General features: G+C 58.2%; 58 protein-coding genes, 1 tRNA gene and 2 pseudogenes (2 of these 61 running past the window's edge). 41 read left to right on the forward strand and 20 right to left on the reverse strand.

The annotated features are described in order from the left end of the window. Positions 1-150: the 3' portion of an RES family NAD+ phosphorylase gene (locus tag U5A05_RS14615; protein WP_321833601.1), read on the forward strand. 528 nt of this gene lie to the left of the window's left edge; 150 of the gene's 678 nt are visible here — the last part of the coding sequence; the start codon falls outside the window, past its left edge; it ends in the stop codon at positions 148-150. A 44-nt stretch (positions 151-194) separates the two neighbouring features. Here the strand turns inward: U5A05_RS14615 and U5A05_RS14620 are convergent, their stop codons facing one another. The 3 genes from U5A05_RS14620 to U5A05_RS14630 all read right to left on the reverse strand — a co-directional run bounded on the left by U5A05_RS14620 (position 195) and on the right by U5A05_RS14630 (position 2,551). Beyond that, positions 195-797: a hypothetical protein gene (locus U5A05_RS14620; RefSeq protein ID WP_261738624.1), complete on the reverse strand. Its 603-nt coding sequence runs from the start codon at positions 795-797 to the stop codon at positions 195-197. A gap of 108 nt (positions 798-905) precedes the next feature. Then, the gene (locus tag U5A05_RS14625; RefSeq protein WP_095000442.1) at positions 906-1,130 is read right to left on the reverse strand and encodes a hypothetical protein; all 225 of its coding nucleotides are present in this window, start codon (positions 1,128-1,130) and stop codon (positions 906-908) included. A 35-nt stretch (positions 1,131-1,165) separates the two neighbouring features. Next, positions 1,166-2,551: an aminotransferase-like domain-containing protein gene (locus U5A05_RS14630; protein WP_321833603.1), complete on the reverse strand. Its 1,386-nt coding sequence runs from the start codon at positions 2,549-2,551 to the stop codon at positions 1,166-1,168. Positions 2,552-2,636: 85 nt separating this feature from the next. Between U5A05_RS14630 and U5A05_RS14635 the strand changes: the two genes are divergently transcribed. From U5A05_RS14635 to U5A05_RS14665, 7 genes are all read left to right on the forward strand, one after another. Beyond that, complete coding sequence (locus tag U5A05_RS14635; RefSeq protein WP_321833604.1) at positions 2,637-3,614, forward strand: threonine dehydratase; 978 nt, start codon at positions 2,637-2,639, stop codon at positions 3,612-3,614. A 17-nt stretch (positions 3,615-3,631) separates the two neighbouring features. After that, complete coding sequence (locus tag U5A05_RS14640) at positions 3,632-4,087, forward strand: GNAT family N-acetyltransferase (RefSeq protein WP_321833605.1); 456 nt, start codon at positions 3,632-3,634, stop codon at positions 4,085-4,087. A 26-nt stretch (positions 4,088-4,113) separates the two neighbouring features. Beyond that, positions 4,114-4,515 carry a hypothetical protein gene (locus tag U5A05_RS14645; RefSeq protein ID WP_321833607.1) on the forward strand — a complete coding sequence of 134 codons (402 nt, stop codon included), beginning with the start codon at positions 4,114-4,116 and terminating at the stop codon, positions 4,513-4,515. Positions 4,516-4,639: 124 nt separating this feature from the next. After that, a complete protein-coding gene (locus tag U5A05_RS14650) occupies positions 4,640-4,996 on the forward strand; it encodes a hypothetical protein (RefSeq protein WP_261738629.1) in 357 nt (118 codons plus the stop codon). A gap of 34 nt (positions 4,997-5,030) precedes the next feature. Beyond that, a complete protein-coding gene (locus U5A05_RS14655) occupies positions 5,031-5,585 on the forward strand; it encodes a UPF0149 family protein (protein WP_321833609.1) in 555 nt (184 codons plus the stop codon). 114 nt (positions 5,586-5,699) lie between these two features. After that, entirely contained in the window at positions 5,700-6,380 is a 681-nt protein-coding gene (locus U5A05_RS14660; RefSeq protein ID WP_261738631.1) for a GNAT family N-acetyltransferase, read from the forward strand. 49 nt (positions 6,381-6,429) lie between these two features. After that, positions 6,430-7,281, forward strand: a complete 852-nt coding sequence (locus U5A05_RS14665) for a CAP domain-containing protein (RefSeq protein WP_261738632.1) — start codon at positions 6,430-6,432, stop codon at positions 7,279-7,281. An 80-nt stretch (positions 7,282-7,361) separates the two neighbouring features. Here the strand turns inward: U5A05_RS14665 and mqo are convergent, their stop codons facing one another. Continuing rightward, positions 7,362-9,008 carry a malate dehydrogenase (quinone) gene (gene mqo, locus U5A05_RS14670; RefSeq protein WP_261738633.1) on the reverse strand — a complete coding sequence of 549 codons (1,647 nt, stop codon included), beginning with the start codon at positions 9,006-9,008 and terminating at the stop codon, positions 7,362-7,364. A gap of 408 nt (positions 9,009-9,416) precedes the next feature. Between mqo and U5A05_RS14675 the strand changes: the two genes are divergently transcribed. Continuing rightward, positions 9,417-9,788: a hypothetical protein gene (locus tag U5A05_RS14675; protein ID WP_261738634.1), complete on the forward strand. Its 372-nt coding sequence runs from the start codon at positions 9,417-9,419 to the stop codon at positions 9,786-9,788. Between the two features lie 3 nt (positions 9,789-9,791). Continuing rightward, entirely contained in the window at positions 9,792-9,974 is a 183-nt protein-coding gene (locus U5A05_RS14680; RefSeq protein WP_261738635.1) for a DUF1289 domain-containing protein, read from the forward strand. Positions 9,975-9,978: 4 nt separating this feature from the next. Here U5A05_RS14680 and yghX read toward each other — a convergent pair whose 3' ends face one another. After that, positions 9,979-10,863, reverse strand: coding sequence for a YghX family hydrolase (yghX, locus tag U5A05_RS14685; RefSeq protein WP_321833613.1), 885 nt, complete (start codon positions 10,861-10,863; stop codon positions 9,979-9,981). 150 nt (positions 10,864-11,013) lie between these two features. Between yghX and U5A05_RS14690 the strand changes: the two genes are divergently transcribed. Continuing rightward, positions 11,014-11,484, forward strand: coding sequence for an FAD/FMN-containing dehydrogenase (locus U5A05_RS14690; protein WP_261738637.1), 471 nt, complete (start codon positions 11,014-11,016; stop codon positions 11,482-11,484). A 42-nt stretch (positions 11,485-11,526) separates the two neighbouring features. On the opposite strand, the gene U5A05_RS14695 is transcribed toward U5A05_RS14690, so the two are convergent. Then, entirely contained in the window at positions 11,527-12,069 is a 543-nt protein-coding gene (locus tag U5A05_RS14695; RefSeq protein ID WP_261738638.1) for a helix-turn-helix domain-containing protein, read from the reverse strand. Between the two features lie 160 nt (positions 12,070-12,229). On the opposite strand from U5A05_RS14695, the gene U5A05_RS14700 reads away from it, so the two are divergent. Continuing rightward, positions 12,230-13,012 (forward strand): aldolase, encoded by a 783-nt coding sequence (locus tag U5A05_RS14700; protein WP_261738639.1) that lies wholly within the window; start codon positions 12,230-12,232, stop codon positions 13,010-13,012. Positions 13,013-13,038: 26 nt separating this feature from the next. After that, positions 13,039-13,920 carry a dihydrodipicolinate synthase family protein gene (locus U5A05_RS14705; RefSeq protein ID WP_321833620.1) on the forward strand — a complete coding sequence of 294 codons (882 nt, stop codon included), beginning with the start codon at positions 13,039-13,041 and terminating at the stop codon, positions 13,918-13,920. Between the two features lie 93 nt (positions 13,921-14,013). On the opposite strand, the gene U5A05_RS14710 is transcribed toward U5A05_RS14705, so the two are convergent. Beyond that, positions 14,014-14,709: an HAD-IA family hydrolase gene (locus U5A05_RS14710; protein WP_261738641.1), complete on the reverse strand. Its 696-nt coding sequence runs from the start codon at positions 14,707-14,709 to the stop codon at positions 14,014-14,016. A 27-nt stretch (positions 14,710-14,736) separates the two neighbouring features. Then, positions 14,737-14,928 (reverse strand): hypothetical protein, encoded by a 192-nt coding sequence (locus U5A05_RS14715; RefSeq protein WP_261738642.1) that lies wholly within the window; start codon positions 14,926-14,928, stop codon positions 14,737-14,739. Here U5A05_RS14715 and aroE point away from each other — a divergent pair. The 3 genes from aroE (at position 14,927) to U5A05_RS14730 (ending at position 17,805) form a co-directional block, all read left to right on the forward strand. After that, positions 14,927-15,742: a shikimate dehydrogenase gene (gene aroE / locus U5A05_RS14720; protein ID WP_321833624.1), complete on the forward strand. Its 816-nt coding sequence runs from the start codon at positions 14,927-14,929 to the stop codon at positions 15,740-15,742. The genes U5A05_RS14715 and aroE overlap by 2 nt on opposite strands. 60 nt (positions 15,743-15,802) lie before the next feature. Beyond that, positions 15,803-17,245 carry an MFS transporter gene (locus U5A05_RS14725; protein ID WP_321833626.1) on the forward strand — a complete coding sequence of 481 codons (1,443 nt, stop codon included), beginning with the start codon at positions 15,803-15,805 and terminating at the stop codon, positions 17,243-17,245. Positions 17,246-17,430: 185 nt separating this feature from the next. Next, on the forward strand, positions 17,431-17,805 hold the full coding sequence (locus U5A05_RS14730) for a DUF1640 domain-containing protein (protein WP_321833628.1): 375 nt from the start codon (positions 17,431-17,433) through the stop codon (positions 17,803-17,805). 148 nt (positions 17,806-17,953) lie between these two features. Here U5A05_RS14730 and U5A05_RS14735 read toward each other — a convergent pair. Further along, positions 17,954-18,029, reverse strand: a tRNA-Asn gene (locus U5A05_RS14735). A gap of 65 nt (positions 18,030-18,094) precedes the next feature. After that, on the reverse strand, positions 18,095-19,291 hold the full coding sequence (locus U5A05_RS14740; protein WP_321833630.1) for an amino acid aminotransferase: 1,197 nt from the start codon (positions 19,289-19,291) through the stop codon (positions 18,095-18,097). A 323-nt stretch (positions 19,292-19,614) separates the two neighbouring features. Between U5A05_RS14740 and uvrB the strand changes: the two genes are divergently transcribed. Then, complete coding sequence (gene uvrB / locus U5A05_RS14745) at positions 19,615-21,630, forward strand: excinuclease ABC subunit UvrB (protein WP_261738647.1); 2,016 nt, start codon at positions 19,615-19,617, stop codon at positions 21,628-21,630. A gap of 176 nt (positions 21,631-21,806) precedes the next feature. On the opposite strand, the gene U5A05_RS14750 is transcribed toward uvrB, so the two are convergent. After that, positions 21,807-22,229: a RidA family protein gene (locus U5A05_RS14750; protein WP_261738648.1), complete on the reverse strand. Its 423-nt coding sequence runs from the start codon at positions 22,227-22,229 to the stop codon at positions 21,807-21,809. 147 nt (positions 22,230-22,376) lie between these two features. Here U5A05_RS14750 and U5A05_RS14755 point away from each other — a divergent pair, with 147 nt between their 5' ends. Beyond that, positions 22,377-23,528: an MFS transporter gene (locus tag U5A05_RS14755; protein ID WP_261738649.1), complete on the forward strand. Its 1,152-nt coding sequence runs from the start codon at positions 22,377-22,379 to the stop codon at positions 23,526-23,528. Between the two features lie 77 nt (positions 23,529-23,605). Here U5A05_RS14755 and U5A05_RS14760 read toward each other — a convergent pair whose 3' ends face one another. The 5 genes from U5A05_RS14760 to U5A05_RS14780 all read right to left on the reverse strand — a co-directional run bounded on the left by U5A05_RS14760 (position 23,606) and on the right by U5A05_RS14780 (position 30,264). Continuing rightward, on the reverse strand, positions 23,606-24,925 hold the full coding sequence (locus tag U5A05_RS14760) for an MFS transporter (RefSeq protein WP_261738650.1): 1,320 nt from the start codon (positions 24,923-24,925) through the stop codon (positions 23,606-23,608). A 196-nt stretch (positions 24,926-25,121) separates the two neighbouring features. Next, positions 25,122-26,552, reverse strand: coding sequence for an efflux transporter outer membrane subunit (locus U5A05_RS14765; protein ID WP_321833638.1), 1,431 nt, complete (start codon positions 26,550-26,552; stop codon positions 25,122-25,124). Then, positions 26,549-27,613, reverse strand: coding sequence for an HlyD family secretion protein (locus U5A05_RS14770; RefSeq protein WP_321833641.1), 1,065 nt, complete (start codon positions 27,611-27,613; stop codon positions 26,549-26,551). The genes U5A05_RS14765 and U5A05_RS14770 overlap by 4 nt, the downstream gene beginning before the upstream one ends. Then, positions 27,610-29,151 carry an MFS transporter gene (locus tag U5A05_RS14775; protein ID WP_261738653.1) on the reverse strand — a complete coding sequence of 514 codons (1,542 nt, stop codon included), beginning with the start codon at positions 29,149-29,151 and terminating at the stop codon, positions 27,610-27,612. The genes U5A05_RS14770 and U5A05_RS14775 overlap by 4 nt, the downstream gene beginning before the upstream one ends. 207 nt (positions 29,152-29,358) lie before the next feature. After that, the gene (locus U5A05_RS14780) at positions 29,359-30,264 is read right to left on the reverse strand and encodes a LysR family transcriptional regulator (protein WP_261742450.1); all 906 of its coding nucleotides are present in this window, start codon (positions 30,262-30,264) and stop codon (positions 29,359-29,361) included. Between the two features lie 305 nt (positions 30,265-30,569). On the opposite strand from U5A05_RS14780, the gene U5A05_RS14785 reads away from it, so the two are divergent. From U5A05_RS14785 to kch, 11 genes and pseudogenes are all read left to right on the forward strand, one after another. Further along, positions 30,570-31,670 carry an FUSC family protein gene (locus tag U5A05_RS14785; RefSeq protein ID WP_321833644.1) on the forward strand — a complete coding sequence of 367 codons (1,101 nt, stop codon included), beginning with the start codon at positions 30,570-30,572 and terminating at the stop codon, positions 31,668-31,670. 501 nt (positions 31,671-32,171) lie between these two features. After that, entirely contained in the window at positions 32,172-32,474 is a 303-nt protein-coding gene (locus U5A05_RS14790) for an urease subunit gamma (protein ID WP_261738655.1), read from the forward strand. 54 nt (positions 32,475-32,528) lie between these two features. Further along, positions 32,529-32,939: pseudogene (locus U5A05_RS14795) on the forward strand (urease subunit beta); the annotation flags it as partial. Positions 32,940-33,133: 194 nt separating this feature from the next. Continuing rightward, positions 33,134-34,852, forward strand: a complete 1,719-nt coding sequence (locus U5A05_RS14800) for an urease subunit alpha (protein ID WP_261738656.1) — start codon at positions 33,134-33,136, stop codon at positions 34,850-34,852. An 83-nt stretch (positions 34,853-34,935) separates the two neighbouring features. After that, positions 34,936-35,607, forward strand: a complete 672-nt coding sequence (locus tag U5A05_RS14805; RefSeq protein WP_261738657.1) for an urease accessory protein UreE — start codon at positions 34,936-34,938, stop codon at positions 35,605-35,607. A gap of 21 nt (positions 35,608-35,628) precedes the next feature. Further along, the gene (locus U5A05_RS14810; RefSeq protein WP_261738658.1) at positions 35,629-36,315 is read left to right on the forward strand and encodes an urease accessory protein UreF; all 687 of its coding nucleotides are present in this window, start codon (positions 35,629-35,631) and stop codon (positions 36,313-36,315) included. Between the two features lie 67 nt (positions 36,316-36,382). After that, positions 36,383-37,030: an urease accessory protein UreG gene (gene ureG, locus U5A05_RS14815; protein WP_048360971.1), complete on the forward strand. Its 648-nt coding sequence runs from the start codon at positions 36,383-36,385 to the stop codon at positions 37,028-37,030. Further along, positions 37,027-37,989 (forward strand): urease accessory protein UreD, encoded by a 963-nt coding sequence (locus U5A05_RS14820; protein WP_321833652.1) that lies wholly within the window; start codon positions 37,027-37,029, stop codon positions 37,987-37,989. The genes ureG and U5A05_RS14820 overlap by 4 nt, the downstream gene beginning before the upstream one ends. Before the next feature lie 195 nt (positions 37,990-38,184). Next, the gene (gene yut / locus U5A05_RS14825; protein ID WP_321833654.1) at positions 38,185-39,165 is read left to right on the forward strand and encodes an urea transporter; all 981 of its coding nucleotides are present in this window, start codon (positions 38,185-38,187) and stop codon (positions 39,163-39,165) included. A gap of 28 nt (positions 39,166-39,193) precedes the next feature. After that, complete coding sequence (locus tag U5A05_RS14830; RefSeq protein WP_321833656.1) at positions 39,194-40,252, forward strand: HoxN/HupN/NixA family nickel/cobalt transporter; 1,059 nt, start codon at positions 39,194-39,196, stop codon at positions 40,250-40,252. A 90-nt stretch (positions 40,253-40,342) separates the two neighbouring features. Then, on the forward strand, positions 40,343-41,518 hold the full coding sequence (gene kch, locus U5A05_RS14835; RefSeq protein ID WP_261738662.1) for a voltage-gated potassium channel protein: 1,176 nt from the start codon (positions 40,343-40,345) through the stop codon (positions 41,516-41,518). A gap of 88 nt (positions 41,519-41,606) precedes the next feature. On the opposite strand, the gene crcB (U5A05_RS14840) is transcribed toward kch, so the two are convergent. Both crcB (U5A05_RS14840) and crcB (U5A05_RS14845) read right to left on the reverse strand, forming a co-directional pair. Next, positions 41,607-42,005: a fluoride efflux transporter CrcB gene (crcB, locus tag U5A05_RS14840; RefSeq protein ID WP_321833657.1), complete on the reverse strand. Its 399-nt coding sequence runs from the start codon at positions 42,003-42,005 to the stop codon at positions 41,607-41,609. Positions 42,006-42,021: 16 nt separating this feature from the next. Continuing rightward, a complete protein-coding gene (gene crcB / locus U5A05_RS14845) occupies positions 42,022-42,402 on the reverse strand; it encodes a fluoride efflux transporter CrcB (RefSeq protein ID WP_261738664.1) in 381 nt (126 codons plus the stop codon). A 216-nt stretch (positions 42,403-42,618) separates the two neighbouring features. On the opposite strand from crcB (U5A05_RS14845), the pseudogene U5A05_RS14850 reads away from it, so the two are divergent. From U5A05_RS14850 to U5A05_RS14860, 3 genes and pseudogenes are all read left to right on the forward strand, one after another. Next, a pseudogene (locus tag U5A05_RS14850) lies at positions 42,619-42,762 on the forward strand (type II toxin-antitoxin system HigB family toxin); the annotation flags it as partial. After that, the gene (locus U5A05_RS14855; protein ID WP_321833659.1) at positions 42,759-43,127 is read left to right on the forward strand and encodes a helix-turn-helix domain-containing protein; all 369 of its coding nucleotides are present in this window, start codon (positions 42,759-42,761) and stop codon (positions 43,125-43,127) included. The pseudogene U5A05_RS14850 and the gene U5A05_RS14855, both read left to right, overlap by 4 nt. A gap of 137 nt (positions 43,128-43,264) precedes the next feature. Then, positions 43,265-43,543 carry a hypothetical protein gene (locus U5A05_RS14860; RefSeq protein WP_261738666.1) on the forward strand — a complete coding sequence of 93 codons (279 nt, stop codon included), beginning with the start codon at positions 43,265-43,267 and terminating at the stop codon, positions 43,541-43,543. Here the strand turns inward: U5A05_RS14860 and U5A05_RS14865 are convergent. Beyond that, positions 43,540-45,903: a DNA polymerase II gene (locus U5A05_RS14865; RefSeq protein ID WP_321833662.1), complete on the reverse strand. Its 2,364-nt coding sequence runs from the start codon at positions 45,901-45,903 to the stop codon at positions 43,540-43,542. The two genes, U5A05_RS14860 and U5A05_RS14865, sit on opposite strands and share 4 nt — an antisense overlap. Positions 45,904-45,933: 30 nt before the next feature. Beyond that, positions 45,934-46,287, reverse strand: coding sequence for a hypothetical protein (locus U5A05_RS14870; RefSeq protein ID WP_261738668.1), 354 nt, complete (start codon positions 46,285-46,287; stop codon positions 45,934-45,936). A gap of 269 nt (positions 46,288-46,556) precedes the next feature. Here U5A05_RS14870 and U5A05_RS14875 point away from each other — a divergent pair, with 269 nt between their 5' ends. From U5A05_RS14875 to U5A05_RS14915, 9 genes are all read left to right on the forward strand, one after another. After that, positions 46,557-47,465, forward strand: a complete 909-nt coding sequence (locus U5A05_RS14875) for a transporter (RefSeq protein ID WP_321833664.1) — start codon at positions 46,557-46,559, stop codon at positions 47,463-47,465. Between the two features lie 69 nt (positions 47,466-47,534). Then, on the forward strand, positions 47,535-48,515 hold the full coding sequence (locus U5A05_RS14880; protein ID WP_321833666.1) for an AAA family ATPase: 981 nt from the start codon (positions 47,535-47,537) through the stop codon (positions 48,513-48,515). Between the two features lie 11 nt (positions 48,516-48,526). Next, positions 48,527-49,477, forward strand: a complete 951-nt coding sequence (locus U5A05_RS14885) for a DUF58 domain-containing protein (protein ID WP_321833667.1) — start codon at positions 48,527-48,529, stop codon at positions 49,475-49,477. Then, positions 49,474-49,953 carry a DUF4381 domain-containing protein gene (locus tag U5A05_RS14890; protein ID WP_321833669.1) on the forward strand — a complete coding sequence of 160 codons (480 nt, stop codon included), beginning with the start codon at positions 49,474-49,476 and terminating at the stop codon, positions 49,951-49,953. Before U5A05_RS14885 ends, U5A05_RS14890 begins: the two co-directional genes overlap by 4 nt. Further along, on the forward strand, positions 49,940-50,935 hold the full coding sequence (locus U5A05_RS14895) for a vWA domain-containing protein (protein WP_321833670.1): 996 nt from the start codon (positions 49,940-49,942) through the stop codon (positions 50,933-50,935). The genes U5A05_RS14890 and U5A05_RS14895 overlap by 14 nt, the downstream gene beginning before the upstream one ends. A gap of 1 nt (position 50,936) precedes the next feature. Then, positions 50,937-52,529, forward strand: a complete 1,593-nt coding sequence (locus U5A05_RS14900; RefSeq protein ID WP_321833672.1) for a VWA domain-containing protein — start codon at positions 50,937-50,939, stop codon at positions 52,527-52,529. Continuing rightward, positions 52,526-53,575, forward strand: a complete 1,050-nt coding sequence (locus U5A05_RS14905) for a hypothetical protein (protein ID WP_321833674.1) — start codon at positions 52,526-52,528, stop codon at positions 53,573-53,575. Before U5A05_RS14900 ends, U5A05_RS14905 begins: the two co-directional genes overlap by 4 nt. Continuing rightward, entirely contained in the window at positions 53,572-54,648 is a 1,077-nt protein-coding gene (locus tag U5A05_RS14910; RefSeq protein WP_321833676.1) for an HAD family hydrolase, read from the forward strand. Before U5A05_RS14905 ends, U5A05_RS14910 begins: the two co-directional genes overlap by 4 nt. Before the next feature lie 49 nt (positions 54,649-54,697). After that, positions 54,698-55,791, forward strand: partial view of an arylsulfatase gene (locus U5A05_RS14915; RefSeq protein WP_321833677.1) — the 5' portion only. Its footprint extends 493 nt past the window's final position; the window shows 1,094 of its 1,587 coding nt (coding positions 1-1,094); the start codon lies at positions 54,698-54,700; its stop codon lies off the right edge, out of view.

The raw sequence follows: 55,791 nt of genomic DNA on the forward strand, positions 1-55,791 counted from the left end.
AGCGTGCGCCTGAGCGGCCACGAATGTGTCGCAGCGTTCCGCCCACCAGCGCTTTCGCTACCCGTGCAGGGCCAGCATTTTCGGTATGTGTGGGATGAAAGGACGCAGGCGATTGCCTGGGTGTTGCAGGTCAGTGAAGTACCCAGATGAGGTCAGGGCGACATGACTGTCGCCGCCCTGCCCCGACTCAAGTGTTACAAGCCATCGCTCGGCTTGAGCGTACGCTCGGCAACCGCGTCAGCGCTCTTTTCCTGCCAGACCGGCCAGTATTCAGCGCGTTTTTTCTCAATGCTGGCTTTAACACGCTCGTACCAGGCCAGTGATTTCGGCGAGTTGGTCACCAGATCGGTATCTTCAACCCAGCCTTTGAAGTTCTTGGACTTCAGGCTGTGAGCCGCCTCAGGGTCATTGCTGATAGGCCACAGTGAAAAACGTGCTTTCCACAAGCCCATACGCGGCGTCACCAGCGCGTAGTAGGTTTTGCCTGCAACAAGATCGGCTTCCATAAAGTCCGCCGCTTCTGACACCACCATAAAGGTATGTTTGCCTGGCGTGGTCGGGTAGGCGATTTTCGTGCCGTTGGCCATTACGCCAATAAATTGGGTCTTGCCATCGGTCACGTCATAGAGCGAAGAGACAATCGCTTTGCCGGTATAGGCATCGCGCATAAACACCACTTGTGCCTTGTCCGGCGCAGCTGCAGGTATCGTCTGGTCCGCGACCGGGTCCATCGGGTTGCTTGCGCAACCGGCCAACAGCAAGGTACCCAACAGGGTAAAGATATAAAACGCGCGCATCTACAGCTCCTTTCAATTACAACGTCCTGACCCGACACCTGCCGGGCCCCCGGCATTATCGACTTATCTTGCCCTGGCCTTAAACCAGATCATTGATCGCGACACCTCTCAGAGGGTGTATTGCTTGAACAGTTCCTCCTTGATGATCAATAACGCATCTTCGTAGTAGCGCTCGCCCCGGGCTTCGCTCAGCAACACCGAGCGCACACTGCCTTCGCCCTCTGCGGGGGTGTGTTCGCAGGTCAGGTAAAACTCGGCGGTTTCGGGTTTGAACTCCAGGTAATAAAACAACTCGCGACCTTCGCGGTGCCAGTAGCCAATTTCTCTGCGCATGGATCTGCCTTTTGTGAGGATTCTGAACGCGTCGGTCAAGCTGTTGGAGCTGGCTTGCCAGTGATGCTATCGCCGGCAAGCCGGCTCCCACAAGGTGGGTGTATTGCCGTAATCCGCTCCAGCGCCACTTTCAAAACCTGGGCACTGGCAGCCGCCGTCAGGCTGATGCGCACCGCATCGGTCGCCGTGGACTTCACCGCAAATACATCCGCAGGCACTACATCAACCCCGGCTGCACGGCAGGTCTCCGCACCCTCAGCCACTGTTACCCAGATATGCGGCGAAGGCGTGTCTGTCTGATACATCGACGGACCAAGGATCTTTTTTGCCAGACGCCAGCGCCGGGCAACTTCCTGCGTTTGCCACTGCACTCGCGCGTGCGCCGTGCCATCGCTGATCCATTGGCAAGCGATGGCCATGCACAGCGGCGAAACACCCCAGTGCGCCGACTGTGCATAGGGATCGATACGCGCCAACAGTTGTGGGCTCGCGGCGATCCAGCCCAGGCGTACACCCGCCGCAACGGTCTTGGACAGGCTGGTCACCAACACCCCGAATTCGGGTAAAAACAGGTGCAGCGGCGGGCTGTCAGTCAGCGCGCCGTACACATCATCTTCGATCACATGCACGCCGTGACGCCGGGCAATCTGGGCAATCGCCTGTTTGCGCTCAACGCTCATCACCGCCGAGGTCGGGTTCTGCAGAGTTGGCGTCAGTACCGCAGTCCGTGCCCCCGTGGCGCGGATCATCCGATCGAAGTCTTCCGGCACAATGCCCTGGCGATCCATCGCAACCCCATGCATGGGTAAACGCAACTGAGCGCAGGCAGCCTTTATTCCCGGCGCGGTAAAGGCTTCGACCAGCACCGGCTCACCTGCCTGACACAACGACAGCAGTACGGTGAACAGCCCCTGCTGAGCACCGGTGCACAGCATGATGTTGTCCACATTCAGTTTCAGCCCTCGTCCGTTGAGCCAGGCCGCGCCCTGTACCCGTGCCAGCAATAAATCCGCTGCACTCAGGTAGCCCTGCAAACGGATCGCCTGGCGACTGTCGAGCAACCAGGACAAGGCCTGTGCATCTTGCTCGCCAATCTTGTCGATGGCCGGCACATTGGTTCTCAGGTCAATGCGGGCCGTGTGCTCATCGGCGTGTTGCAGCCGAAACAGGGTCGCTTCCTGACTGCCCGCCAGCACATAAGTGCCACGCCCGACCTCACCCGACACCAGGTGCCGGCGCGCCGCCTCGCGATAGGCCTGCATGGTGGTGCTGGGGTTCCAGCCCAGCGCCCAGGCCAGTCGCCGCTGTGGCGGCAAGCGTGCGCCGGGTTGCAACTCGCCGTTGGCGATGGCCTGGGTGATGGCATCGACCAACGCCAGATAGCGCGGCTGCTCGGTGTCGCTAAGCGTTGGTATCCACATTTATTGTCGGCCATGCAATATAAGGGTCGGCCCATACAATGCGTTGTGCCTAGAATCGAGTCAAATCCCTCGATGACGGTGCGCCATGTTTGACTTGAATGCCCTTCGCCTTGCAGCACAAACCGTACACCAGACCCTGGCGCCCACACCGCAACTGGCCTGGCCCTTGCTGGCTGAGCGTATGGGTTGCACGGTGTGGGTCAAGCATGAAAACCACACCCCCACCGGTGCATTCAAAGTACGTGGCGGCTTGTTATATGTGCAGGGTTTGTTGGCTCGGGAGCCACATATCAAAGGCCTGGTCACCGCCACCCGTGGCAATCATGGGCAAAGCCTGGCGCTCGCGGCCCGGAGCTTGGGTCTGTCGATCCGTATCGTGGTACCTGAAGGCAACTCGCTGGAAAAAAACGCCGCCATGCGGGCACTGGGGGCGACGGTCATTGAGTGCGGCAAGGACTTCGACGAAGCGCGGGCCGAAGCCGCAGCACTGGCGCAAACCCGTCAGTTGCATCTGGTGCCTGCCTTCCATCCGGACCTGATTCGCGGGGTCGCCACGTATGCTCTGGAGTTGCTGGAAGCCGTGGAAGAACTGGATACGGTGTATGTACCCATCGGCATGGGTTCGGGAATTTGCGGATTGATCCAGACCCGTGATCTGCTGGGTCTAAAGACCGAGATTGTCGGCGTCGTATCCAGCCAGGCCGATGCCTTTGCGCAAAGTGTCGAACAGGGCCGCCTGGTTTGCACGGACTCCGCCAATACCTTCGCTGACGGGCTGGCCTGTCGTCAGCCGCTGCCTGAGGCGCTGGAGATAATTGCCAAGGGCGCGGCTCGGGTTATCCGGGTAACCGATCAGGAGATCGCCCACGCCATTCGGGTCTACCATGAAACCACCCACAACACCGCCGAAGGTGCGGGTGCCGCCGCGCTGGCCGGGTTGATCAGCGAACAATCGCGCCAGCAAGGCCGTCGGATTGCGCTCATTTTAAGCGGGGCCAATATTGACCGTCAGCTGTATGCCAGGATTTTGGCCGAAGACTGCGCCCCATCAGCCAAGTCATAAAAGAACAAGGAGTCTGTATGCAGTGCCAGATTCGCCGCGCCATCGAGAGCGACGCACAAGCCATCAGCAAAGTGGTGATAGCCGCCTTGCACGAATCCAATGCGCGGGACTATCCGCCCGAGGTGATCGCCCAGGTCGAAGAGAACTTCTGCCCGGCCTCGATCCTGAGGCTGATGAAGCAGCGCCAGATGTACGTGGCCGTGGTCGAACAGCATGTGGTCGGCACCGCAAGCCTGGATCAGGCGGTGGTGCGCAGCGTTTTCGTCAGCCCGCGCCATCAGGGTCGGGGCATCGGCCAGCAATTGATGGCGCGCCTCAAGGAAGCCGCTGTTTCGGCCCAGCTCGAAGAGCTGCGGGTGCCCTCCTCGCTGACGGCGCAATCGTTCTATGCGCAATTGGGTTTTCACAAAGTCCGCGATGAATTTCACGGAGCCGAGCGCACCGTGATCATGGCACTGAGTCTGGACGCCTGAATCCTGGCGCGGCTATGCTGAGTTCCATGACTCCTTCTGTGGCGATCCGCTCACCCTGCCCGCCCGGCGCCTGCATCTGCGAGCGGGAACGGCTGTTGGCGACACCCGGTACTGACCTGCGCATTTTCAACCTCACGCGTCAGGCCGAAAAGGTACTGCTGGAGCGCCTGGAAAATATTCAAAGCCTCAGCGATCTGGAACACATGCAGCGCCGCATGCATGAGCAATTGGGCATCGAAGTGCTGATTGACCCGGGCATCACTGAAGTTCGCACCATGCGCGGCATAACCATCCGCCTTGCCGAGCAACCGGGGCTGTGCCGAAAAACCCGTCAGACCATCCCGGCTGCCATCCGCCGGGCCTTGGAGAAACGCCCTGAAATCGCCTACAAATTGCTGGATGGCCACGACTTGTTGCGCGACACCTGAATCCGCTCTAACAAGGGCTTTAGCCCTAAAAAGGTCATATTTTGCTGCATATCAATAAATTCTCTTGCCATAACCCGAAGCGCTGTCCTATAAGCGCGTCTTTTAAATTATTAGAGTCTTATCAATGAGTGCCGGATTCACCGAGGACGACATGCGCAGAGCGCTCGGCCTTGATCTGCCTGCTGCCCCTGTTCAACCTGAAATTGAACCTGCTCCAGCTAAAATCACGCCAGCCCCCAAGCCTGCTCCCAAGAAAGCTCCCGCACCTGACAAGGCATCGTCACCTGTCGCGAAAAAACGCAGTGGGCCGATCCTTCGCGTCACCATGCGGGTGACCAAGGTATTTGACGGCGATGAAACCCGGTTTGTGCATGACTCCAAAGATCTGAGCCGATTCAACGCAGAGCAAGAAGCCAAAAAAGCCCTGGCCAAGGCCGGGTTCAAATATTTTGAGCTTGAGTCTATCGTTTCAGTGGACTGACTTCGCACTGCCGCCCCATCCAAGGAGCCCGAACATGCAATCGCAACCCCTGAACGCCAGCGACTTTGAAGCGATCGAAAACACGCTACTCAAATACGGCGACGATCACTCTGTCCTCAACCCTTCAGAACTTGACGGCTATTTCACTGCTCTGGTTTCGAGCCCGACGCGGGTAGATATTGCCGACTGGTTCCCGGCAATCTGGGGCGGTCAGAACCCGGCCTGGCAAACCCCTGATGAGGCCAAGCAGTTCATCGAGTTGAGCGTGCGCCACATCAACACCCTCGCCCGGCAACTGGCCGAAGACAGCGACGCATTCGTGCCGCGTTTCGAACAGACCGAGCATTTGGGCCAGCAGGTGACGCTGGCTGAAGAGTGGTGCTTTGGGTACACCCGCGCGGTAGCCATCTGCAACTGGCCAGCACTGCCCGTACCGCAAGCATTGCTTCTGCAAGCAATTGCAGACTGCGCCGAGCAGGACAACTTTGAAGTGCCCGAAGATCTGGACGTGGCAGCTCATCAGCAAAGCGTTGCAGCCATTGCACCGGCGGCGCGTGCACTGCATGACTTCTGGTCGAGCCAGCGCTAACCATTACCTATTCAACCCATGTAGCCGTTGCCGAGCAACGAGGGCTGCGAGCTTTTGATCTTTAAAAGCACGCAGCCTTCGTTCCTCAACAGCGGCTACAGAGATTTGACTCCCATGACCACCCTCACCCATTTCGATACCCCGGTCAGCGAGCCGATCAACAGCCAGATCATGCAGCTCGTCGTCGACCATCTCACCGACATCAGTGCGATGGAGATTGCGCCGAGCAATCTGCTCTACAGCATTTATCAGTATGCCATTGGCTTTGAAGTGCACCTGTACCTGCAAGCCCTCGGCGGGGCCAAGGGGATTGCGGTTGAGCTGATCGTTGCAACTGACGCGCAAGACCCGCAAAAAGTGACCGGCTTCGCCCTCTACTTGCCGGTAAAGGACGATCCGCAAGCCTGCGGCATCGCCTATATGGCAGAGCTGGCCAGCCATCGCCACCTGGGTGTGATCCGGGCAATGGTGCAGGAAGTGGTGCGCCGCTACCCCCATACCGAACTGACGTGCTCCGTGGCTAAAGTCGCGGCGTTTGAAGCCATGGGCCTGCAAGTGATCGGCACACGCGGCCCGCAAGTACTGATGAACACCCGTGACCACAGCACCGATGGCCTGATGGGCATTCTCGATGTTGCGCCGATCTATAACTCCACTGAAGTGCGGCAGATCCATACCTACCTGCTGCAACGCAACGGCAAGAAGGCCATGCTCGACGCCGAGAAAAAACGCGACCGCCAGATCGATCAACTGACGGCCAAGGCCAAAGCCTTTGTGGCGCAGGTAAAAGACTAAAAAGCTGAAATAACGCATCATGGGCACACTCCGCTTAGAGGGAACCTATATGCGTGTTCACTTTACCCTGGCCCATCTCGGCGCCTTGACCCTGGGACTGGCGCTCAGCTCTTGCGCTCTGGCCAGCGAAGAGTCGCAACTGATTGAGTCAATCAACGCCTACCGCAGCCAAATTCAGCTGTGCGCGGGCCAGGCTTCGCAAGAGTTGCCGCCACTGTCGGCGGACACCCGGTTGGTGCTGCCAGCCAGCAGTTTCGGTGACTTGCAGGAAGCCCTGGGCCGGGCCGCCTACCCGATGGTCAACGTGCAGGCGATCAACCTGTCGGGGCCGCGTGATGCTCAGGCCGCCATGAAAGCCGTGCAGGAAAGCTTCTGTCGCGTGGTGCTGGACCCGCAATTCATCGACATCGGCGTCAGCCATGACCAGCGCGACTGGCGCATCGTGCTGGCCCGTCCGCTGCTTGCGGCTCGCTTGGGCGACTGGCAGGCCGAGGGCCAGAAAGTCCTTGAACTGCTCAACAGCGCCCGCACCCAACCTCGCCAATGCGGCACCCGGACCTTTGCCCCCACCACACCGCTGGCATGGAATACCACACTGGCAACCGCCGCCGAAATCCATTCGCGAGATATGGCCAATAACAACTATTTCGATCACAAGGGCCGCGATGGCAGTACCCCTGGAGATCGCGTTGAGTTGGCGGGCTATAACGCGCAACAGGTCGGCGAAAATATCGCGGCCGGGCAAGACACCACACGCAAACTGGTCGATGGCTGGCTGGCCAGTCCTGGCCATTGCGCCAACGTGATGAACCCTGAGTTTCGCGAGTTGGGCGCAGCCTATGCGGTAGACCCTAAAAGTGACGCGGGGATTTACTGGACGGCCCTGTTCGGGACGCAGTGAGGGGTTACGCGAGGGATATACGAGGGAGATAATGCGAGAAAAATAGCCCCACCCAACCAGCGTTGAGTGGGGCTATTTTTTTACAGCGCCATGTCAGCCGCTGGGTTGCTTGGCGCAGGCTTGGCCGGCGCAGCAGCAGGAGTTGCAGTGTGTGTTGCAGCCGGGATCGCCGGTGGCGGAGTCAATTGCAGGACTTCAGCAGTGTAGGCCCACTCTTGTGCAACGCGATCAGGATCACCGTTGAGCTTGGTGCCATAGCTCGGCACGATCTGGTGCAGCTTGGCTTGCCACTCAGGGGTCGCAACCTTGTCCTTGAACACGGTTTCGAGCACGGTCAGCATGATTGGCGCAGCAGTAGATGCACCAGGGGATGCGCCCAGCAGACCGGCGATGCTGCCATCTTTGGCGCTGACGATCTCGGTACCGAGTTTCAGCACGCCGCCTTTCTCTTCGTCACGCTTGATGATCTGCACACGCTGACCGGCCTGCCACAGGCGCCAGTCTTCAGACTTGGCGTTCGGGAAGTACTCTTTCAGTGCGTTGAAGCGATCTTCGTCCGACAGCATCAGTTGACCGGCCAGGTATTCAACCAGTGGGTACTGTTCGATACCGACTTTGGTCATTGGCCAGATGTTGTGGGTCGTGGTGCTGGTCAGCAGGTCGAAGTACGAGCCTTCTTTCAGAAACTTGGTGGAGAAGGTCGCGAACGGGCCAAACAGAATAACGCGCTTGCCATCCAGCACGCGGGTGTCCAGGTGCGGAACCGACATCGGTGGTGCGCCAACCGAAGCCTTGCCGTAGGCCTTGGCCAAGTGCTGCTGGGCGATAGTCGGGTTATCGGTTACCAGGAACGAGCCGCCAACCGGGAAGCCAGCGTATTCCTTGGCTTCCGGAATGCCGGACTTCTGCAGCAGATGCAATGCACCGCCGCCTGCGCCGATAAACACGAACTTGGCGTCGGTTTCGGTTTTGGTGCCGTCTTTCAGGTTTTTGTAGACCACACGCCATGAACCATCTTCATTGCGCTTGATGTCTTCAACTTCGCTCGACAGTTTCAGCGAGAAGTTAGGTTTGGTCTGCAGGTAGGTCGCGAACTGGCGCGTGATTTCGCCGAAGTTCACGTCAGTACCGATCGGAGACCAGGTCGCCGCGACTTTCTGGTTCGGGTCACGCCCTTCCATCATCAGCGGAACCCACTTCTTGATCTGCACCGGGTCTTCGGAGTACTGCATGCCTGCGAACAGAGGGCTGGCCTGCAGGGCTTCGTAGCGCTTCTTCAAGAACTTGATGTTGTCATCGCCCCACACAAAGCTCATGTGCGGAGTGGAGTTGATGAACGAACGCGGGTCTTTCAGAACGCCGTTCTTGACCTGCCACGACCAGAACTGGCGCGACACCTGGAAAGCTTCATTGATCTCAATGGCCTTCGGGATTTCAACGTTGCCGTTCTTGTCTTCCGGCGTGTAGTTCAACTCGGCCAGAGCCGAGTGGCCCGTACCGGCGTTGTTCCAGCCGTTGGAGCTTTCCAGGGCAACGCCATCGAGACGTTCAATCATCTCCATGGACATACCAGGTTCCAGCTCATTGAGCCAGACACCCAGGGTAGCGCTCATGATGCCGCCGCCAATCAGCAGCACATCGACGTGTTTAGGCTCGGCAGCGTGCACGGAGGTAATCCCCATGGTCAGCGCCAGGCCCAGAAGCCCCTTGTTCACTTTTTTAAACATGTTGTAGTACCTAAGATAAAACGCCATCTTCCCGGCACGCAGAGCATGAAGTCCCTCGACTCACCACAGGCTTGTCGCCTGCAATCGAGCCAACCCTCAAACCTTGAACGGGCAGATATATAAGGCCTGTGCACGTTACAGACCTCACTTTATGTACCTTGGGCGCTGATCTCTTGTTGGTTTTGGCTTCAGCTGCTTGGGTAACATTTTTGGTACAGCAGATGCGACTCCCTTGATGCCCAGCCAGCTCGCAGCTCCTTCCGGGGAACTTGCGCGGACACGACGATCCAGGGCGGCCAGCCGACTAACCGCGACATTCTACCTCAGGTGGCACTTTGGGCGAAGCAGCAGGCGTCCCGAGGTCAGGTATAATCACGCTTTTGCCCCGCCTATCAACAGGATTCACCCATGTCTTTAAGCAAGCGCACCCAGGCGCAGATTGAACGTCGCCTGATCACTACCCTGACCGAAGCCTGTGAAACGGCCAAAACGCAGATCCCGGGGTTTCTCTGGTTGACGCACATGGTCGACTACGAGGCCTTCCCGGCCAGCCTGAAGGTGGTGTGGATCTTCGACACGCAGGCCAGCAAGGATTTCGCCCTGGCTGATGGCGAGGCCCGCTTTATGGGTGAGCTGACAGCCCAGGCATTTGCTGAGGCACAGGTGAAGGTGCGTAATGCATCGGCCCACGTGTACTTCGACTCCGAAGAAGAGTGCCAGCGCAGCTGTGGCGGCAACTGGCCAAAACGTCTGGCCCAGAAGCAATCGGGGCGCAGCTGAGCCGTGGCAAAAGACATTGAAAACCCGTGCATTGCGGTTTGCCAGTTAAGTGGCGACTTGTGCGTGAGTTGCGGGCGCACCAAAGAGGACATCCGCAAGTGGCGGAGCATGAAGCGCCCGGAAAAAATGGCCGCCGTGCAGCGCGCCAGTGCACGACTCAAGAGTCTGCGTAAAAAGAACGGCTAAGCCCTTACGCCAGATACTTGCCAAACCACCTCAAGGTGCGGTCCCAGGCCAACGTCGCCGCTGCTTCATCGTAGCGAGGCGTTGAATCGTTATGAAAGCCGTGGTTTACCCCTGGGTAGATATGCGCTTCATATACCTTGCCATTGGCCTTCAGCGCCTGTTCAAAGGCCGGCCAGCCCTCATTGATCCGCGTATCCAGCCCGGCGTAGTGCAACATCAGCGGCGCCCGAATCCGGCTGACCTCGTCAGCACCGGGCTGACGTCCGTAAAACGACACCGCAGCCCCCAGCTCCGGGTAAGCCACAGCTGCCGCATTGGCCACTCCGCCACCGTAGCAAAAGCCGGTAATGCCAACTTTGCCGGTGCTTGCGTCGTGTTGCATCAACCATTCCACGGCCGCGAAAAAGTCATTCATCAGTTTTGTCGGATCGACCTTTTGTTGCAATGCCAGGCCTTGCTCATCATTGCCGGGATAACCGCCCACAGACGTCAGGCCATCGGGCGCCAAGGCAATAAACCCCGCCTTGCCCAGCCGCCGGGCGACATCTTCGATATACGGGTTAAGCCCACGATTTTCATGCACCACCACCACAGCCGGCAACTTGGCTGCCGCCTTGGCGGGACGCACCAGATAACCGCGCACCTGACCGTTGCCCTTGGGCGAGGGATACATGACGTACTCGGCAACGATGTCCGGATCTGTGAAAGAGACTTGCTCGGCGAGTGCGTAATCGGGGCTTAGTGCTGTCAGCACCGAAAGCGCCGTACCACCCAGCGTGAACAGGGCGGCGCGATCAAGAAACTCGCGGCGATTGATCTTGCCGTGGGCATAGTAGTCGTAAAGTTCAAGCAGCTCAGGGGCAAAATCTTTCGCTGTAAGACGAGTCATCAGTGCATTTCCTTTGGCCGGTTGCGTTTAACCATAGAGCAATTTGTAGCTAAATGCGTCTCATAACTTTTACCTCACGCCGTGGGATACCATGCACGTCATGCCTGAAACCTGTCAGGCCAGAACTGTTAACTGAAGGGGTATCAAACGGTGAGAATTGCACTTGTGCTGCTGTTGAGCGCGTGTTCCATGCTGGCCCAGGCGGCGAATATCGGCGAACGCCTGACACCCTGGACCCTGCAGGATCAACACGACCAGCCTTACACCTTGGACGAAAAAACCCAGGTCCTGCTGGTGGCGCGCAACATGGACGGCTCCAAACTGCTCAAGGCTGCACTGGAAAACCAGGCCAAAGGCTATCTGGAAGCACGCAACGTGGTTTTTTTGGCCGACGTGCAGCGCATGCCTTCTCTGATCGGCAAGTTCATTGCGATCCCGGCCATGCGTGACTACAACTACCGCGTGGTACTCGACCGCGACGGCAAAGTGGCCGCCAACTACCCGGGCGCAGAAGACAAGGTACTGTGGCTGCAACTGGACAATGGCACGCTGGTTTCACAGCAGGAATTTGCCACGGCTGACGCATTGCGCGCAGCGCTGGAGAAACTGCCGGCTCAATAACCTCTTGGGCTCAGTGATCACGTCACTGAGCCCCTCCCCGCCTCATTCTTGCGCGCTGTGTACCACCACCAGCAATTGCGCTTGCTGCTCGCCCACCGAACGAATGCGATGCGGCTTTTGCGCATTGAAGTGCAATGCATCGCCACGATTGAGCAGCACGCGCTCAGTCATGAAATCCACTTCGACCTGCCCTTCGTGCACAAACAAGAACTCTTCGCCCATGTGCTCCTTGAAGGCCTTGTCGATGAACTCGGCCGGCGGGTAGATCATGAACGGCAGCATGCTGCGCTCCCCCACCTGACGGGCCAGCACGGCATAACCCAGACTCTGGTCATTGGCCGCCAACGATTGACGCTCATCGCTGCGAACCAGGCTGTAGCTATCGAGTTGTGCGTTGTCTTCGCTGAACAATTCTTCGACCTTCACGTTCAGCGCTTTGGCCAGCTTGAGAGCCGCCGCAATCGACGGCGTATTCAACCCGCGCTCGACTTTTGACAGATAACTCTTGGTCATCCCGGATTTTTCAGCCAAAGCCTCTAGGCTCATTCCGAGTTTTTTTCTTAATAATTTCAATCGGATAGACATAAAGAACAGCTAACTCACAAAAAAGGAAACGACGCACACTTGCCAATGACACAAAGTGTCATATAGGATCTTTCGTGTCATTTGCATTCGCCCACGCCCTCCCCGGAAATGAGTGAACCGCGTACTCGACGCTTATTGAACGCATCAGAGGACACCAAATATGGGCAAGACACTAACACTCCCCAAGGACCTGTTGGTCAAGCAAGCGCTGAATCAGATGCAGCAGACCCTGGCGGATAATACGTGGACCGACCGGCAAAAGCTGGCACTTACCTGCCGAATTTTGTTCGAGAACGGTCACGACTCCGGCCTTGCCGGGCAAATCACTGCCCGCGGCCCGCACCCCGGCACCTACTACACCCAGCAATTGGGCCTGGGTTTCGATGAAATCAGTGCGGGTAATTTGCTGCTGGTCAATGAAGATCTGGAAGTGCTTGAAGGCCACGGCATGCCCAATCCGGCCAACCGCTTTCACAGCTGGGTGTACCGGGCCCGCCCTGACGTGAACTGCATCATTCATACCCATCCGACCCACGTCAGCGCGCTGTCGATGCTGGAAGTTCCACTGCAGATTTCGCACATGGACCTGTGCCCGCTGTATGACGACTGCGCGTTCCTCGAAGGCTGGCCGGGCGTACCAGTGGGTAATGAGGAAGGCGAGCTGATTGCCGGTGCGCTGGGTAACAAACGGGCGGTGCTGCTTTCCCATCACGGCCAATTGTCGACCGGCGCCAGCATTGAAGAAGCCTGCGTGATCGCGCAACTGATAGAGCGGGCTGCCAGGTTGCAGTTACTGGCCATGGCTGCAGGTGAAATCAAGCCGATCCAGCCCGAACTGGGCCGCGAAGCCCATGACTGGATTGCCAGACCCAAGCGTCACACTGCCGCATTCAATTACTACGCACGACAAAACCTTCGTCGTCATGCCGACTGCCTGAACTGACCTCACTTTCGCCCAAGGACATTGATATGTTGACCCCAGATATCCACGGCATCATCGGCTACACCATCACCCCTTTTTCCACTGACGGCGAACAACTGGACCTGGATACCCTTGGGCACTCCATCGACCGCCTGATCGACAGCGGCATACATGCCATCGCGCCATTGGGCAGCACGGGCGAAGGCGCCTATCTGAGTGACTACGAATGGGACCAGGTGTGCGAGTTCAGCACCCAGCACGTGGCCAAACGCATCCCGACCATCGTCAGCGTTTCAGATCTGACCACGGCAAAAGCCATCCGCCGTGCGCGCTTTGCCCAGGATCGGGGCGCCGATGCGGTCATGGTGTTGCCCACGTCCTACTGGAAGCTCAGCGAAGCTGAAATCCTGGCCCATTACCAGGCTATCGGCAGCAGCATCGATTTGCCGATCATGGTTTATAACAACCCGGCCACCAGCGGCACCGACATGTCGCCAGAGCTGATCCTGCGAATTTTCAATGCCGTGGAAAACGTCACCATGGTCAAGGAGAGCACCGGCGATATCCAGCGCATGCACCGCCTGCAACAGCTGAGTGAAGGCCAGGTGCCGTTTTTCAATGGCTGCAATCCGATGGCACTGGAAGCCTTTGCCGCAGGCGCCAAGGGCTGGTGTACCGCTGCCCCTAACTTGATTGCAACGCTTAACCTGGAGTTGTATGCCGCCATTTTGGCCAATGATCTGGAGCGGGCCCGGGTGCTGTTCTATCGCCAGTTGCCGCTGCTGGATTTCATCCTCAAGGGTGGCTTGCCAGCAACCATCAAGGCCGGTTTGCGCAGCATCGGGCTGGATGTCGGCAACCCGCGCTTGCCGGTTTCACCGTTGAGTGACGCCGCCAGCAGACAGTTGCGAGCCATGATCGACGCGTAACCGCTGAGAAGCGGAGCGAGGCTGCAATCGTAAGACCGCTTGAAACACTTGACTGCTGCGCAGTCGATTGCAACCTCGTTCCTACACCAGCCACTACCGTTTGTTTATTGACGGCAAGCCGTATGCCGCCAGATCAAAGTCGGCCAGCTGGCGAATGATCTGATCGGCATGGTGGTACTTACTGTCGGCCATAGCTTCGTCAGGTACGGCAATGGCGGTCATATTTGCAGCTTTTGCGGCAGTCACACCAAAGGGCGAATCCTCGAATACCAGGCACTCCTGCGGCGCCACCCCCAGACGCCGCGCTGCCGTCAGGAAGATATCCGGCGCGGGTTTAGCGGCACCGACTTCAGGGTCGTCAGCGGTGACGATGGTGTCGAACAGGTCAAACCACTCGCCGTGCAAGGTGGTCTTATGGGCAAAGGAATGCAACGACGAACTGGTGCCCACGGCAATCGGGATGTTGTGTGCCTTCAAATGCCGCACCAGCGCTTCGGCGCCCGGCATGCCTGCGGCCTTGGGGAAACGCTCACTCAGCAGCGGCTCACGAACGATCAGAAACTCTTGCGCGGTGATCGGCAAATCCAGGGCTTTAACCAGAAACTCGGCAAGGTCCAAAGCGCCACGGCCAATGATGTGTTGCTTGATACTCCAGTCATATACGCGGCCATAACGCTCGGCGATGATCTTCGTGACTTCGGTGTAAATGCCTTCTGTATCCAGCAACAACCCATCCATATCAAAAATCACGGCCTTGATCGGGCCGACAGCAACACGCGGTGCACTCATCTCAACAGATCCGTTGGCAGGAAGGATTCAGCACAATAACGGCCCGGCATGCATGAATGCCAGCCACATCAGCACTGCATTCGCAAAATCGCCTTCCACGCGAGGGTGATCAATATCCGTGATCACGGGATCACCATATACGATTGGCGCGTATGCCCGGTAGGGGTTGAAAGTGGGGTTATTGCCCCACTCATAAATCCAAAACAAGGAGGCACGCATGCCCCAATCCCTGCCAACCCTGTGCGGTTCAATCATGGGCTCGCCATTTTCCCTCTCCGCAAAAATCCATAACGCGGCCTACGCCGCCCTGGACCTGGATTACACCTTTGTATGTTTTGGCGTCGAAGACCCAGGAGCAGCCGTGGCGGCCATCAGGGCGCTGGGCGTACGCGGCATGAACGTGTCCATGCCCTACAAGACGGCAGTGATGGAACATCTGGATGCGATCGACGAATCCGCCCTGGTGATTGGTGCGGTCAACACCATCAATAATATTGACGGCGTGCTGACCGGCTACAACACCGACTACCTGGGTGCGGTGCGCGCCCTGCAGGAAATCACTGAACTGAACAACCAACGGATTGCCGTGATCGGTGCTGGTGGCGCGGCTCGAGCCGTGGTCTACGGCTGCCTGCAAGCGGCTGCCCGGGTCACGGTATTCAACCGCAGCAGCGAACGAGGCAAGGCGCTGACCGCGGATCTGGGCGCGCAATGGGGCGGTAGCATTGAGGCATTCTCGGCCCGGGATTTTGACATCGTAATCAACGCCACCTCCGTGGGTTTCAAGCAACCCGACAGCAACCCGCTGGACGGCCTGCTGGCCAGCCACTTGATTGTCATGGATGTGGCGTTCATGCCGGCACACACCGCCCTGCTGCTGCAAGCCGCCGCACTAGGCTGCCGCACCGTTTCAGGCACACGCATGCTGGTGCATCAGGCATGTCGGCAAATCGAGTTGTACACCGGCAAGGACGCGCCCATCGACATCATGGAGCAAGCCATGCTCCAGGAAATCCAGAGGCTGAAATTGTAAGTAACCCTGCTGCCTATCAATAACAAGATGCCGTAAAGGCACCTACCAGAAGGTACCAACATGACTCACGATCATTCTCCATCTGATATTGACCTGGTCCCCGAAACGCAAGAACACAAGAAAGACCTGCACCGCGCCGCCTGGGCCTGCTCCCTGGGCAGTGCTCTGGAATATTACGATTTCGCCCTCTACACCCTGGCCGCGGCACTGATCTTCGGGCCGCTGTTCTTCCCGGAACAGACCCGCACCATGAGCCTGATTGCCAGCTTCGGCACTTACTTCCTGGGTTTTGCCATACGCCCGCTCGGCGGTGTGCTGTTCGGCATGATCGGTGACCGTGTGGGGCGAAAATTCGTGCTGACATCCACGGTGCTGCTGATGGGTATTTCCAGCACCCTGATCGGCGCCCTGCCCACCTTCAATCAGGTGGGTTATCTGGCCCCGGTACTGCTGGTGGTTCTGCGCCTGCTTCAAGGGCTGGGCGCAGGAGCCGAACAGGCCGGTGCGGCAGTGATGATGACTGAATACGCCCCCGAGGGCCGACGCGGCTTCTACGCCGCCCTGCCGTTCCTTGGTATTCAACTGGGCACCATCCTCGCAGCACTGGTGTACTTCATGGTGATCAGCAGCAGTGACAACGTGCTGGAGAGCGGACTGTGGCGGATACCGTTTTTCAGCAGCGTGGTCATCGTTGCGCTGGGCCTGTACATGCGTTTGTCACTTAAGGAATCGCCGACCTTTATCCGCCTGAAGGCACTCAAGCGCGTCTGCGAAAACCCCCTCAAAAGCGCAATGAAACACTCCAAACCAACCTTGCTGCTCGGCATCGGCCTGCGCCTGGGAGAAAACGGCGGCTCTTCAATTTACCAAGCCCTGGCGGTGAGCTACATCGTTGGCGTGGTTGGCTTGCAAGGACCCGTGGGCGTACTGACCCTGATCTGCGCCGCCAGCCTGGGCGCGCTGACTGTGCCGATTGCCGGCAAACTCAGCGACCGCTTTGGTCGTGTGGTGGTCTACCGCGCCTTCGCCTTCCTGCAACTGGCACTGGCCTTCCCGGTGTGGTGGGTATTGAGCCAGGGCAATGTGGTTGCGAGCATCATTGCCATCTCCATCGCTCTGGGCATAGGCACCTGGGGCATGTTCGGCACCCAAGCGGCGCTGATGCCTGAACTGTTTGGCTCGCGTCACCGCTACATGGGCGTGTCCATCGCCCGGGAAGCCTCGGCCGTAATCGCCGGAGGCATTGCACCGCTGATTGGCGCCGGGCTGATTGCGCTGGTCGTGGCCAACCACGATGGCGACGCCAGCGCCGGGATTGGTGCCTGGCTGCCGATTGCCAGCTACCTGTCGCTACTGACGCTGATCACCCTGTACACCACCTTCAAAACCCCAGAAACCCTCAACCGCGACCTGGACGAGCCTCGCGATGCCTGGGAAATGATGCCCGCTCATAGTGCACAGAGCGTGGCGCCACAGCCGGCTGGGCAATCGTTGCCAAGGTAAGACTCGAACCGCCTGTAAAAAAGCCGCTATTGCCAGCGGCTTTTTTATTGGAACTCACCGAAGACTGACATAACTACAAGAAACGGCTGACTGTATTGTCTTGAGTTTTAGTCGAGCATCCGATCTGGACCAGCCCCTACCATCATCTGGAGGCCTTGCATCAGTTACCAATCGCAGGAGGCGAAATGAAACTGTCGATCACCTTATATGACGCGCTGACATCGATCAGCATGCCCTCGAACAAAGCCAAGGCCGTTGTTGATGCCTGGGAGATAGATGTGGAAAAGCTCGCATCAAAGTCTGATCTGCTGCAAACAGAGCAGCACCTCAAAGCTTCCATTTCAGAGTTAGGCGCTGAACTACGTGTTCTGATCAGGGAGCAGAGCGCTGAACTTCGATCCTCTATCAAGGACCAAGGCGCTGAATCAAGGTCGTCCATTTCTGCGCTTGAAGCCCAGAATAAAATTGTTCACTGGCAATTCGGGATCATCTTTATTTGTATCAGTGTGCCTGCAATCAAACTGGCATATGAGTATCTGAGTCAGGCGTTCCTGGCCTAATGGGCTTTGACCCTCAAATCTCAAACAACTTGCGCATAAAAACTCGGGCGAAGCCATCTTGCATGGCGGCCAGCAAGCAGCCAATGGCAATCACTCGCCAAATTTCAAGCAAAAAAAAGCCGCTATCGCTAGCGGCTTTTTTACTATCTGGCTCCACGACCTGGACTCGAACCAGGGACCCAATGATTAACAGTCATTTGCTCTACCAACTGAGCTATCGCGGAATGGCGTCTATCTTACTGATATAAAAAGAGAAGTCAACACTTTCGATGACTTCTCAGTGCATTATTCAGATCACCTGAACAATGGCATCGGTTACCGCTTCAATGTTGCGCTGATTCAAGGAAGCAACGCAGATTCGGCCGGTGTCGAGGGCGTAGATTCCGAACTCGGTGCGCAGGCGCGTCACTTGTTCAACGGTCAGGCCGGAGTACGAGAACATGCCGCGCTGACGCGCCACAAAGCTGAAATCATGCCCAGGCGCTTTTTTCGACAACAGCTCAACCATTTGCAGGCGCATGCCACGAATACGCAGGCGCATTTCTGCCAGTTCTTCTTCCCACATTGCGCGCAATTCCGGGCTGTTGAGCACAGCAGCGGCAATGGTTGCACCGTGGGTCGGCGGGTTGGAGTAGTTGGTACGGATCACACGTTTGACCTGGGACAGAACGCGCGCGCTCTCTTCCTTGGACTCGGTGATGATCGACAGTGCACCAACGCGCTCGCCATACAGCGAGAACGACTTGGAGAACGAGCTGGAAACAAAGAAGTTCAGACCCGAATCAGCAAACAGGCGCACTGCAGCGGCGTCTTCAGCGATACCGTCGCCAAAACCCTGGTAGGCCATGTCGAGGAACGGGATCAGGCCCTTGGCCCGGACCACGTCCAGCACGTTCTGCCAGTCAGCCGGAGTCAGGTCGACACCGGTCGGGTTATGGCAGCATGCGTGCAGAACCACGATGGAACCGGCTGGCAAGGCATTGAGGTCTTCGAGCATACCGGCACGGTTTACGTCATGGCTGGCAGCGTCGTAGTAGCGGTAGTTCTGCACCGAGAAACCCGCGGTTTCGAACAGCGCGCGGTGGTTTTCCCAGCTTGGATCGCTGATAGCCACAACAGCATCTGGCTGCAGTTGCTTGAGGAAGTCAGCACCGATTTTCAGCGCGCCAGTACCGCCAACGGCTTGAGTGGTGATCACTCGGCCAGCAGCCAGCAATGGCGACTCGGCACCGAACAGCAGTTTCTGCACAGCTTGGTCGTAGGCAGCAATACCATCGATCGGCAAGTAGCCGCGCGACGCATGCTGAGCAACCCGAATCGTTTCGGCTTCGACAACGGCACGCAAGAGCGGAATTCGTCCCTCCTCGTTGCAGTAAACACCGACCCCCAGATTCACTTTGCTGGTACGAGTATCGGCGTTAAATGCTTCGTTGAGGCCCAGGATAGGATCGCGTGGTGCCATTTCGACAGCGGAGAACAGGCTCATTATTACGGCGGCTCTGAATGGAAAATGGAGGGGGAACAACGCTCCAGCCGATTGCACTAGAGCGGTGCACAAACGGGGAGCAAGTATAAGGCCGATCAGGATTGGGGCAACAGGCTAATCCCTGTTTTGACCAAGTATTTCAGTTTATTTTCAGGCCACTGGTCCAATTTCAATCTTTGCCAGGACGGCTGTGTCAGAGCCATGCTCTTGAAACAGTCGGGCATCACCTCCATGTTTAGCCGTATCCTGTTTTTTCCTGCGGCCTGAGTCGCATGCACTTATAAAGGCTGATGCCTTTATAGAAGCAAACCCAGAGGTCCGTCATGCCCGATTTCCAGCTTGTTACCCGCTTCGAGCCTGCGGGCGATCAACCCGAAGCCATTCGCCAGATGATCGAAGGCATCGAAGCCGGTCTGTCGCACCAGACCCTTCTCGGGGTAACGGGTTCGGGTAAAACCTTCAGCATCGCCAACGTGATCGCCCATGTAAATCGCCCGACCCTGGTGCTCGCGCCAAACAAAACCCTGGCGGCGCAGTTGTACGGCGAGTTCAAGTCGTTCTTCCCCAATAACGCGGTGGAGTACTTCGTTTCGTACTACGACTACTACCAGCCCGAAGCCTACGTGCCCTCCTCCGATACCTTTATCGAGAAAGACGCCTCGATCAACGACCATATCGAGCAGATGCGCCTGTCCGCAACCAAGGCGCTGCTGGAACGCAAGGACGCGATTATCGTCACCACGGTGTCGTGCATCTATGGCTTGGGCAGCCCGGAAACCTATTTGAAGATGGTGTTGCACGTCGATCGCGGTGACCGGCTCGACCAGCGCGAACTGCTGCGCCGCCTGGCAGACCTGCAATACACCCGCAACGATATGGACTTTTCCCGCTCGACGTTTCGAGTGCGTGGCGATGTGATCGACATCTACCCGGCCGAATCCGATCTTGAAGCCGTGCGTATTGAGCTGTTCGATGACGAAGTCGAAAGCATCAGCGCCTTTGACCCGCTGACCGGCGAAGTCATACGCAAGATGCCGCGTTTTACTTTCTACCCCAAGAGCCACTATGTGACTCCGCGCGAGACCTTGCTCGACGCCGTTGAAGGGATCAAGGAAGAGCTCAAGGAGCGTCTTGAGTATCTGCGCGCCAATAACAAACTGGTCGAGGCCCAGCGCCTTGAGCAACGCACCCGCTTCGATCTGGAAATGATCATGGAGCTGGGTTACTGCAACGGTATCGAAAACTACTCGCGCTACCTCTCGGGCCGCGAGTCCGGCGCACCGCCACCGACCCTGTTCGACTACCTGCCGGCCGACGCCTTGCTGGTGATCGACGAGTCCCACGTCAGCGTGCCGCAGGTAGGCGCCATGTACAAAGGCGACCGCTCTCGCAAAGAGACCCTGGTGGAGTACGGTTTCCGCCTGCCTTCGGCCCTGGATAACCGGCCGATGCGCTTTGACGAATGGGAGCGCATCAGCCCGCAAACGATTTTTGTCTCGGCAACGCCCGGTAATTACGAAGCCGAGCATGCGGGCCGGGTGATCGAACAAGTGGTGCGCCCGACCGGTCTGGTCGACCCGCAGATCGAAGTTCGCCCAGCGCTGACCCAGGTCGACGACTTGCTGTCCGAGATCGCCAAGCGCGTAGCGCTGGAAGAGCGCGTGCTGGTCACCACACTGACCAAGCGCATGTCCGAAGACCTCACCGACTACCTCGCCGACCACGGCGTGCGCGTACGCTATCTGCACTCGGACATCGACACCGTGGAACGGGTCGAAATCATTCGCGACCTGCGCCTTGGTGTATTCGACGTGCTGGTGGGCATCAACTTGCTGCGTGAAGGCCTGGACATGCCCGAGGTGTCGCTGGTGGCGATTCTCGATGCGGACAAGGAAGGCTTCCTGCGTTCGGAGCGCTCGCTGATCCAGACCATTGGCCGTGCTGCGCGTAACCTCAATGGTCGGGCGATTTTGTACGCGGACCGGATCACCGGGTCGATGGAACGGGCGATTGGCGAAACCGAGCGTCGTCGCGAGAAACAGATCGCCTTCAACCTCGCCAACGGTATCACCCCCAAAGGCGTATTCAAGGACGTGGCGGACATCATGGAAGGTGCGGTAGTGCCGGGTTCGCGCAGCAAAAAGCGCAAAGGCATGGCCAAGGCTGCGGAAGAAAACGCCAAGTACGAAAACGAATTGCGTTCGCCGAGCGAAATCAGCAAACGCATTCGCCAACTGGAAGAGAAAATGTACGCCTTGGCCCGCGACCTGGAGTTCGAGGCCGCTGCGCAAATGCGCGACGAAATCGGCAAGCTAAGGGAGCGGTTGTTGCAGGTGTAGATAGCGTCGAGTCACGAAAAACCCGTAGCAGCTGCCGAAGGGACGAGGCTGCGTTCGGCGACGTAGTCGTCGCAAAGTCAGCCACTACGGTGTGCCAGTTAAACCCGGCGCTCAGGATTTACGACGGCTTCGCCGCCGAACGCAGCCTCGTCCCTTCGGCAGCTGCTACAACATGCTCAGACTGCTACTGCCGCCACCGCCTCAACCTCAAACAACATTTCATCCAGCGCCAATCGCGGTACGGGGATCAATGTGCAGGCCGGCGCAGGCAGCGCACCCCACACCCGTGCCACTTCAGCGCCCAAAATGTGCAAGCGCTCCATGCTGTGATCAACGATCAGCACGGTGATCTTGGCTACGTCCTTGATCTGCGCATCTGCCGCGGCCAACGCAATCTGCAGATTGGAAAATGCCTGACGCACCTGTTCGGCGAAGTCCGGCGACAGCTCGCTGTTGGCGTTTTCACCGCCTTGGCCAGCGGTGTACACCAAACGCACATTGGGCGCCAAGCGGGCGACATGGGAATAGCCATTGGGTGCCGGGTCATACAAGCCGACCGGGTTAAGCAATTGCACTGCGGGGTTAGAATTTTTATCCATAAAGTACGCACCTTGGGCAGTTGAATAAACAAGCGCGCTATTCAACCACTCCAGCTAATACCTGTGCCAGCAACCTCGCGACACATGCCAAAAATATGCAAGGATGTCGCGCTGCACTGCATAAAAATCCCGCTTTCAAGGATGTCCATGACTGCCATCAACACCCAAATGCCCCTTATCCCGGGGCGTCTTGAGCAAATGTCGACCCGCATTGCGTTTTTTATCGCTGGCTTCACCCTTGCGGCCTGGGCCCCACTGGTGCCCTACGCTAAAGCACGGGCCGGGCTCGATGAAGCGACCTTGGGTCTGTTACTGCTGTGCCTGGGCGCAGGCTCTATCCTGGCGATGCCCGTAGCCGGGATTCTGGCGACACGCTTTGGTTGCCGACGGGTATTGATCGGTGGAACGCTACTGATCTGCCTCGCGCTGCCGCTGCTCGCGACTGCCAGTTCGATGCCGCTGCTGGTTGCAACACTGTTCGTGTTTGGTGCAGGCCTGGGGTGTGTCGACTCCACCGTCAACCTGCAAGCCGTGATCGTTGAGCGCGCCAGCGGACGCAATATGATGTCGGGCTTTCATGGGTTGTTCAGTGTCGGCGGGATTGCTGGCGCAGCTGGCGTCAGCGCGCTCTTGGCGTTGGGCCTGTCGCCGCTGTGGGCGATTGTGGTGGTCATTGTGTTAACCCTCGCCGCACTGCTCAAGGCAGCCCCGCACCTGTTGCCGTATGGCAGTGAAAGCAGCGGCCCGGCGTTTGCCGTGCCCCACGGCGTGGTGCTGTTTATCGGCTTGCTGTGCTTTACCGTATTCCTGGCCGAAGGCGCGATGCTCGACTGGAGCGCAGTGTTCTTGACCACCGAAAAAAATATCGGCGAAGCCTATGCCGGACTTGGCTATGCCGCGTTCGCCTTGACCATGACCGCAGGTCGATTGACGGGCGACACCATTGTCAAACGGCTGGGTGCCCGACGGGTGATTGTCGTGGGAGGGATATTTGCCGCCGCTGGCATGGCCCTGGCGACCCTGGCACCGAGTTGGGAAATCTCGCTGCTCGGTTATGCCCTGGTCGGTATGGGTTGCTCAAACATTGTGCCGGTGCTGTATACCGCCGTCGGCAAGCAGACCGTAATGCCCGAGCACATCGCCGTGCCAGCTATTACGACTTTGGGTTATGCGGGGATTCTCGCGGGGCCTGCGGCCATTGGCTTTATCGCCCATGCCAGCAGCTTGAGCATGGCCTTTTTGCTGATCGCCGCCATGCTGGTGGCAGTAGCCATCAGCGGGCGGATCTTGCGGGTTTAGGCACCATTTTAGAAACATGTGGGAGCGAGCCTGCTCGCTCCCACAGTGCCACTCTAAGAGCCCCGCAGGTCAATCCACTACATCTCGGCCTTGGCCAATAACCGTTTCTCAACCTGAGTGGCTCCGCTCACACCATAGCGTCGGGCGGTCAGTAAGCCGACCAGCCCCATCACCGCGCAAAACATGACGCACACCCACGGGCTCCAAGGCATCAGCGCAATCAGCAACAACGGCGTGGTACTGGCCCAGAGGGCGTAGGCGATGTTGTAGGTGAACGAAATGCCAGAGACGCGGATGGGTGCCGGAAACAGGCCAACCATTACCGACGGCACCACCCCGACAATCCCGCAGGTCAGACCCGCGAAGGCATAAGCCAGACCGGGCAATGCCCATTCTCCGACCAGGCTGGCGTACAACAGGCCGATGCCCAATGGCAGTAGCACGCTGTACAACATGATGCTACGCCACACGCCTATACGGTCGACGATCAACCCGGCCAACACGCAGCCGATATTCAAAAATACGATACCCAGACTGCTCAAGGCGAAAGTATGGCTGGCGGTCATGCCAAAGCGCTGCTGCATCACGGTCGGGGTAATGACCACAAACACCACCACGGCACTGGTAAGTACGCAGGTCAGCAACGCAGCCGGCAACAATGAAGCACGGTGATCGCGCAACACGGTGCGCAGCGGGAACTCGGCCCGGCCTTCCTTGCGCTCGCGCAAGGCCAGAAACACCGGAGTTTCGCTGAGCCAGCGGCGCAACCATACGCCAATCACACCGAACACTCCGCCGAGCAGGAACGGAAAGCGCCAGGCGTAGTCGAGGATTTCCGCCGGAGTAAACAGCTGTGCCAGCAGCGTCGCGGTCAAGGCGCCAATCAAGTAGCCAAAGGTCAGCCCTGCTTGCAAAAAGCCCAGGGCAAAGCCTCTGCGGCCGGCCGGTGCGTGCTCGGCCACAAACACCCAGGCACTGGGCACCTCCCCCCCGACCGCTGCGCCCTGAAGAATACGTAGCGCCAACAGGATCAACGGCGCGAAGTAACCGATATCGGCATAAGTGGGCATGATGCCGATCAGCAGACACGGCAGTGCCATCATCAGGATGCTCAGACTGAACACCCGTTTTCGCCCTAGGTGATCGGCAAAATGCGCCATCAGAATCCCGCCCAGCGGTCGCGCCAGATAACCGGTCACGAAAATGCCGAAGCTTTGCAGCAAGCGCAGCCATTCGGGCATATCCGGTGGAAAAAACAGCTGACTGAGGGTCAGGGCAAAGAACACGAAAATGATGAAATCGTAGATCTCCAACGCCCCGCCCAAGGCTGCAAGGCCCAAGGTTCTATAGTCGGAACGGGAAAAACGCACCGTTGTGGCTTGAGTATCGGCAGACATAAATAGGCTCAATATGAACTGGACACGCCTATGTTGGCGCTTGCGGTCGAGGGCGCGAGCATAGCAAATCTTGCAGAAACGACTGGTAAAACCTGTGGGAGCGAGCTTGCTCGCGATCGCAGCGACGCAGTTTTACAGCACTGCCGCAGCGCCTGAATCGCGAGCAAGCCCGTTCCCACAAAGCCTCAACAAGCAACTAGCCTTGCCACCCACCACCCAATGAACCGTATAGCTCAACCAGCGACAGCGACACCTGTGCAGTGCTGTCCACCAGCGCCGCTTCGTTGGCCAGCAGGGCGTTTTGTACGGTCAATACGTTCAGAAAATCCACCGTACCCTGGGCGTACTGCTGGTGAACGCTATCCAGCGCCCGCTGGCTGTGCACCACCGCCTGCTGCAGGCTGTCACGCCGACGCTGGCTGGCCTGGTACGCCACCAGCGCATCGTCCACCTCGTGCCAAGCGCGCAATACGGTTTTTTGATAGGCAATACCCGCCTCTTGCTGGTACCCCTCCTGCAATTGCAAGGCCCCCTGCAAACGCCCCCCCTCAAACACCGGCACGCTCAACCCTGGGCCAAACGCAAAGCTGCGTGCGCCCCAACTGCCCAGATCCGACAGTTGCATGGCCTGCAAGCCCAGACTGCCTGACAAGGTAATTCGCGGATAAAAATCTGCTTTGGCCATACCGATGGCGGCCGTCGCTGCATGCAATTGCGCCTCGGCACGGCGGATATCGGGACGTCGCTGAGCCAACTCGCTCGGCAGACCGATCGGCACACTTGCGCCATAGGCCGGCACAGGTGCTGCAACGCTTAATTGCTCCTGCAATGCTCGAGGTTCGCGGGCCAGGAGCATGCTCAGGGCATTGATCAATTGCGCGCTACGCTGTTGCAGCGGTGCCAGGCGCGCTTCGATTTCGGCTACCTGAGCAGCGGCTTCCGACACCTGCAAGTCAGTGGCTACCCCTTCCTGGACCTGCAAGCGGGTCAACTCCAGGCTACGCCGGGCGATTTGCAGGTTTTGCTCCACCACCGCCAGGGACTGTTGCGTACCACGCAACTGAATATAGTGCTGCGCCGTCTGCACGAGCACCAGCAACTGCACCCCGTGCCGGTCCTCTGCTGCCACTTGCACCGATGCATCGGCGGCCTCGACCGAGCGTTTGACCCGGCCCCAGAGGTCAGCCTCCCAACTGAATCCCAAGCCTCCATTCCACAGATTGAACGCCTGCTTGCCGCCGTTTCCCGAAGGATCGTTCAAACCCTGCTGACTGTTACGGCTGCGATTGTAACTGGCCGTCCCGTCCACTTCGGGCAAGGTATCGGCGTTTATCTGACGGCGTATCGCAAGGCTTTGCTCCAGGCGACTGGTCGCCATTTGCAGATCAAAGTTGCTCTGTTGCGCCTCGCGCACCAGAGCCGATAATTGCCGGTCGCCAAAACTGTCCCACCAACGCGGATCTACCGCCGACTCGACGGCCCGGCTATGCCCCGTTTCAGTGGGCACCGGCGCCCAATTGGCTGCCAGCTTGGGCACGGGCGCCTGAAAATCCGGACCCACCACGCAACCACTCAGGCCCAGTACGCTGTAACAGGCCATGGCACAGGCCAACAGATTGTTTTTCATCGGGCGCTGACCTGCTGATCGAGCACAGAGGCAGTGTCGATGGACGCATCTACCGACATCCCGAGGCGTAATTGACTGGCCAGTAACTGCCCTTGATCAAGAGTGACTTTCACCGCAATGCGCTGCGCGACCTTGGTGAAGTTCCCCGTTGCATTATCCGGGGCAATTGCCGAGAACGTCACACCGGTGGCCGGGGCGATGCTATCGACCGTGCCTTGCAGAGTCTCGCCGGGAAAACTGTCGACCCGTATCGTCACGCGCTGCCCCGCCTGCATACTCGTCAGCTGGTGCTCTAGAAAGTTGGCCACCACGTATGCGCTGGCCAGCGGCACCACCGCCAGCACCGTATCGCCGGGCTTGACGTAAGCGCCAAGACGCAAGCTGCGCCGACCTACGACACCGTCGAAGGGTGCTACCAGTTGGGTGTGCGACAAATCCAACTCTGCCCTCGCCTGCAAAGCCTCGGCATAGTGCACCGAGGCTTGTGCGGCGGTGGCTTGAGCTGCCAGCACCCGGGTTTGCTGGCGAGCGGCTTCCAGGGCGGCCTTATGCTGGGCCAACTCTGCCCGCGCAGTCTGCGAGCGGTTTTTCGCCTGCTGGGAGTTTTGCAGCGTGCCTGCTCCCTGCCCCGCCAGATGCTGATAGCGCTGCAACTCATGCTCGGCAAACTCGACCTGCGCTAAATCAGCATCAACCGTTGCCTTGGCCTGTTCAATCAGCGAGCGCTGACGCTCCAGCATCGCCAACGCATTGGCCCGTTGTGCCTGGGCAGTGGCAACGCTGGCTTGTGCCGCTTGCACGGCGGCCTGGTAGTCCAGTGGATCGATTCGCGCCAGCAACTGCCCGGCCTTGACCGGCTGATTGTCCTGCACCAGTACTTCGTCGATAAACCCAGCGACTTTCGGCGCTATCAAGGTGTAATCGGCGCTGACAAACGCATCATTAGTGGTCTGCACTGTGCCCGTGACGAAAACCAGCCGCCATACTCCGTACAGTACGATAGCTGCCAGCGCACCCGCACCGGCCATGACCAAAGGCTTGCGCCCGTTTGTTGTACTCATTTCACAGCTCCAACAGGTGTGCCCGGCGCGTAGATCCGCGTGGGGCCAAAAGGGATTAACACAATCAACAAAAGCGCCAGGGCGGCCATGTACAGATAAAGATCAGCCGAGGTCAGCACCACCGCCTGCTGATGAACCCGGCGCGCTAGATCGGTGCCGGTACTGACCAGCGGTGAGTTGCCTAGACGGTCGAGCAGCATTGTTGAATGGAAGTGCTCGCGATTGAGGGTCAGCACCCCCAGCACGCTGCTCGCAGCAACCGCCGAAAAGCCTTTGACGGTATTGAACCAGGCCGATGCGAACGGCCCGTCAGCAGGGTTCAGGCCACCCGTGGCGAGCATCAGCAGTGGGATCACCGCCATTGGCTGAGCAATGATTTGAATCGCCTGCACGCCGTAAAAATTCTCGCGATTCCATATCGACGTGACCTGCGAACCGATGCCGCATGCCAACGCCAACAACGCCAGACCAATGGCCAACACCCAGCGGCAATCGACCCAGCGCAGGTTGCACAGCGCAACCACCAACGGCAGTGCAATCAATTGTGGCAAGGCCACCAGCAACATCACTGGAGCGGTTTCAAGCGGACGATAACCCTGCACCTGGGCCAGATAGCCCGACGGAATCTTGATCACTGCCAGCAATACAAACAGCACCCCGCCCAGGGTCAGCAAGGCATGCGCAAGGTTGCGAATTTTCAGCAGTTGCAGCTTGAAAAATGGCAGCGGGTGCGACCACTCATTGATAAAAAACAGCACCATCAGGGCCGTACCGCCGACAATAAAAAAACTGATCATCGGCGACTCGAACCAGTTCAACCGCTGGCCCAACTCCAGTGCCAACACCAGCATGATCAACCCCGGCAAGCCAAGTAGCAGGCCGCGCCAGTCAAACTGTTTGAAGCGCTCCAGACGCAAGGGATCCTGCGGCAAGCCCCAGGCCACGCAGGCCATCGACAGCAAACCCAACGGGATGATCTGCCAGAACGCCCATTGCCAACCGGCGTACTCCACCCACCAGGCGGACAGCGGCGTACCAAAGCTGGGGCCAAAGGTGGCGGTCAGCGCATAACTGCCCAACCCGTACAGACGAATGCCCGGCGGTAGAAAGCGCAGCGCCACGGACATCAGCATCGGCGGCAATGCTCCACCGGCAAAGCCCTGCAAGGTGCGCAGCAACAGCAACACATCGACATTAGGGGCAAACGGACAAAGGATGCCCAGCAGCAAAAAAGCGCCGATGGCACACAGGGTAAAGCGACGCAAAGAGAAGGTGGCCGCACACCAGGGCGCGAAGGCCATGGCACTGATCGACGTGGCCGAGTACACCGCCAGCAGCCAGGTACTTTCGTCATAACCGATGCCCATCGCCCCGCGAATGTCGGGCATGGCCACCTTGGTCACATTCTCGTTGAAACCCGAGACCAGCACCGCAAGCAATACCCCAAGCAGTCCGGTAAAAATCCGCAGGCCAAAGGCTGTACTAATGACCGGTGCCGAGCTGGCGTTGCCCGCTGTACTCGCTACCAGAGACGTCACACTCGGCCCCCTGAGGCCAAATTTGCTCCATGCTCAAACCGCCAATACATAGCTGACTTCCTCGTCTAAATAGATGACAGAAAGTTTAATCAGCTCGCATTGCTATAAAAATTGATAAATAGCTAACCTTGGAGTGCGCCAAACGCAACAATCAGCCTGAACTGTGGAAGTGAGCTTGCGCGCGATGCAGACGGCGCGGTCTGGCGGCTAAACCGCGTTATCACAGAAGGTTTTCAGGGTGCGACGCAGCCAGCGGTGGGCATGGTCGTTGTCCAGGCGCGGGTGCCAGGCCTGGACGATTTCTACCGGTTGCAAGGTGATCGGCAACTCGAACGCACGCAGTTTCAACCCCAAAGGCTCCAGGGTTTTGAGCAACACTTGCGGCATCAGCGGCAAGATCAGATCGGCTCCGGCCAGGGCAAAGATCGCCGAGTAAAAAGTCGGCGTGGTAAATAATACTCGACGCTCCAGCCCCTGCTCGGCCAGCAGCGTATCAATCGGCCCACGGGCATGGCCCCGGCGCGAAACGCTGATGTGGTCAAAACCGGCAAATATCTGCGGCGTAATCGGCTGGTCGAAAATCGGGTGCCCCTCGCGGGCCAGCCCCACAAAGGGGCAGGTAAACAGCCGTTGTACCTTGATATCCGAACTGAAACGGTTGGTTGCGCAAATGGTCAGGTCAATGCGCCCTTCGTTCAGCGCTTGATCATCGGTAAAACCTTCAGGCACGACCCGCAAAGTAGCCTTGGGCATTTCCAGGGCCATTTGCTGGCGTAAAGCTGCGCCATAAACACCAAAGAACACGTCATTGGCACGAATGCTGAACGTGCGCTCAAGTTCACGCAAATCGGTGGCCTGGCTTTGGGTGAAGACCCCGTGCGCCAACTCCACCGCTCCGCGTACCTGCTCACGCAACTCCAGTGCTCTGGGTGTGGGAACCAGCCCGCGTCCGGAACGCACCAGAATAGGGTCATTCAAGGCTTCGCGGATCCGGGTCAGGGTACGGCTCATGGCCGGAGCGCTAAGGTTCATGCGCCGGGCAGCGCCTACCACCGAGCCTTCTTCAAGCAAGATGTTCAAGGCAACCAGCAGATTCAAGTCAGGTATTTGCATAGGCCAAAGGTTATCGCTAAGTAGAGAACTCGTCATGCACCATTGTTGCGCATGAGGTAAAACAGTTTCGCTCACACTTAGCTAGCTAACTAAGTGTGCCATTGATACATTGCCGCTCGTCAGGTTTGTGCCTGACGCTCTCTTTGGTTGAGATTTTTGGCCATTACCGGATCCCCATGATGGTAATGGCCTTTTTTACGCCCTCCATTGCTCCTCCCCCACCACCATAGAGCCATACCACGTGGTGGACCCACTCAACCTGAACTACGCTGGCTGCCCAATCCATTACAGCGATTGGGGACTCTATGCAGCTAGGCAAAAAGATTTCGAATCTGGAACGACTGGCCTGCAAGTACTATCGCTGGATTCATGCCACTCGTATCAGCCTGGCGTTCCTGATTACCTTTATCGTCATTCGCTATTTCAAGCTTGACGGTGCCTCCTACGCCCTGATCACCATGTTGATCGTCATGGGCCCGCAACCATATTGGGGCAATGTATTTTCCCGGGCACTGCAACGAACCGGCGGCACAGTTCTGGGCGCGCTATCCGGCCTGGTGTCGTTGTACCTGGAAATGTATTCGTTTCCTTTGATGCTGTTGTGGTGCGCGGTCATGATGTTTGTCGCCGGTTACCTGACCTTGGGCAAACACCCCTATATGGCCCTGCTGATCGGGGCCACACTGGCGGTGGTCAGTTGCGCTCCGCCCAATGACATGGAGTCAGCCATAACGCGCAGCCTTTATGTATTGGCGGGTTCGTTACTGGCCATGCTCTATACCAGTATTTACCCGCAACGGGCCTATACCGACCTGCGGATCAAATTCAGCGAAAGCCTGGGCAAAATCAACAGCCTGTACTCGGCGTACTTCTCGCCCCGGGTCCCCGAGCGGCCGGAACTGGATGATCAACTGAAGGACGAACTGGACACGATTGTGAAGTTGCGCAACTACATGGTGCCTGCCAGCAACGAGAGCAACCTGAAGCCGCAAGTGTTCGGGTCATTGCAAACCCTGCACCGCAATCTACTGGCAACCATGAGCCTGATGATTGATGCGTACTGGTCTTCGCGTGAAAGTCATCTGCTGATTGAAAGCGAGCCATCCCTGAACGACCTTCACAACTTGATCCCGCAAGCACTGGAGTCCTTGCAGAACAAGCTGTGCATGGGAATTTCGAACAACCAGATCAGTGGCGAGCTACGCCAGAAAACCCAGGATCTGCAGGAGCTTGTACTCAAGAGTCTTGAAGGCAAAATTAACGAAACACCCTTTTATGCCTATGTCTGGCTGAGCCTGGAAATGCTCAGGCAACTGACCGAGCTCAACGATCAATTGCATGCTGCGCTCTACCACAATAACCACAGACACTTGTTCAAAAACGGCAAGCTTCCGGATGAGAAATAACCTTTAACCCTCAACTTTAGCGGTGTGCTTGCGGGGGCTCACGAGCCCCTTTCAAATCACAGGCTCTTGTATGAGTTGCGGCTATATACAGGTTATTTCCTAAGTATTTTGATGACTTATCGCACTATAGATGAAGATTTATCTATCAAAAACGACGTATCAACTAGTCATAAACGATGATAAAGCCGCCATCAAAAACAACATAACTTATTGTTTAATATAGATTTTTATAAAAAGTACCATCTTCTCATTTCTGTCAACAACCTCTTTACGCCCCTCCTGCCTCACCTGGCCTGCCGAGAATTATGGTCTAGGCTCTGCTCGCACCCGTATTAATGGATTTGAACGGATGAGCCAATGAAACGACAGCCTGCTTTAACAAGCACACCCAAATCTCACCGAGCCTTCGCACGTACTCAACGTGCGGGGTGGTTTGCATGCGCGAACGCCGGACCGGCACTCCAGAATTTTAATTTTATCGCACTGTAGATAGGAGGGCTTATGCAGCTCACCCCCAGAGAAGTCGAAAAGCTGATGATTTACACCTTGTCGGACGTGGCATTCCGGCGAAAGGCTCGCGGCTTGAAATTGAACTATCCAGAAGCCGTTTCAATTATCACCGTGACCGCGATGGAAGGCGCACGGGACGGCAAGTCGGTTGAGGACGTAATGACTGAGGCCAGCAAGGTGCTGACCAAAGATGACGTGATGGAAGGCGTCAGCGACTTGATTCCCAACGTACAGGTTGAAGCGATTTTCACCGACGGCAGCCGCTTGGTCACGGTTCACGACCCGATCAAATAACGGTCTGCCATACACCCGGTTAACGCAAAACAGACACGTTTTGAGGAGTCAGTCATGAGCACCAAAGAAACCAAAGAAGCAGCAGGCCCGCACCAGGATACTCACCCCAACCACAGCATCCCTCACGCCAAAAACCCCGGGGGCGTACACAAGGGCAATGAAGCCGATGTGCCCCTGGGCGGCACCATCTACGCCAGCACGCCGATCACGTTCAACGAAGACCGTCCTGTCACCAAAGTCAAAGTGCGCAACACCGGTGACCGCCCGATTCAGATCGGCTCTCATTTCCACTTTTTCGAAGTTAACCGTGCCCTGGAGTTCGACCGTGCTGCTGCCTTTGGCAAGCGTCTGAACATCTCGTCCACCACGGCTATCCGCTTCGAGCCGGGCGATGAAATTGAAGTGCCGCTGGTTCCCTTCGGTGGCAAGCAAACCCTTTACGGCTTCAACAACCTGGTCGATGGCTGGGCACCGGACAAGCTCACCAGCAACCATGAGCGCCCGGAAAAACTGCAAGCCATCCAGCGCGCGCGCGATCACGGCTTCAAGTTCTCCGCGCCGTCCAAGCCCGTCAACGACAAGTAACCGCCGCATTCTCATTTTTTGCATACGCGCCGTCGAGCCATTGACGCATGCGCGGCATTAGAAAGGAGCCACCGATGCCAACCATTTCACGCAAAGAATACGCAGGCCTGTTCGGCCCAACCACAGGCGATAAAATCCGCCTGGGTGACACCAACCTGTTTGTCGAGATTGAAAAAGACCTGCGCGGTTACGGCGACGAATCCGTATACGGCGGCGGCAAGTCACTGCGCGACGGTATGGGGGCCGACAACACACTGACCCGCGATAACGGCGTGCTGGACCTGGTGATCACCAACGTCACCATCATCGACGCGATCCAGGGCGTGATCAAAGCCGACGTCGGGATCCGTGACGGCAAAATTGTCGGGATCGGTAAAAGCGGCAACCCAGGCACCATGAATGGTGTGACCCCGGGCCTGGTGGTCGGTGTGAGCACCGACGCCATCTCCGGCGAGCACCTGATCCTGACCGCTGCGGGGATCGACACCCACGTTCACCTGATCTCTCCACAACAGGCCTATCACGCGCTGTCCAACGGCGTGACCACCTTCTTCGGCGGCGGCATTGGCCCAACCGACGGCACCAACGGCACCACCGTAACGCCAGGCCCGTGGAACATCCGCCAGATGCTGCGCTCTCTCGAAGGGCTGCCGATTAACGTCGGCATGCTCGGCAAGGGCAACTCCTTTGGCCGCGACCCGTTGGTCGAGCAGCTCATTGCCGGTGTGGCCGGCTTCAAGGTTCACGAGGACTGGGGCGCAACCTCCAACGCACTGCGTCATTCGCTGCGTACGGCAGATGAGTTCGACGTCCAGGTCTCGGTGCACACCGACAGCCTGAACGAATGCGGTTATGTCGAAGACACCATCGATGCCTTCGAGGGTCGCACCATTCATACCTTCCACACTGAAGGCGCCGGTGGCGGTCATGCCCCCGACATCATCAAGGTGGCCAGCCAGAACAACGTGCTGCCCAGTTCGACCAACCCGACCCTGCCCTACGGCATCAACAGCCAGGCCGAGTTGTTCGACATGATCATGGTCTGTCACAACCTCAACCCTAACGTGCCGGCCGACGTGTCGTTTGCCGAAAGCCGGGTACGCCCGGAAACCATCGCCGCCGAAAACGTGCTGCAGGACATGGGCGTGATTTCCATGTTCTCCAGTGACTCCCAGGCCATGGGCCGGGTCGGTGAAAACTGGCTGCGGGTGATGCAAACCGCCCACGCAATGAAAGCCTCGCGGGGCAAGTTGCCGGAAGACAGTGCCGACAACGATAACTTCCGAGTCCTGCGCTACGTGGCCAAGATCACCATCAACCCGGCTCTGGCCCAGGGTATCAGCCATGTACTGGGCTCGGTCGAAGTCGGCAAGATGGCCGACCTGGTGCTGTGGGATCCGCGCTTCTTCGGGGCCAAGCCGAAGATGGTCATCAAGGGCGGCATGATCAACTGGGCCGCCATGGGTGACCCCAACGCTTCCCTGCCTACCCCGCAGCCGGTGTTCTACCGCCCGATGTTTGGCGCCTTGGGCAAAACCCTGCAAGACACCTGCGTGACCTTCGTGTCCCAGGCGGCATTTGACGACGGCGTGAAAGAAAAAGCCGGACTGGAGCGTCAGGTGATAGCCGTTCGCGGCTGCCGTACCGTCTCTAAAAAGAACCTGGTGCGCAACGACCAGACTCCGCATATCGACGTCGACCCTGAAACCTTTGCCGTGAAAGTCGACGGTGTACATGCCACATGCAAGCCCATCGATGTGGCGACCATGAACCAGCGTTATTTCTTTGGCTAAGGCCTGAACGGGCAGCCACCGGGGAGGCATTGGTTCCCCGGTGGCAAACGCCCGGCAAATGATTCAGGGAAGGAGTTTGCGACGTGATTTTGATTGAACACATTCTGGGCAACGCCAAGAAAGACCCGCACTGGAAGCAAAAGCTGGAAGCCGCCAACGTCGACCTGCTGGTGCTGGACCAGCGTGAGGCGCAGAAAAGCCGCTGCCGGCGCACCAGCCTCGGCGGGCTGGATCTGGGTATCTCGCTGGAGCGCAATGTCGTGCTGTCCGACGGCGATGTGCTGCTATGGGATGAAGCCACCAACACCGCGGTCGTGGTGCAACTGAACCTGAGAGACGTGATGGTGATCGATCTCAAGGAACTGAAACAACAGCCTCTGGACGTACTGATCAAAACCAGCTTTGAACTGGGCCATGCCCTGGGTAACCAACACTGGAAAGCCGTTACCAAACACAATGAGGTCTACATCCCGCTTACCGTCGAAACCAAAATGATGGATTCGGTGATGCGCACTCACGGTTTTCAACACCTGCCGTACGCCTTTATAGGCGGCGCTGAGATTCTGCCCCTGCTGACCACCTCCGAAGCGCGCCTGCTGTTTGGCGGTGCCGAAGAAACCGACACCCACGTTCACGTGGCCAGCCCGCAAGACAAGCTGGAGGCCGCGGCCCTGAAAATTCAAGGCCTGCACAGCCACGACTCACACAGTCATAGCCACGATGACGGCCATACGTTTCACAGCCATAAGCACTGAACCCGGCAAGAAGGCGCATAGATGAACGCATCAGATCTAATTCGCATCATGCAGTTTGGCGATTCCGTATTGCCAGTGGGTGCCTTTTCGTTCTCGAACGGCGTGGAGTCCGCCATTCAGAAAGGCATCGTTCACGATGTCGCGACCCTCAAAGGCTTTGTTCTCACCGCGCTAAAACAAGCGGCCAGTTGTGACGGCATGGGCGTCGTCGCGGCGCACCGGGCCGCCGTTGCCGATGATCGCGACGGTATTTTGCGCGCCGACTGGGCGGTCAATAACCGCAAGCTCAACGAAGAAAGCCGCTTGATGGCCACGCGCATGGGCAAAAAACTGGCCGAAATGTCGATCCATGTCGTCGAAAAACCCTTGGTGCGCTGGTGGCTGGAGCAGATCAAGGCGGGTAACGCTGCGGGCACCTACCCCGTCACCCAGGCAGTGGTGATGTCGACCCAGGGCATTGGCGCCCGCGAAGTGGTGGTGATGCACCAGTACGGTGTCGCCATGACCATTCTTAGCGCTGCCATGCGCCTGATGCGGGTCACACACTTGGACACCCAGCACATCCTGTTCGAACTCAATCACGACATTGAAGCCTTCTGCGACATCGCCGAAATCGGCGATATCGAGCAGATGTCCTCCTATGTACCGATCGTCGATGTGCTCGCCGCCGTACACGTGAAAGCGCATGTGCGGCTCTTCATGAACTGACACCCGATGGCCTGCGTTGACCTGTGTCGACGCTCAATCAGCCCCCCTATTTGTTAAGGAATAAACCGTGAAAAAGATTACTCGCATTGGTATTGGCGGCCCGGTCGGTTCAGGTAAAACCGCGATCATCGAAGTGATCACCCCGATCCTTATCAACCGTGGCTACAAGCCGCTGATCATCACCAACGACATCGTCACCACCGAAGACGCCAAGCAAGTCAAACGCACCCTCAAGGGGATTCTCGACGAAGACAAGATTCTCGGCGTCGAGACCGGTGCTTGCCCGCACACTGCTGTGCGTGAAGACCCGAGCATGAATATTGCAGCCGTCGAGGAAATGGAAGAAAAGTTCCCCGACAGCGACCTGATCATGATTGAAAGTGGCGGCGACAACCTGACCCTGACCTTTAGCCCCGCCCTGGCTGACTTCTATATCTACGTGATCGACGTGGCAGAAGGCGAAAAAATCCCGCGCAAGAACGGCCCGGGTCTGGTGCAGGCAGATATTCTGATCATCAACAAAATTGACCTCGCACCTTATGTGGGCGCCAGCCTGGATGTAATGGAAAGCGACACCAAAGTGGTGCGCGGCAACCGTCCGTATATTCTCACCAACTGCAAGACCGGCCAGGGCATCGAGGAGCTGGTGGACATGATCGAGCACATGTTCCTGTTCGCCCAGAAACCGGCAGTCAAGAGCGAGGTCACTGCATGACAGCGCTGAGCCAAATCGTGAACAACCCGTCACGGCTTCGCGCTCACTCACTCGGTAATGCTGCGCCGGAGCTGGCGCAGTACCAGGACGAGCCGCCGCAAATGCACAGCGGTGCTGCGGGCAAAAGCGGCTACCTGCGACTGGGTTTTGAGAAACGCGGCAATCGCAGCATCCTGGCTGATATGGAGCGGCGTGTACCGTCGCTGGTGCAGCGGGCACTGTATTGGGATGAAGAAATGCCCGAGCTGCCTTGCGTCACCATGATTTCAACCTCGGGCTGCGTGTTGCAGGGCGACCGCTTGGCCACAGACGTTAATGTGGGGGTGGGTGCCTGCGGGCATGTCACCACCCAGTCTGCGACCAAAGTACATTCGATGGATGCCAACTATGCCTCGCAAATCCAGCACTTTCGGGTCGAAGAAGACGGCTATCTGGAGTTTATGCCCGACCCGCTGATCCCCCATCGCAATGCGCGATTCATCACCGACACCCGGATAAAGATCCACCCCACGGCGACAGCAATCTACTGCGAAATCCTGATGTCGGGGCGCAAGTACCACCATGTGGATGAGCGCTTCGGGTTTGACGTGTACTCCTCACGAGTGAGCGCCGAGAACCTTGAAGGCCGCGAGCTGTTTGTCGAGAAGTACATTCTTGAGCCGAAGAAGGAGAGCCTGGACGCCGTCGGCGTGATGCAAACCTTCGACGTGTTTGGCAACGTCGTGTTGCTCACACCCAAGGAGCATCACGACAGGATTGTGGCGCGTATCCCGGCGCTCTTCGACATGACGGCAGGCTTGGCCAGCGGCGTCACTCGCCTGCCCAACGATTGCGGCCTGATCTTCAAGGTGCTGGGCAATGACAGTGGCGAGGTCAAGGCGCAGATCCGCGAGTTCTGGAAAGTCGCACGCGAAGAGATCCTTGGCATAACGCTGCAACCGCAGTTTCTTTGGCGATAGCAGAAAACCTGTAGCAGCTGTCACAGGAACGAGGCTGCGTCCGAGGACAGAGTCCTCGTAAACCCGGTGGACGCGGTGTATCTGAAAGACCGGGCTGCATGATTTTACGACGGCTTCGCCGCCGAACGCAGCCTCGTTCCTTCGGCAGCTGCTACACAAGCGGTTCCGGCAAAGTACACAAAAGGGAGAGTCATCATGCAAGCGGCTTCCAAATGGTCAAAAATAGCGGATGGCAACGTCGTCCTTGAATTTATCGACGTCACCCTGCGCGGCTGCGCTCAAGTCATGTTCCAGAACAACCCTCTGACCGGACTGCTGTTTTTTGCCGCGATCTTTGTTGGAGCTTTTGCCGAGGGGCTTCCTGCCGTAGCCTTCGGCAGTGTATTAGGCACCGCGGTGGCAACCTTTACCGGCATACACCTCAAGGACCGCAAATCCTGGAAGGCCGGTCTGTACGGCTATAACGGCTGCCTGGTCGGTGTCGCCTTGCCGACCTTTCTCGAGGCCACGCCAATTCTGTGGCTGTGCATCATTCTGGGCAGCGTGGTCTCGGTGATCGTCACCATTTGCATCGCCGACATTCTGAAAACCTGGAAAGTCGCCGCCCTGACCGCCCCCTTCGTACTGGTCACCTGGACCATGTTCCTGGCCAGCTACGCCTTCGGCGGCATGAACATCACCACCTTGCCGGTGCCCAACCTGCCCCATGACCTGATCGCGCATAACAGCAACCTGTTCGACGGCATTCATTGGCTCGATGGCACCTTCTATGGCATCTCCGAAGTGTTTCTGTTCAGCAGTGTGATCGGCAGCGTGTTGCTGCTGGCGGGACTGGCGGTGTCATCGTTGTGGGCGGCGGTTTTTGCCTTCTGCGGTTCTCTGTTGGCGATTCTTGTGGCCACAGTGTTGCAGGCAGAACACTCCAGTATCAACAACGGACTCTACGCATTCAGCGCCGTACTGACTGCCATCGCCCTGGGCTCGACCTTCAATAAGCCCAGCTGGCGCGTGCTGATCTACACCCTGATCGGGGTGGTCTTCACTGTATTTGTGCAAGGTGCCTTGAATACAGTACTGGCCCCGGTTGGAATCCCGACCCTGACCATGCCATTTGTGCTGGCCTCCTGGCTGTTCCTGGTGCCCAACAAAGACGTGATGCCGGCCCACCGCCAATAACTTTCGATCCTTTTGCCGGAGTTCTTCCATGAGCGCGATTGCCCTCCCCCTGACGAATGCCGAACCGGTGAACACCACACGGCGTGCCATTTATCTACTGACCGGTTTGATCGTGGCCAACCTCCTCGCCTGGGCTTGGGCTTTTATCGAGTTCGGCAGTAATCCGGTGTTGATGGGCACAGCTTTGCTGGCGTACAGCTTCGGCTTGCGTCACGCCGTGGATGCGGACCATATTGCGGCCATCGACAACGTGACGCGCAAGTTGATGCAACAGGGCAAACGACCGATTGCCGTGGGCACCTGGTTCTCCTTGGGACACTCCACCATTGTGGTGCTGGCGTCTTTCGCAATTGCGGCCACCGCGATGGCCTTCAAAGACGATATGGAGTGGTTCCATGAAACCGGCGGCCTGATTGGTACGCTGGTGTCATCGGTGTTCTTGCTGCTGTTCGGCTTGCTCAACCTGGTAATCCTGATATCGGTGTACAAGAAGTTCAGACAGGTAAAGGCCGGACACACCCTGGCCCCCGAAGAGCTGGACCTGATCGTCACCAACAAGGGTGGCCTGATGGCGCGGATTTTTGGCCGGGTGTTCAACCTGGTCAATAAAAGCTGGCATATGTACCCGGTGGGTTTTCTGTTCGGCCTGGGGTTCGACACCGCTACCGAAATCGGCCTGCTGGGCATCAGCGCCACCAGCGCCTCGCACGGCATCAGCCTGTGGTCGATCATGGTGTTCCCGGTGCTGTTCGCAGTGGGCATGGCCCTGATCGATTCACTGGACAACTTCGTGATGATTGGCGCCTACGGCTGGGCCTTCTCCAAGCCAGTGCGCAAGCTTTACTACAACATCACCATCACTGCCGCCTCGGTAGTGGTCGCGCTGTTTATCGGCGGCGTCGAAGCGCTGGGGTTGATTGCCGACAAACTTCAACTAACCGGCGGGATATGGACGCCAATCAACGCAATAAGTGAAAACTTCGGCGAAATTGGCTACTGGATCATCGGCATGTTTGTGCTGTGCTGGCTAATTTCTGCCGTTAACTACTACCTGCGCGGCTATGACCAATTGGCCGCCAATACCTGATGCAGGCTCAAGCACGCGGGATCGTATCTGGCAGTCGAAAAAACCTGACCTACACTCCCATCACCCCTTAACAGACGCGTCGTAGGTGCCATGACTTTATTACAGGACGTAAGAAATCGGATCTCCTTTGCCTATGGGGTCGCCTTGTTGGTGGCAATCAATGGCTTTCTATTATTTTTGCCGGTGTTGCAACGTGGCGTCGCCCACGCCAATTCTATCTCTGGCTCATTCGATACCTGGAAGGAGGCATTAAGCTTTTTAGCCCTGCTGGAAATCCCCGGGTTTGTGGTGGGGTTTGTCCTGCTGCTGATGTCACTGGGGCTATTGATCAGGTCGCGCATCAGCTGGTTCTTCGCATTGCTGCTGTTGGTGGCCACCGTCTGTGTTGATTTTTTCATCCTTAAAAAACCCGACGGCGTTACCTTCTACTCACTGTTCACCATTGCCGTTCTGGCCTTTTATTGGCGCCGATTTGACCACTACAGCCTGGCCACGGGCAGCTTCTTCGCGGTGGTCAGCATCGCCTCACTAATTGTCTACAGCACCCTGGGCACGCTCTACATCGGTGACGGCTTTGCACCGCCAGTAACTGACCTCCCGTCAGCGTTCTACTTTGCCATAGTGGTGATGTCGACCGTGGGCTTTGGCGACATCGTCCCGCATAGCACCGATGCACGGTTTTTCACCCTGACGGTGATCATCCTGGGCATCACCATCTTCGCGATTTCGGTGGCGTCCATTGCCGGCCCGCTGATCAGCAACAACATCCAACGAATCGTTAAAGGCAGGATTACCCACATGGCCCGTAAAAATCACTACATCCTCGTTGGCGTCGGCTCCCTTGCCCAAAACGTCTACAAAGGCCTGACTGATCGTGGCGAGCACGTCACCGTGGTGTGTGCCACCGGTAGTCAGCACGATCTGCCGGAAAAGGCAGACATCATCGAAGGTGACCCCTCGGCAGCTTCGACCCTGACACTGGCAGGCGCAGCGCAGGCCAAGTACATCGTGACCCTGTGCGACAGCGACGCCGAAAACGTGTTCACCATTCTGGCAGCCAAGGAAGTGGCCGGGGACGATACCCAAATCATCGCCTTGGTCAACGAAACCCGAAACATGCCCAAGGTCAAACGCGTCAACCCGACCATGGTGCTGTCGTTGCCGTTGCTTGGCAGTGAGTTGCTGGTGCGTACTCTTCAGGGAGATGAAATCAACAACGACCTGATCACCGAAATGTTCTTCGGCAAGCGCACTTCGCTGGCGTAAACAGGAGCGGTGTTCTGTGGGAGCGAGCCTGCTCGCGAAGATCATTCGCGAGCAGGCTCGCTCCCACAGTTGAGGGCTTTATCATGTTTTATTGCGAGGTATCGGGGGCAGGCGTGCCCTTGGCCCCGGCCAACAAGCCCAGCTCAACCGCTGCAAAGCCAATCACCAGACTGATCACCAGATAGCAGATGGAGACAAATACACCGGCTGGGTCTTTCATCATTTCAACCGCGCCGAATACGAAGCTCGAAAACGTGGACAGCCCGCCCATGATCCCTGTGCCGACCATCACGTGTACGTACTGATTGATCCGGTTGCTTTTAAACAGTGACGTAGCCACCCCCAGAAGGAACGCCGCGACGATATTGGCAACAAAGATATCCATTGGAAAACCATCGGCCAGACGCGGCACCGACAGCATCACAAACTCGCGGCACATGGCGCCAAACGCGCCACCGACAAACACCAGAATGATCATATTCAGCATCTTGTGTACTCCTGTGTCAGCGCGCCAGCCAGGCGCCGAATGCGGCGGCGGCCAGGCCGAGCAGTACCGAGACGATCAAATAACCTGCCGCCCAGGCCCGATCCTTGGCCTTGGCCAGCTTGGAAGCGTCCAGCTGCATACTGCTGAACGTGGTGTAGCCACCCAGAATGCCGGTGAGCACCGCAGCGCTCAAAAAATCGCCATAGCGGTCGCGCCAGTCCACTGTAAACAGAATGCTCAAATAGCCGATCACAAAGGCACCGCTAACGTTGATCAAAAACGTGCCCAGCGGTAAGCCCCCCTTGTAAAACTGCCCGACCCGCAACCCGACCCACCAGCGCAACAGCGAGCCCAAACCGCCTCCCAGCCCAACCCAAAACACATCCAGCGCAGTCATTAAAATCCCTCTCGTGCCTGTTGGTTAGTCGAGGGAACTCTAGTTGATAAAAACCGCGAGGGGCATCTTAGCCAATGCGAAAGTGTTAGCCCCCAGTCGCCTCGAATTGCGGTGCAACACAAAAATTGGCGCTGGTCGCATACGGCTAAACACCTTCGCAAGCTCATATTTGCTTAAGCTTTCAAACCGGTGTTCTTGGGATTGGCGAGGTATTTGAGCCGCAGGGTCGTATTCAACATTTAAGGTAACGACTATCGGCTGGTTGTAGCTGTGGCCTATCGCTACAGCGCCATTTATATCAAGTTCGTCGGTACTCACAACCAGTACGACGTCATTGATGCCAACACCGTTGACCCATGAACATTCGTCCAATCCGCACCGAGCAGGACTACAAGGATGCACTGAAGTCCGTTTCACCATTGTTCGACAATGAGCCGCAGCCAGATACTCCAGAAGGTGACTACCTTGAGGTAATGATCACCCTGATCGAAGCCTATGAAGCAAAGCACTTCCCAATTGACCTGCCCAACCCGGTCGATGCCATACGCTTCAGGATGGAACAATCCGGGCTATCACCTGCTGACCTTGTGCCTGCTATTGGTCGGCAGAATCGGGTATATGAAGTGCTAAATGGCAAGAGAGCCTTGACGCTTCCAATGATTTGGAAGCTACATGAGATGTTTGGAATTCCCGCGGAGAGCCTGATCAGGCCCGTGAAATCATAGCTGTCTGATTTTTACGCAGCCTTCGCCAGTGGCTACCACTCATGTGGCGGTGACACACTCGACGGCAGGCAAAATCATGGCAGCGGCTGAAAAGGAGTACCATGCGCTCCGGTTTCGCCCTCCACCATGGACCCCCTATGTTTCCCAACGCTGAACGCTACAACCACTCCACCGAATACGCCAACAAACTGGTCGACCGTATCGGTCAGACCCCGGCCTGGATTGCCCTGCGCATCGGCGTGACCGAAAAACGCATGCGCTACATCCTCGCGGGTTCACGCACGATCAAGGGTGATACCACCGAGATCATCATGAGCTACGCCGAACAGTTCTGCCTTGAGTGCCTGGCCGCCGAAGCCAAGGCCGCCAAAGACCGCGCCAAATCCAAAGCAACAACCCCGGCCAGCGACGCTTAAAACAACCCCAGTTGCCCGCCCACCAGTGCGCTGAAGTCGTCGTCGACAAACACCAGAATCGCGTCCGCTACCGGTTGTAGCTGACGCGTCAGGTAGTGGTCGTAATCCACCTCTGCAGTGCGATTCTCAAGCGGCTGGGGGCCGGCCACGGTGATCACATAGCTGATGGTGCCGCCGTTCTGGTACTGCCGGGGACGACCTTGCAGGTCGTTGTACTCATCGGCCAGCCGCGCCGCTCGCACATGGGGCGGCACATTGCGTTCGTAATCACTGAGCTGACGACGCAGGCGCTTGCGGTAAATCAACAGTTCATCATGCTCACCCGCCAAGGTGCTGCGCACAAAATCCCGTACGTAGTCCTGATAGGGCTGGCGATTGAAGATGCGCAGGTACAACGCCTGCTGAAACTGCTGGGCCAGCGGCGACCAGTCGCTGCGCACGGTTTCAAGCCCCTTGTAGACCATCTCCCGACGCCCGTCCGCGTGCGCCACCAAACCCGCATAGCGCTTTTTGCTGCCCTCCTCGGCGCCGCGAATGGTTGGCATCAAAAACCGGCTGTAGTGGGTTTCGAACTGTAGCTCCAGCGCACTGGTCAGCCCGTATTCGTCGTGCACATGGGCCTGCCACCACTGGTTGACGTGCTGCACCAGCTCGCGGCCGATACGCGCGGCGTCCTCTTCACTGTGCTCACTACGCAGCCAGACGAAGGTGGAGTCGGTGTCACCATAGATCACGCTAAAGCCCTGGGCCTCGATCAGCGCGCGGGTCTTGAGCATGATTTCGTGCCCGCGCAGGGTGATCGACGACGCCAGTCGGGTGTCGAAAAAACGGCAGCCACTGGAGCCCAACACCCCATAAAACGCATTCATGATGATTTTCAGGGCTTGGGATAACGGAGCGTTTTTCTCCCGCTTGGCGACTTCGCGCCCATTGGCCACCCGCTCGATAATGGCGGGCAAACAATGCCGGGTGCGCGAAAAGCGCGCACCGCGAAAGCCCGGTACCGAAGTGTCGTCTCCGGGCTCGCGCAATCCTTCCACCAACCCCAGCGGATCAATCAAAAAGGTGCGGATAATCGACGGATAAAGGCTTTTGTAATCGAGCACCAGCACCGATTCGTACAACCCCGGCTGGGACTCCATCACAAAGCCGCCGGGGCTGGCCTGGGGTGGTTTGTCACCGAGATTGGGGGCGACAAAGCCCTGGCGGTGCATCAACGGCATGTACAAATGGTAAAACGCCGCCACCGAACCACCACTGCGGTCCGCCTCCAGGCCCGTGACCGAAGCGCGTTCAAGCAGAAAGGTCAGCAACTCGGTTTTCGCGAAGATCCGCGTCACCAGTTCGCAATCCTTGAGGTTGTAACGCGCCAGCGCCGGTTTGTCCTCGGCAAACATGCGGTTGATTTCGTCCATGCGCTGGTACGGGGTGCTGATGTCCTTGCCTTCGCCAAGCAGGGTCTGGGCGACATTTTCCAGGCTAAAGGACGGGAACGACCAGGTCGCCGAGCGCAACGACTCAATACCGTCGATGATCAAACGCCCCGCCGCACTGGCGAAAAAATGGTTTTTGCGGCTGCCGTGTTCGCGCCACTGCATTTCGCTGCCCGCACGTCCCAGCAACAGCGGGATGCCCTGGCGCCGGGCATGCTCGTGCAGCACCCGCAGATCGAATTGCACGACGTTCCAGCCAATGATCGCGTCGGGATCATGCAGCGCCAGCCACTGGTTCAAACGCAGCAGCAGATCGCCCCGGGTGGCGCAGAATTCCAGGTCGAAATTCACTGGGGTATCGGCCTCGGTGGCCTTGCCCAGCATATACACCTGACGCTGGCCGCAGCCCTCAAGGGCAATCGAATACAGATCGCCCTGGGGGCTGGTTTCGATATCCAGCGACACCAGCTTCAAGCGCGGCCGATAGTCGGGATGGGGTTTCATCTGGGTGTTCAACAGCGGACCGTTGGCCTGAGCGCTGCCGCCGAAACTGACTGGCGCAGTGATAAAGCGCTCCATCAGGAAGCGCTCCGGCGGACGTACATCGGCCTCATACACATCCACCCCGGCGCGACGCAGCCGCTGGGCAATGTCCATCAATTGACCGTGCTGTTGGCAGTAAAGCCCAATGACCGGGCGCGACTGAAAATCACACAGCGCCAACTCACGAAACTCGACCCCACGCTCATCCCCCAACAGTGCCTGTGCCTGTGCACGCTGCACCGTAGGGATAAACGCAGTAGACGTCTGGTAAGGCAAGCGCACGTGCTGCGGCCCGTCATCAGTCGCCAGCCACAACTCGACCTCGATCCCCGACGGTGTATCGCGCCAGTGCCGGGTCAGGACGAAGCCCTGTCTCAACTCCACCGTGGCAGCCTCAAAGGCCGATCGAGCGAGTTACAGACACGTCGCCAACATCGCCAGGCGGCGCATGGCCGCAGCATCATCAGGCTGCTTGGCGTAATAGCTCACCGCAGTGCCCGTGCCTTGTGGCAGCAAATCGGCAAAAGACTCGGCACCACGGGTATAAACCGTCTGCTGGCCGGACTTGTCGGTGTTGACATAAGCGCTGGCATCTACCCCGAAGACACTTTCGTCCTGCCACGAAAATTTGATGCACTCCGCCACCAGCGGCGTCGGCTTGGCCGAAGCCAGCACCCGCGTCGGGCTTTTACTGCGGGCAGTGTCCATCGCAGGAGAAACACAGCCGGCCAGCAAGGCCAGGCTCAAAACACTGATCAGCATTCGCATTGGATTCCCCCTCAAATAAGGCGAACACGATAGCACGCAGCCAGTGCAAAGAGGTGGCTAAATAACCAGTGGTTGATGCCATGACACAAGGCAGTCAAGCCCACTAACGATATAACCGTTCGTCACTTCACAGTGATGCGGAGCACAGATTCAGCACGTTTTCATCCGCCAGCCAGCGAAGTCCGAGGTTACTGCTAGCTTAAATAACTAATTACACGCGCCATGCGTCGGACGATAAACCGCCAAAGAGCGATTGAAGGAGCAAAGCGATGGGATCAAGCACGATCCGCAAGGCCAGTTTCACCGTACTCACTCTGGCTATTGCACCGCTGGCAAGCTGGGCTGATAACGCCCGCGACTGGCAAAACGTACCCACCGATCTGAATATGCTGTTCGGCTATTACAATCGGGTCGACAGCAACACCCCCATCGACACCTCGCTGCCAATAGACGGCCTTTCACTCAAGGCCGATCTGTACATCCTGCGTTATGCCCGTTCCTTCGGGATTGATGGGCGCAGCAGCGCAATCCAGATCCTGCAGCCGTATGCCGATATTTCGGCGTCATTCGACAATGCTCGCTACTTCACCGGCACCAAGCACAACGGAGGCATGGGTGACACCCAAGTGGTGCTGGTGCACAACATCTTCGGCGGTCCGGCCTTGACGGCGGAAGAGTTTGCCCAATGGAAACCGGAAACCTTTTTGACCGGTGCGCTGACCCTTACCACCCCGACCGGGGACTATGACAAGAACCGGGTAATCAACATTGGCTCCAATCGCTGGGTGTACAAACCGGAACTGGGTTTCGGCACTCCGTTCGGCCCGACCTGGCTTGAGATCAACACCATGGTGTCGTTGTTTGGCGACAACGACGAATACCAAGGCAGCAGCAAGCTTGAACAGAAGCCCCTGTATGCCATCGAAGGCCACTACAGCTACACCATCAACCGTGCCCTTTGGGCCTCGCTGGACGCCACTTACAGCCGGGGCGGCGAAACAAAAATCGACGGCGACTGGCAGGACAACAAACAGGAAAACACCCTGGTCGGCGCCAGCATGGGCTTTATGTTGTCACCCCAGATCGGCGGCATGCTGGCCTATACCGACACCGTGGCCGAGCGCAAAGGTTCGCCGGACGTGAACACCTGGACCGTGCGCTTGCAGTACGTCTGGTAAAGGTTGTGGACGCCAATGTGCAGTGTGTAGTGCTGCCCCGGTAGGGGGGCCCAAGCAAAGGAATGCCTCATGACAGCCCTCTACGATCTAAATGCTCTGCAAGCCAGCGTTGCCGAAGCGGTACTGGGCCAGGACGAGGTTATCCGGCAGATCATCATCGGTCTGTTGGCCAACGGTCATCTGCTGCTCGAAAGCCTGCCGGGGTTGGCCAAGACCCGTACTGTCAAGGCACTGGCCAGGCATCTCGACGCAAAAATGAGCCGCGTTCAGTTCACCCCCGACCTGCTCCCTTCTGACATCACCGGTGCCGAGGTGCTGCATCAGGTTGACGGGCAAAACGTGATCCGTTTCCAACCAGGCCCCTTGTTCGGCAACCTGATCCTGGCCGACGAAATCAACCGCGCCCCGGCCAAGGTGCAAGCTGCCTTGCTCGAAGCCATGGAAGAACGGCAAATCACCGTAGCGGGTAACAGCCATCCATTGCCTGAACTGTTTATCGTGCTGGCCACGCAAAACCCCATCGAACAGGAAGGCACCTACCCGCTGCCGGAAGCGCAAATGGACCGCTTTGTGATGAAGCTGGTGCTCGACTACCCCAAACCTGCGGATGAGTCCCAGGTACTGCGCATGCTGCGTGGCGAAGAACAGGCTCATGCCGCCACTAACGCGAGCACAACGGGTTTCGCCCTGGGCCAGGAAGTAATTTTCGCTGCCCGACGCGAGGTCAGCTCAGTCGCAGTATCCCCCGCCATTGATGCCTACCTGATCGACTTGATCAACGCCACGCGCCATCCCACCGACTACGACGCTGATCTGGCGCGCTGGATCAGCATCGGTGCCAGCCCACGGGGCGGCATCGGTCTGGACCGCTGCGCCCGCGCCGATGCCTGGCTACGCGGCCAGGCCTTTGTCACCCCGGACAACGTACGCGCGATGGTGTATCCGGTGCTGCGCCATCGCCTGCAACTGAGTTACGACGCAGTGGCTGATGGTGTGAGTGCCGATCAGGTGCTGGAGCGAATCCTCGACAAAGTCGCGATCCCTGCCTGAGGACCCTATCCATGCACGCTCAAGCGCAGGATGCCGACGGCCTGGTGTATGTCTGCCTGGCACAATTGATGGCTCTGGAGTTCAAGGCCCGCGCCCTGAGCTTTGTCGCCCGCCAACCCCAAGGCAGCATTCTCTCGGGCAGCCATGCCTCGCGCTTGCGTGGGCGCGGCTTGAACTTCGATGAATTGCGCCGCTATCAACCCGGCGACGACCTGCGCCACCTCGACTGGCGTGCCTCGTTGCGAACCGGAAAACCGGTGGTGCGCACCTTTACCGAAGAACGCGACCGCCCGGCTTTGATCGTGGTCGACCAGCGCATGTCGATGTTCTTTGGCTCAAGTTACTGCTTCAAATCCGCTATCGCCGCCGAACTGGGCGCGCTGGCCGCATGGATGGTTTTCAACGCGGGCGATCGGGTCGGCGGCCTAGTGTTCAACGACCAGGGTATCGACAGCATTGCCCCGCTTCGCAGCCGCAAGCGGGTTGAAGTACTGTGCAGCAAAATCACCCGGAAAAATCGCCTGCTCAATAGCTCCATGCCCGACGGCGAAGACGCCGGACAGCTGGACAAGGTGCTGCAACAGTGCCTGGCCGTGGCTGGTCACGACCACCTGATTTGCCTGATCAGCGACTTCGCCGGTGCAGGCACCCGCACTCTGCAGTTGCTGCGCCAACTGGCCGTTCACAACGATGTCATCGCCATGCAGGTCTACGATCCGCTGGCGCTGAACCTGCCCAAAAACGGTCGCCTGCTGGTGACCCAGGGCGAGTTGCAGGTCGAACTGGCTGTGCAGCATCAGCATATACGCCAGCCTCTGGCCGATTTCCTCAGTGGCAGGCTCAAGGATATCGCCAGCCTGCTACGCCGCAGTCAGGTGCCCTTGATGATGTTCAGTACCGCAGTGGATGCATCCACCCAGTTGCGCACCGAACTGGGCAAGCTTGGCAGCCCGCGTCGATGACCCCCAGTATCGATCAACTTCAGGAGCTGGGCCTGCCCGCACCTGTCAGCTATATGCCGCAGACGTGGGGCTGGTGGGTGCTGCTCGGGGTAGTGCTGACGGGCCTGCTGGTGTGGGCCGCACGGGCTTATTGGCATTGGCGGCGCAATCGCTATCGGCGTGAAGCCTTGCAGCGACTGGCGCATTTACGCATCAGTGATGACCCGCTTAGCACCCTGCGCGAATTGCCGACCCTGCTCAAGCGCGTGGCCCTCTCAATGCCCGTGTCGCAGGCCGTTGGCCCGTTGCAGGACGCGGCCTGGCAGGCCTTTTTGGTCAAGCACAGCCCACAGCCCTTGCCTGAAGATTTCAGCCAGCAACTGGCCCTGCTGGCCTATGCCCCGGATGAACAACTGTTGGCGCTACCCGGCGAACAACGCCAACAGGTTTTCGACACCTGCGTACTCTGGGTGGAGCAGCATCATGTGGCAGTTTGACTACCCCTGGCTGCTGCTTTTGTTGCCCCTGCCCTGGTTGGGCTACCGCTACTTGCCCGAATACCGCGAGGCCCGCAGTGCGGTGCGGGTACCATTTTTCAATGCCATAAGCCGAGCCATTGATCAGGCACCACAAGCTTCGGGGGCGCGGCACAATCGCTGGCAACTGCTGCTCAACCTGTTGGTCTGGGCACTGCTGGTGGTGGCCGTGGCCCGACCGGTGTGGGTCGAAAAACCCATCGAGCGCCAGCAACCGGTGCGCGACTTGATGCTCGCCATCGATATTTCGCAATCCATGCAAACCACGGACTTTACCGACGCCAACGGACAGAAAATCGACCGTCTGGCTGCAGTCAAACACGTTGTGCAAGACTTTATAGCGCGGCGCAAGGACGACCGAATCGGCCTGATCGTGTTTGGCAGCGGCGCCTATCCGCAGGCGCCACTGACCCTAGATCACGCCAGCCTGTCGCTGTTGCTCGAAGACACCGGCATCGGCATGGCGGGCCCCAACACCGCCATAGGCGATGCCATCGGCTTGAGCCTCAAGTTACTGGATCAGGCTCATGAGCAGCAAAAAGTACTGATCCTCCTTACCGACGGCAATGACACCAGCAGCGCCATCCCCCCTGCCCGCGCGGCGTCGATGGCGGCCGCCAAAGGCGTGGTGATTCACACCATCGGCATTGGCGACCCCAAGGCCGAGGGCGAAGCCCAGGTCAATCTCGGCGCGCTGCAAGCTATCGCCCAGGCCACTGGCGGGCAATATTTTCGCGCCGAAGACCGCGACAGCCTGAACCAGGTGTACACCACCCTCGACCGCATTACCCCACACCAGGTCAAAACTCTAAGCCATCAGCCCAAGCGCGACCTGTACTGGTTACCACTGGCCACAGCCATCAGCCTGTTAGCCGTGTATCACTTACTGGCGCTGCTGGCTGCGCGTATCGGCCAGAGCCCACAGCAACAAGATGAGGGCTGAGATGGAAATCAACCTCAGTGACTTCCACTTCCTGCGCCCGGCATGGCTGCTGCTGGTCTTTTTGGGCGCTCTGCTGCCACTGCTGTGGCGCCGCAGCCATGATCAGCAACGCCGCTTGCGGGCAATTATTGCCCCGCATCTGTTGCCCTATTTACTGGTCACCCCACAAGACTCCCACCGCCTGCGTCCCGTGCACTTGACCAGCGCCCTGTTGATCCTCGGCGCCATCGCGGCCGCAGGCCCGACCTGGGAACAGGATCGCCCGGCCTTTGTGGAAAACCGCGCACCACTGATCATCGCCCTCGACCTCTCACCGTCGATGGATGCCAGCGACTTGCAACCCTCGCGCCTGGAAGCCGCCAAGCACAAACTCCACCAACTGATCGCCCGGCGCAGTGGTGCCCGAACCGCACTGATCGCCTATGCCGGTAGCGCACACCTGGTATTGCCCGCCACCGATGACCCGGCGCTGCTGGACAGCCTGGTTCAGGCCCTGGGCACAAACCTGATCGCCAACCCCGGCAAAAACGTCGCCGCAGTGATCGAACAAGCCAAACGTCTGCTGCAAGCCGAAAACACCCCCGCCAGCTTGCTGCTGATCACTGACGGTGCCGACACCAGGCAGTTGGACAGCCTCAAACAACAACTGCGAGGCAGCCCCTTGCAGGTACTGATACTCGCTGTGGGCAGCGCCAACGGCGGGATCATCCGCGATGCCAGCGGCCAGCCCCGCACCGACAGCACGGGGCGCCCCGAGCTGGGCAGTTTCGATCAGGCGGCACTCAAGCAACTGGCTGCCGCCACCGACGCACCATTGGGCAGCCTGACCGTCAATGACGACGATCTGGACTGGATCGAAGGCCACGCCCGCCAGCATTTTCAAGCCACCAGCGACGAACAGCGGCAATTGCGCTGGAAAGACGCCGGTTACTGGTTGTGCGGACCGCTGTTGTTACTGGCTTTTTTCTCGGTGCGCCGAGGCTGGAGCCTGAACTGGACGGCAGCGCTGGTTCTGGGTGTGGGCCTGTCCATGCAACCGGCACCGGCTCAGGCGAATGCATTCACCGATGCCTTTTTCACTCCCGACCAGCAAGGTCGCTGGGCCTTTGAGCACCAACATTTCCCGGCCGCAGCGGCGCTTTTTGCAGACCCGTACTGGAAAGGCATCGCAGCCTACAATGCCGCCGATTTTGACCTGGCACTGGCCAGCTTTGCCCAACTCGATACCCCGCAGGCTTACTTTTACCTGGGCAATATCTATGTGCGCCGCTTCAAATTCGATCAAGCCATAGCCGCCTATACCCGGGCCCTGGCGCTGCAACCGCAGTTCCCCGAAGCCAGCGCCAACCTGGCCCTGGCGCAAGCACTGCTCAAGGATACCGACAGCGCCGAACAAAACGCCCCCGAGGTCAAACCCGACCAGATCAAATTCGACAAACAACCGGGAAAAGGCCAAAGCAAACCGCTGCAAACCCAGCAGGCCGCCAGTGACGACCAATGGCTGCAAAACCTGACCACCTCCCCGGCCAACTTTCTGCGCCAGAAATTCAGCCTGCAAGATCAAAGCGCACAACAGCACAAGGAGACGCCATGAAGCGTTGCCTGCTGGGCCTGCTGCTGTGTAGCGCACTGGCCTGCGCCGATGAGCCACTGCTGAACGTACAAACCCGTCTGGTACCGGGCGACGCGGTGGTGGTCGGCGAACCCTTGCAACTGCAAGTCGATGTGCTGACCAATACCTGGTTTACCAGTGGCGCGAGCTTACCTGAACTGACTATTGCGGGCGCCGCCATCATGGCGCCCAACGGCGAAGCCCAGCACCTGACGCAAACGCTGCAAGGTCAGACTTTCACCGGTTTGCGCTACACCTACCGGATCACCCCGAACCTGGCTCAAGGGTTCACTGTTGCGCCGTTTACTGTACGCGCCACCCCCGCCCAGGCCAGCCATGAACTGTCGACGCAAACCCCGGCACTGCACTTCAGCGCCAGCTGGCCCGCAGGCTTCAAGCCAGGCGAAGCGGTACTGGTCGCAAACGGACTGCGCTTTAGCCAAAGCATCAGCCCGGCTGACGGAGGGCTAAAAGTTGGCGACAGCATCACCCGAACCCTGACCCTGCAAGCTGACAATGCACCGGGGCTGGCACTACCCGCCCCGTCACCGGGCACAGTTGAGGGCCTGAGCGCTTATCCGAAAACCCCGCAAGTGAGCAACCTGGATGACGGCCGTGGCGGCTTCACGGGCGGGCAACGCATCGACAGTGTCAGCTACCGCATTGAGCGTGCCGGCAATTACGAGTTGCCCAGCATCAGCGTCAAATGGTGGGACAGCGTCAATCGCAAGGCACAAATTAGCCAGGTCCCGGCAGTCGCTTTCAAAGCCACAACCAACAGCTCTTATGTGCCCGTGTTTTCCATCGCTCAGGATCTTGAACAGTTGGGCCAACCTACTCAACTGCGCGTACCTCAAACCGTGCTGTTCGCTGGCCTGATCCTGCTGTTGGCGGGCATCGGCTACCTGACCCGTCGCGGGTGGCAACACGTTTTCTACCGCGCCAGCCACTGGCTGCGCAGTCGTCCGCCACGCAAAACCTGGGGGTTGCGCCCGCTTAACCCCGGCCATGAAAAGGACTTCCCATGATGAACCCAACGCGTACACATCACTCTGTAGCCGCGGACGAAGCACTAGGCTGCGACAAGGTCCGAAGGACCTCGTCATCGGTTACAAAAGCCTTGCTGCTTGCTCTGTCTTTGCCCTTGCTGGCCCAGGCAGCCGAGCCCCTGCCGTCCTGGAACGAAGGCCCGGCGAAAAAATCCATCATCGAATTTGTCCAGACCACCACCACGCCCAACAGCAAGGGCTTTGTAAAGCCCGCTGAGCGCATCGCCGTGTTCGATAACGACGGCACTCTGTGGAGCGAGCAACCGGGGTATTTCGAGGAGCTGTTCGCTTTCGACGAAATAAGGCGCATGGCCCCTCAACACCCTGAATGGAAGGAGCAACAGCCGTTCAAGGCAGTACTTGAAAATGATCATCAAGCCCTTGCCGAAAGCGGTATGGAAGGCCTGCTGAAGATCTTTATGGCCAGCCACGCCGGGCTGACCACCGATGAGTTTCGCAACAACGTGCAAGCTTGGGTCAGCAAGGCCCGCCACCCGACAACCGGCAAACCGTACACCGAGATGGTCTACCAGCCGATGCTGGAGGTGCTGAACTACCTGCGCGAACAGGGCTTCAAGACCTACATTGTGTCCGGGGGCGACACCGGTTTTATGCGTGTGTTTGCCGAAGAGGTGTATGGCATCCCGCCGGAACAGGTGATTGGCTCGACCTTTGTCACCCAGTACCAGCTCAAGGACGGCAAACCGTCCATCCTGCGCACCGCCAAAATCGCCCATAACGATGACGGCCCCGGCAAACCGGAAAGCATCGACAGCATTATCGGCCGCCGCCCGATTCTGGCCTTCGGCAACTCCGACGGTGACCTGCAAATGCTCCAGTGGACCGCTGCAGGCACCGGCCCGCGCTTGATGGGCCTGGTGCACCACACCGACGCCAAGCGCGAATGGGCATATGACAAGGACTCGAAAATAGGACGCCTGGACAAGGCGCTCGATGAGGCAAAACAGCAAGGCTGGACTATCGTCGATATGACGTCGCAATGGGGCCGCATCTACCCGTTCGAGGCCAGTGCAACCGAGCAACAGCAATAACAACAGCCGTCAGCAGTGCACCAGACCCAGTCAACAAGGAGCAAGTTGCATGACTCGAATAGCCAAGTGGTTCCCCCAGTTAGCCTTAGTGGCGGCTTCGGTGATGGCCTTGTCCGCCACCGCCGTAGCCGCCGAAAAACCCAACATACTGGTGATTTTCGGCGATGACATTGGCCAGTCCAATATCAGCGCCTATTCCATGGGTGTGGTGGGCTACAAGACCCCCAATATCGACCGGATTGCCAAAGAAGGCATGATGTTCACCGACTACTACGCAGAAAACAGCTGCACAGCGGGTCGATCCTCGTTTATTACCGGACAGACGCCGCTGCGCACCGGCCTGTCCAAGGTCGGCATACCGGGAGCCCCCGTGGGCCTGCAAAAACGCGATATCACCATTGCCCAGGCCCTCAAGTCGCAAGGCTATGCCACTGCACAATTTGGTAAAAACCACTTGGGCGATCGCGACGAATACTTGCCAACCAATCATGGCTTCGACGAGTTTTTCGGCAACCTGTACCACCTCAATGCCGAGGAAGAACCCGAACGTCCGTACTGGCCCAAAGATGATCCGGCCTTCGTCAAGGCCACCTCACCCCGTGGCGTGATCCACAGCTTTGCCGACGGCAAGATTGAAGACACCGGTGCCCTGACCGCCAAGCGCATGGAAACCATCGACGACGAAACCACTGCCGCGGCGCAGGCGTTTATCGAAAAGCAGGCAAAGGCCGACAAGCCTTTTTTTGTGTGGATGAATACCACGCGCATGCACGTCTTTACCCACGTCCGCGATTCAATGAAGGGCCAGAGTGGTATGCCCGGCAACGAATACGCAGATGGCATGCTTGAGCACGACGGCGACGTGGGCAAGCTGCTGAAAACCCTCGACGACCTCAAAATCGCCGACAACACCATCGTGGTCTACACCACCGACAACGGGCCGAACCAGTTCTCTTGGCCGGACGCGGCCACCACGCCGTTCCGTAACGAGAAGAATTCCAACTGGGAGGGTGCATTCCGCGTTCCGGCCATCGTGCGCTGGCCGGGGAAAATCAAGGCTGGCGAAGTGAGCAACGAGATGTTCTCGGGGCTGGACTGGTTCCCTACCCTGCTGGCCGTCGCTGGCGATGCCGATGTCAAAGA

This window comes from Pseudomonas kulmbachensis (assembly GCF_963681935.1).
Classification (GTDB): Bacteria; Pseudomonadota; Gammaproteobacteria; order Pseudomonadales; family Pseudomonadaceae; genus Aquipseudomonas; species Aquipseudomonas kulmbachensis.

Coding starts and splice junctions, on each gene's coding strand:
- U5A05_RS14620 (WP_261738624.1), bottom strand. CDS start 797: ATGCGCGCGTTTTATATCTTTACCCTGTTGGGTACCTTGCTGTTGGCC.
- U5A05_RS14625 (WP_095000442.1), bottom strand. CDS start 1,130: ATGCGCAGAGAAATTGGCTACTGGCACCGCGAAGGTCGCGAGTTGTTT.
- U5A05_RS14630 (WP_321833603.1), bottom strand. CDS start 2,551: ATGTGGATACCAACGCTTAGCGACACCGAGCAGCCGCGCTATCTGGCG.
- U5A05_RS14635 (WP_321833604.1), top strand. CDS start 2,637: ATGTTTGACTTGAATGCCCTTCGCCTTGCAGCACAAACCGTACACCAG.
- U5A05_RS14640 (WP_321833605.1), top strand. CDS start 3,632: ATGCAGTGCCAGATTCGCCGCGCCATCGAGAGCGACGCACAAGCCATC.
- U5A05_RS14645 (WP_321833607.1), top strand. CDS start 4,114: ATGACTCCTTCTGTGGCGATCCGCTCACCCTGCCCGCCCGGCGCCTGC.
- U5A05_RS14650 (WP_261738629.1), top strand. CDS start 4,640: ATGAGTGCCGGATTCACCGAGGACGACATGCGCAGAGCGCTCGGCCTT.
- U5A05_RS14655 (WP_321833609.1), top strand. CDS start 5,031: ATGCAATCGCAACCCCTGAACGCCAGCGACTTTGAAGCGATCGAAAAC.
- U5A05_RS14660 (WP_261738631.1), top strand. CDS start 5,700: ATGACCACCCTCACCCATTTCGATACCCCGGTCAGCGAGCCGATCAAC.
- U5A05_RS14665 (WP_261738632.1), top strand. CDS start 6,430: ATGCGTGTTCACTTTACCCTGGCCCATCTCGGCGCCTTGACCCTGGGA.
- mqo (WP_261738633.1), bottom strand. CDS start 9,008: ATGTTTAAAAAAGTGAACAAGGGGCTTCTGGGCCTGGCGCTGACCATG.
- U5A05_RS14675 (WP_261738634.1), top strand. CDS start 9,417: ATGTCTTTAAGCAAGCGCACCCAGGCGCAGATTGAACGTCGCCTGATC.
- yghX (WP_321833613.1), bottom strand. CDS start 10,863: ATGACTCGTCTTACAGCGAAAGATTTTGCCCCTGAGCTGCTTGAACTT.
- U5A05_RS14695 (WP_261738638.1), bottom strand. CDS start 12,069: ATGTCTATCCGATTGAAATTATTAAGAAAAAAACTCGGAATGAGCCTA.
- U5A05_RS14700 (WP_261738639.1), top strand. CDS start 12,230: ATGGGCAAGACACTAACACTCCCCAAGGACCTGTTGGTCAAGCAAGCG.
- U5A05_RS14705 (WP_321833620.1), top strand. CDS start 13,039: ATGTTGACCCCAGATATCCACGGCATCATCGGCTACACCATCACCCCT.
- U5A05_RS14710 (WP_261738641.1), bottom strand. CDS start 14,709: ATGAGTGCACCGCGTGTTGCTGTCGGCCCGATCAAGGCCGTGATTTTT.
- aroE (WP_321833624.1), top strand. CDS start 14,927: ATGCCCCAATCCCTGCCAACCCTGTGCGGTTCAATCATGGGCTCGCCA.
- U5A05_RS14715 (WP_261738642.1), bottom strand. CDS start 14,928: ATGCGTGCCTCCTTGTTTTGGATTTATGAGTGGGGCAATAACCCCACT.
- U5A05_RS14725 (WP_321833626.1), top strand. CDS start 15,803: ATGACTCACGATCATTCTCCATCTGATATTGACCTGGTCCCCGAAACG.
- U5A05_RS14730 (WP_321833628.1), top strand. CDS start 17,431: ATGAAACTGTCGATCACCTTATATGACGCGCTGACATCGATCAGCATG.
- U5A05_RS14740 (WP_321833630.1), bottom strand. CDS start 19,291: ATGAGCCTGTTCTCCGCTGTCGAAATGGCACCACGCGATCCTATCCTG.
- uvrB (WP_261738647.1), top strand. CDS start 19,615: ATGCCCGATTTCCAGCTTGTTACCCGCTTCGAGCCTGCGGGCGATCAA.
- U5A05_RS14750 (WP_261738648.1), bottom strand. CDS start 22,229: ATGGATAAAAATTCTAACCCCGCAGTGCAATTGCTTAACCCGGTCGGC.
- U5A05_RS14755 (WP_261738649.1), top strand. CDS start 22,377: ATGACTGCCATCAACACCCAAATGCCCCTTATCCCGGGGCGTCTTGAG.
- U5A05_RS14760 (WP_261738650.1), bottom strand. CDS start 24,925: ATGTCTGCCGATACTCAAGCCACAACGGTGCGTTTTTCCCGTTCCGAC.
- U5A05_RS14765 (WP_321833638.1), bottom strand. CDS start 26,552: ATGAAAAACAATCTGTTGGCCTGTGCCATGGCCTGTTACAGCGTACTG.
- U5A05_RS14770 (WP_321833641.1), bottom strand. CDS start 27,613: ATGAGTACAACAAACGGGCGCAAGCCTTTGGTCATGGCCGGTGCGGGT.
- U5A05_RS14780 (WP_261742450.1), bottom strand. CDS start 30,264: ATGCAAATACCTGACTTGAATCTGCTGGTTGCCTTGAACATCTTGCTT.
- U5A05_RS14785 (WP_321833644.1), top strand. CDS start 30,570: ATGCAGCTAGGCAAAAAGATTTCGAATCTGGAACGACTGGCCTGCAAG.
- U5A05_RS14790 (WP_261738655.1), top strand. CDS start 32,172: ATGCAGCTCACCCCCAGAGAAGTCGAAAAGCTGATGATTTACACCTTG.
- U5A05_RS14800 (WP_261738656.1), top strand. CDS start 33,134: ATGCCAACCATTTCACGCAAAGAATACGCAGGCCTGTTCGGCCCAACC.
- U5A05_RS14810 (WP_261738658.1), top strand. CDS start 35,629: ATGAACGCATCAGATCTAATTCGCATCATGCAGTTTGGCGATTCCGTA.
- U5A05_RS14820 (WP_321833652.1), top strand. CDS start 37,027: ATGACAGCGCTGAGCCAAATCGTGAACAACCCGTCACGGCTTCGCGCT.
- yut (WP_321833654.1), top strand. CDS start 38,185: ATGCAAGCGGCTTCCAAATGGTCAAAAATAGCGGATGGCAACGTCGTC.
- U5A05_RS14830 (WP_321833656.1), top strand. CDS start 39,194: ATGAGCGCGATTGCCCTCCCCCTGACGAATGCCGAACCGGTGAACACC.
- kch (WP_261738662.1), top strand. CDS start 40,343: ATGACTTTATTACAGGACGTAAGAAATCGGATCTCCTTTGCCTATGGG.
- crcB (WP_321833657.1), bottom strand. CDS start 42,005: ATGCTGAATATGATCATTCTGGTGTTTGTCGGTGGCGCGTTTGGCGCC.
- crcB (WP_261738664.1), bottom strand. CDS start 42,402: ATGACTGCGCTGGATGTGTTTTGGGTTGGGCTGGGAGGCGGTTTGGGC.
- U5A05_RS14855 (WP_321833659.1), top strand. CDS start 42,759: ATGAACATTCGTCCAATCCGCACCGAGCAGGACTACAAGGATGCACTG.
- U5A05_RS14860 (WP_261738666.1), top strand. CDS start 43,265: ATGTTTCCCAACGCTGAACGCTACAACCACTCCACCGAATACGCCAAC.
- U5A05_RS14870 (WP_261738668.1), bottom strand. CDS start 46,287: ATGCGAATGCTGATCAGTGTTTTGAGCCTGGCCTTGCTGGCCGGCTGT.
- U5A05_RS14875 (WP_321833664.1), top strand. CDS start 46,557: ATGGGATCAAGCACGATCCGCAAGGCCAGTTTCACCGTACTCACTCTG.
- U5A05_RS14880 (WP_321833666.1), top strand. CDS start 47,535: ATGACAGCCCTCTACGATCTAAATGCTCTGCAAGCCAGCGTTGCCGAA.
- U5A05_RS14885 (WP_321833667.1), top strand. CDS start 48,527: ATGCACGCTCAAGCGCAGGATGCCGACGGCCTGGTGTATGTCTGCCTG.
- U5A05_RS14890 (WP_321833669.1), top strand. CDS start 49,474: ATGACCCCCAGTATCGATCAACTTCAGGAGCTGGGCCTGCCCGCACCT.
- U5A05_RS14895 (WP_321833670.1), top strand. CDS start 49,940: ATGTGGCAGTTTGACTACCCCTGGCTGCTGCTTTTGTTGCCCCTGCCC.
- U5A05_RS14900 (WP_321833672.1), top strand. CDS start 50,937: ATGGAAATCAACCTCAGTGACTTCCACTTCCTGCGCCCGGCATGGCTG.
- U5A05_RS14905 (WP_321833674.1), top strand. CDS start 52,526: ATGAAGCGTTGCCTGCTGGGCCTGCTGCTGTGTAGCGCACTGGCCTGC.
- U5A05_RS14910 (WP_321833676.1), top strand. CDS start 53,572: ATGATGAACCCAACGCGTACACATCACTCTGTAGCCGCGGACGAAGCA.